General features: G+C 73.1%; 49 protein-coding genes (1 of these 49 running past the window's edge). 21 read left to right on the forward strand and 28 right to left on the reverse strand.

Translation table 11 applies throughout. The features are described from left to right. Positions 1-928, reverse strand: a 928-nt coding sequence (gene sucC, locus RM446_RS11090) for an ADP-forming succinate--CoA ligase subunit beta (RefSeq protein WP_398695003.1), incomplete at its 3' end; no start/stop codon positions are given. 300 nt (positions 929-1228) lie between these two features. On the opposite strand from sucC, the gene RM446_RS11095 reads away from it, so the two are divergent. The 7 genes from RM446_RS11095 to RM446_RS11125 all read left to right on the forward strand — a co-directional run bounded on the left by RM446_RS11095 (position 1229) and on the right by RM446_RS11125 (position 11301). Then, positions 1229-2602 carry an MFS transporter gene (locus RM446_RS11095; protein ID WP_311545147.1) on the forward strand — a complete coding sequence of 458 codons (1374 nt, stop codon included), beginning with the start codon at positions 1229-1231 and terminating at the stop codon, positions 2600-2602. Positions 2603-2676: 74 nt separating this feature from the next. Continuing rightward, positions 2677-4365, forward strand: a complete 1689-nt coding sequence (locus tag RM446_RS11100) for a thiamine pyrophosphate-binding protein (RefSeq protein WP_311545148.1) — start codon at positions 2677-2679, stop codon at positions 4363-4365. Between the two features lie 16 nt (positions 4366-4381). After that, entirely contained in the window at positions 4382-5611 is a 1230-nt protein-coding gene (gene frc / locus RM446_RS11105; RefSeq protein ID WP_311545149.1) for a formyl-CoA transferase, read from the forward strand. 4 nt (positions 5612-5615) lie between these two features. Next, positions 5616-7757, forward strand: coding sequence for an acetate--CoA ligase family protein (locus RM446_RS11110; RefSeq protein WP_311545150.1), 2142 nt, complete (start codon positions 5616-5618; stop codon positions 7755-7757). 220 nt (positions 7758-7977) lie between these two features. After that, complete coding sequence (locus tag RM446_RS11115; protein ID WP_311545151.1) at positions 7978-9603, forward strand: Nramp family divalent metal transporter; 1626 nt, start codon at positions 7978-7980, stop codon at positions 9601-9603. After that, the gene (locus RM446_RS11120; protein ID WP_311545152.1) at positions 9603-10184 is read left to right on the forward strand and encodes a hypothetical protein; all 582 of its coding nucleotides are present in this window, start codon (positions 9603-9605) and stop codon (positions 10182-10184) included. Before RM446_RS11115 ends, RM446_RS11120 begins: the two co-directional genes overlap by 1 nt. A gap of 79 nt (positions 10185-10263) precedes the next feature. After that, positions 10264-11301 (forward strand): TerC family protein, encoded by a 1038-nt coding sequence (locus tag RM446_RS11125; protein WP_311545153.1) that lies wholly within the window; start codon positions 10264-10266, stop codon positions 11299-11301. A gap of 141 nt (positions 11302-11442) precedes the next feature. Here the strand turns inward: RM446_RS11125 and RM446_RS11130 are convergent, their stop codons facing one another. The 3 genes from RM446_RS11130 to RM446_RS11140 form a co-directional block, all read right to left on the reverse strand. Beyond that, on the reverse strand, positions 11443-12402 hold the full coding sequence (locus RM446_RS11130; RefSeq protein WP_311545296.1) for a D-alanine--D-alanine ligase family protein: 960 nt from the start codon (positions 12400-12402) through the stop codon (positions 11443-11445). Positions 12403-12459: 57 nt separating this feature from the next. Beyond that, the gene (locus RM446_RS11135) at positions 12460-13692 is read right to left on the reverse strand and encodes an aminotransferase-like domain-containing protein (RefSeq protein WP_311545297.1); all 1233 of its coding nucleotides are present in this window, start codon (positions 13690-13692) and stop codon (positions 12460-12462) included. Between the two features lie 719 nt (positions 13693-14411). Continuing rightward, positions 14412-15704, reverse strand: coding sequence for a GAF domain-containing protein (locus tag RM446_RS11140; protein ID WP_311545154.1), 1293 nt, complete (start codon positions 15702-15704; stop codon positions 14412-14414). 352 nt (positions 15705-16056) lie between these two features. Between RM446_RS11140 and RM446_RS11145 the strand changes: the two genes are divergently transcribed. Further along, on the forward strand, positions 16057-16512 hold the full coding sequence (locus RM446_RS11145; protein WP_311545155.1) for a hypothetical protein: 456 nt from the start codon (positions 16057-16059) through the stop codon (positions 16510-16512). Positions 16513-16550: 38 nt separating this feature from the next. On the opposite strand, the gene speB is transcribed toward RM446_RS11145, so the two are convergent. The 4 genes from speB to RM446_RS11165 all read right to left on the reverse strand — a co-directional run bounded on the left by speB (position 16551) and on the right by RM446_RS11165 (position 20585). Next, a complete protein-coding gene (gene speB, locus RM446_RS11150) occupies positions 16551-17495 on the reverse strand; it encodes an agmatinase (RefSeq protein ID WP_311545156.1) in 945 nt (314 codons plus the stop codon). A 188-nt stretch (positions 17496-17683) separates the two neighbouring features. Further along, positions 17684-17926: a hypothetical protein gene (locus RM446_RS11155; protein ID WP_311545157.1), complete on the reverse strand. Its 243-nt coding sequence runs from the start codon at positions 17924-17926 to the stop codon at positions 17684-17686. A gap of 71 nt (positions 17927-17997) precedes the next feature. Next, entirely contained in the window at positions 17998-19794 is a 1797-nt protein-coding gene (locus RM446_RS11160; RefSeq protein ID WP_311545158.1) for a thiamine pyrophosphate-requiring protein, read from the reverse strand. Between the two features lie 206 nt (positions 19795-20000). Continuing rightward, entirely contained in the window at positions 20001-20585 is a 585-nt protein-coding gene (locus RM446_RS11165) for a TetR/AcrR family transcriptional regulator (RefSeq protein WP_311545298.1), read from the reverse strand. Between the two features lie 249 nt (positions 20586-20834). Between RM446_RS11165 and RM446_RS11170 the strand changes: the two genes are divergently transcribed. Further along, a complete protein-coding gene (locus RM446_RS11170; RefSeq protein ID WP_311545159.1) occupies positions 20835-21926 on the forward strand; it encodes a zinc-binding dehydrogenase in 1092 nt (363 codons plus the stop codon). A 113-nt stretch (positions 21927-22039) separates the two neighbouring features. Beyond that, positions 22040-23776 carry a class I adenylate-forming enzyme family protein gene (locus RM446_RS11175; RefSeq protein ID WP_398695005.1) on the forward strand — a complete coding sequence of 579 codons (1737 nt, stop codon included), beginning with the start codon at positions 22040-22042 and terminating at the stop codon, positions 23774-23776. An 82-nt stretch (positions 23777-23858) separates the two neighbouring features. On the opposite strand, the gene RM446_RS11180 is transcribed toward RM446_RS11175, so the two are convergent. Further along, positions 23859-24149, reverse strand: a complete 291-nt coding sequence (locus RM446_RS11180) for a hypothetical protein (protein ID WP_311545161.1) — start codon at positions 24147-24149, stop codon at positions 23859-23861. Positions 24150-24166: 17 nt separating this feature from the next. Then, positions 24167-25099 (reverse strand): SPFH domain-containing protein, encoded by a 933-nt coding sequence (locus tag RM446_RS11185; RefSeq protein WP_311545162.1) that lies wholly within the window; start codon positions 25097-25099, stop codon positions 24167-24169. Positions 25100-25206: 107 nt separating this feature from the next. On the opposite strand from RM446_RS11185, the gene RM446_RS11190 reads away from it, so the two are divergent. Together RM446_RS11190 and RM446_RS11195 are read left to right on the forward strand one after the other, a co-directional pair. Next, on the forward strand, positions 25207-25740 hold the full coding sequence (locus tag RM446_RS11190) for a PH domain-containing protein (RefSeq protein WP_311545163.1): 534 nt from the start codon (positions 25207-25209) through the stop codon (positions 25738-25740). Next, positions 25737-27509 (forward strand): PH domain-containing protein, encoded by a 1773-nt coding sequence (locus RM446_RS11195; protein ID WP_311545164.1) that lies wholly within the window; start codon positions 25737-25739, stop codon positions 27507-27509. Before RM446_RS11190 ends, RM446_RS11195 begins: the two co-directional genes overlap by 4 nt. Here RM446_RS11195 and RM446_RS11200 read toward each other — a convergent pair. Continuing rightward, positions 27481-27849, reverse strand: coding sequence for an STAS domain-containing protein (locus RM446_RS11200; protein WP_311545165.1), 369 nt, complete (start codon positions 27847-27849; stop codon positions 27481-27483). The two genes, RM446_RS11195 and RM446_RS11200, sit on opposite strands and share 29 nt — an antisense overlap. A gap of 245 nt (positions 27850-28094) precedes the next feature. Next, on the reverse strand, positions 28095-28871 hold the full coding sequence (locus RM446_RS11205) for an SDR family oxidoreductase (protein ID WP_311545166.1): 777 nt from the start codon (positions 28869-28871) through the stop codon (positions 28095-28097). Positions 28872-28991: 120 nt separating this feature from the next. On the opposite strand from RM446_RS11205, the gene RM446_RS11210 reads away from it, so the two are divergent. The 4 genes from RM446_RS11210 to RM446_RS11225 all read left to right on the forward strand — a co-directional run bounded on the left by RM446_RS11210 (position 28992) and on the right by RM446_RS11225 (position 33801). Beyond that, complete coding sequence (locus RM446_RS11210) at positions 28992-29921, forward strand: sigma-70 family RNA polymerase sigma factor (RefSeq protein ID WP_311545167.1); 930 nt, start codon at positions 28992-28994, stop codon at positions 29919-29921. 217 nt (positions 29922-30138) lie between these two features. Then, positions 30139-31335, forward strand: coding sequence for a Gfo/Idh/MocA family protein (locus RM446_RS11215; protein ID WP_311545168.1), 1197 nt, complete (start codon positions 30139-30141; stop codon positions 31333-31335). 65 nt (positions 31336-31400) lie between these two features. Then, positions 31401-32330, forward strand: coding sequence for a DUF6807 domain-containing protein (locus tag RM446_RS11220; RefSeq protein WP_311545169.1), 930 nt, complete (start codon positions 31401-31403; stop codon positions 32328-32330). A 436-nt stretch (positions 32331-32766) separates the two neighbouring features. After that, positions 32767-33801 (forward strand): LacI family DNA-binding transcriptional regulator, encoded by a 1035-nt coding sequence (locus RM446_RS11225; RefSeq protein WP_311545299.1) that lies wholly within the window; start codon positions 32767-32769, stop codon positions 33799-33801. Between the two features lie 98 nt (positions 33802-33899). Here the strand turns inward: RM446_RS11225 and RM446_RS11230 are convergent, their stop codons facing one another. The 4 genes from RM446_RS11230 to RM446_RS11245 form a co-directional block, all read right to left on the reverse strand. Next, positions 33900-34805, reverse strand: a complete 906-nt coding sequence (locus RM446_RS11230; protein WP_311545170.1) for a sugar phosphate isomerase/epimerase family protein — start codon at positions 34803-34805, stop codon at positions 33900-33902. Then, the gene (locus RM446_RS11235; RefSeq protein ID WP_311545171.1) at positions 34805-35971 is read right to left on the reverse strand and encodes a dihydrodipicolinate synthase family protein; all 1167 of its coding nucleotides are present in this window, start codon (positions 35969-35971) and stop codon (positions 34805-34807) included. The genes RM446_RS11230 and RM446_RS11235 overlap by 1 nt, the downstream gene beginning before the upstream one ends. Next, positions 35968-37125, reverse strand: coding sequence for a Gfo/Idh/MocA family protein (locus RM446_RS11240; RefSeq protein WP_311545172.1), 1158 nt, complete (start codon positions 37123-37125; stop codon positions 35968-35970). Before RM446_RS11240 ends, RM446_RS11235 begins: the two co-directional genes overlap by 4 nt. 244 nt (positions 37126-37369) lie before the next feature. Further along, positions 37370-37885 carry an Rv3235 family protein gene (locus RM446_RS11245; RefSeq protein ID WP_311545173.1) on the reverse strand — a complete coding sequence of 172 codons (516 nt, stop codon included), beginning with the start codon at positions 37883-37885 and terminating at the stop codon, positions 37370-37372. A gap of 332 nt (positions 37886-38217) precedes the next feature. Between RM446_RS11245 and RM446_RS11250 the strand changes: the two genes are divergently transcribed. Together RM446_RS11250 and RM446_RS11255 are read left to right on the forward strand one after the other, a co-directional pair. Further along, positions 38218-39033 carry a glycerophosphodiester phosphodiesterase gene (locus RM446_RS11250; protein WP_311545174.1) on the forward strand — a complete coding sequence of 272 codons (816 nt, stop codon included), beginning with the start codon at positions 38218-38220 and terminating at the stop codon, positions 39031-39033. 34 nt (positions 39034-39067) lie between these two features. After that, on the forward strand, positions 39068-40474 hold the full coding sequence (locus RM446_RS11255; protein ID WP_311545175.1) for an MFS transporter: 1407 nt from the start codon (positions 39068-39070) through the stop codon (positions 40472-40474). A gap of 84 nt (positions 40475-40558) precedes the next feature. Here the strand turns inward: RM446_RS11255 and RM446_RS11260 are convergent, their stop codons facing one another. Beyond that, positions 40559-41995, reverse strand: coding sequence for a S28 family serine protease (locus RM446_RS11260; RefSeq protein ID WP_311545176.1), 1437 nt, complete (start codon positions 41993-41995; stop codon positions 40559-40561). A gap of 320 nt (positions 41996-42315) precedes the next feature. On the opposite strand from RM446_RS11260, the gene RM446_RS11265 reads away from it, so the two are divergent. Then, positions 42316-42720, forward strand: a complete 405-nt coding sequence (locus RM446_RS11265; RefSeq protein ID WP_311545177.1) for a nitroreductase family deazaflavin-dependent oxidoreductase — start codon at positions 42316-42318, stop codon at positions 42718-42720. A gap of 397 nt (positions 42721-43117) precedes the next feature. Further along, positions 43118-43501: an RNA polymerase-binding protein RbpA gene (locus RM446_RS11270; protein WP_311545178.1), complete on the forward strand. Its 384-nt coding sequence runs from the start codon at positions 43118-43120 to the stop codon at positions 43499-43501. Between the two features lie 72 nt (positions 43502-43573). Here the strand turns inward: RM446_RS11270 and RM446_RS11275 are convergent, their stop codons facing one another. The 4 genes from RM446_RS11275 to lnt form a co-directional block, all read right to left on the reverse strand. Further along, complete coding sequence (locus RM446_RS11275; RefSeq protein WP_311545300.1) at positions 43574-44365, reverse strand: HAD-IIA family hydrolase; 792 nt, start codon at positions 44363-44365, stop codon at positions 43574-43576. A 429-nt stretch (positions 44366-44794) separates the two neighbouring features. After that, on the reverse strand, positions 44795-44968 hold the full coding sequence (locus RM446_RS11280; protein ID WP_311545179.1) for a hypothetical protein: 174 nt from the start codon (positions 44966-44968) through the stop codon (positions 44795-44797). Continuing rightward, positions 44965-45459, reverse strand: coding sequence for an FxsA family protein (locus tag RM446_RS11285; RefSeq protein ID WP_311545180.1), 495 nt, complete (start codon positions 45457-45459; stop codon positions 44965-44967). Before RM446_RS11285 ends, RM446_RS11280 begins: the two co-directional genes overlap by 4 nt. 109 nt (positions 45460-45568) lie before the next feature. After that, entirely contained in the window at positions 45569-47188 is a 1620-nt protein-coding gene (gene lnt, locus RM446_RS11290; RefSeq protein WP_398694959.1) for an apolipoprotein N-acyltransferase, read from the reverse strand. 850 nt (positions 47189-48038) lie between these two features. Between lnt and RM446_RS11295 the strand changes: the two genes are divergently transcribed. Next, positions 48039-49253, forward strand: a complete 1215-nt coding sequence (locus RM446_RS11295; protein WP_311545181.1) for an ABC transporter ATP-binding protein — start codon at positions 48039-48041, stop codon at positions 49251-49253. 158 nt (positions 49254-49411) lie between these two features. On the opposite strand, the gene RM446_RS11300 is transcribed toward RM446_RS11295, so the two are convergent. From RM446_RS11300 to RM446_RS11330, 7 genes are all read right to left on the reverse strand, one after another. Beyond that, complete coding sequence (locus RM446_RS11300) at positions 49412-50338, reverse strand: carbohydrate ABC transporter permease (RefSeq protein ID WP_311545182.1); 927 nt, start codon at positions 50336-50338, stop codon at positions 49412-49414. Further along, positions 50335-51684 (reverse strand): ABC transporter permease subunit, encoded by a 1350-nt coding sequence (locus tag RM446_RS11305; protein ID WP_311545183.1) that lies wholly within the window; start codon positions 51682-51684, stop codon positions 50335-50337. Before RM446_RS11305 ends, RM446_RS11300 begins: the two co-directional genes overlap by 4 nt. 81 nt (positions 51685-51765) lie before the next feature. Then, the gene (locus tag RM446_RS11310; RefSeq protein ID WP_311545184.1) at positions 51766-53073 is read right to left on the reverse strand and encodes an ABC transporter substrate-binding protein; all 1308 of its coding nucleotides are present in this window, start codon (positions 53071-53073) and stop codon (positions 51766-51768) included. Continuing rightward, entirely contained in the window at positions 53066-54298 is a 1233-nt protein-coding gene (locus RM446_RS11315; protein ID WP_311545185.1) for an ABC transporter ATP-binding protein, read from the reverse strand. Before RM446_RS11315 ends, RM446_RS11310 begins: the two co-directional genes overlap by 8 nt. Positions 54299-54480: 182 nt before the next feature. After that, positions 54481-55659 (reverse strand): acyl-CoA dehydrogenase family protein, encoded by a 1179-nt coding sequence (locus RM446_RS11320; protein WP_311545186.1) that lies wholly within the window; start codon positions 55657-55659, stop codon positions 54481-54483. A gap of 232 nt (positions 55660-55891) precedes the next feature. Continuing rightward, entirely contained in the window at positions 55892-57022 is a 1131-nt protein-coding gene (locus RM446_RS11325) for a glycosyltransferase family 4 protein (protein WP_311545187.1), read from the reverse strand. Positions 57023-57311: 289 nt separating this feature from the next. Continuing rightward, a protein-coding gene (locus RM446_RS11330) for a DEAD/DEAH box helicase (RefSeq protein WP_311545188.1) crosses the window boundary here: on the reverse strand, positions 57312-57671 show its final stretch. 2493 nt of this gene lie beyond the right edge of the window; 360 of the gene's 2853 nt are visible here — the last part of the coding sequence; its start codon lies beyond the right edge, outside the window — the gene reads right to left on this strand; it ends in the stop codon at positions 57312-57314.

Consider the following 57671-nt stretch of genomic DNA (forward strand, 5'->3'; position numbering starts at 1 on the left):
CGTTGGCCACCGCGTCGCAGGCCGTGATCCCGCCGAAGACGTTCACGAACACGCTCTTGACGCCCGGATCGCCCAGGATGATCTCCAAGCCGTCGGCCATGACCTCGGCCGAGGCTCCGCCGCCGATGTCGAGGAAGTTGGCCGGCTGGACCCCGCCGTGGGCCTCGCCGGCGTAGGAGACCACGTCCAGGGTGGACATGACCAGCCCGGCACCGTTGCCGATGATGCCGACCTGCCCGTCCAGCTTGACGTAGTTCAACCCCTTCTCCTTGGCCCGCGCCTCCAGTGAGTCGGCCGCGCCGCCGTCGTGGAAGGGGAAGCGCTCGGGGTGGCGGTCCAGGGCGTTGTCGTCCAGGGTGACCTTGCCGTCCAGCGCGAGGATGCGGTTGTCGGCGGTGCGCACCAGCGGATTCACCTCGACGAGCGTGGCGTCCTCCTCGCGCGCCACCTCCCACAGCCGCTGGAGCACGACCGCGGTGGGCGGGTGGACCTCCTGGGGAAGGCCGGCCTTCTCGCAGATGGCGAGGGCGGTCTCGCGGTCCAGGCCGGCCAGGGCGTCGACGGGAGTGCGCACGACGGCCTCGGGGCGCTTCTCGGCGACCTCCTCGATCTCGACGCCGCCCTCGGCGGAGCAGATCGACAGGAAGCCGCGGTTGGCCCGGTCCAGCAGGAAGGAGACGTAGTACTCCTCGGCGATGTCGCTGGCCTCCTCGATGAGGACCCGGTGCACCGTGTGCCCCTTGATGTCCATCCCGAGGATCTGCCCGGCCTTGGTCCTGGCGTCCTCGGGGTCGTCGGCGACCTTCACGCCGCCGGCCTTGCCGCGGCCGCCGACCTTGACCTGGGCCTTGACGACGACTCTGCCCCCCAGCCGGGCGGCGCTGAGCTCGGCCTGCTCGGGCGAGGTGGCTAGCTGGCGCTCGGCCAGGGGCACGTCGTGGTCGCCGAACAGCTGTTTGGCTTCGTACTCGTAGAGGTCCACCGAGCCTCCTCGGCATAGCTGTCTTCTGGGGCCCTCCCCATCTGTCTTACGCGAGATCGTATGCAGTATGCAATACCGCCATGAGAGACAGCCCGCTCCGTTTCGCCGATCACCCGGCGGCCGACCCGCATACGAGCCGACCCGGCCGGCCCTGCTGTGAATCCGCGAAAGATCTTCGCGCCCTCTTCTCAGAATCGCATCAGCGACGCATACTGTATACGATCCACCGTCGATGTGAGGTACGCCATGAAACACCCGCCCCCCGCCCCAGCCCCGCCGGGCCATCTGGCGTCGCCCTATGTCCCCGCTCCCCGCGCCGGCGAGATGCACGACTGGAGCGGGCGCCGCTACGTCGTCGGGCAGCCGGCCCGCGAACTGGCCGGCACCGGGCGCGCGGTTCAGGCGGCGCGGGCGGTCGCGGCGGTGGCCGCCATCGGCTCCCTGCAGTTCGGCTACGGCGCCGCCATCCCCCTGCTGGTGGCCGCGCACGGCTGGAGCCCGGCGGCCGCGCTGCTGCCGTTCGCCGTGTGGGCCCTGGTCCAGGGCGGCAGCGCGTGGCCGATCGCACGCCTGCGCGAGCGCGGCCTGCTGCCTCCCGCGCGTGCCATCGTGATCGGAGCGCTGCTGTGCGCCGCCGCGCTGGCGACGCTGGGCTTCGACGGCGGCCCGGCCTGGGCGCTGGCGGGCTACGGGCTGGCCGGCGGCCTCGGCGCCGGGCTCGTCTACCACTCCAGCGTGCACACGGTCGCGGCCTGGTACCCCGAGCGCCCGGCCGCCCCGGCCGCATGGGCAGGCGCCGGCTTCGCCCTGGGGGCCGCCCCGCTGGCCGCGGGCCTGGCCCTGGCCGACCCCGCGCACCTGGCCGCCGCGCCGTGGCTGGGGGCCGCGACGGCCGTCGTCGTGGCCGCCGCGGGCGCCGGCCTGCGCACGCCGCCGCAACACTGGTGGCCGCCCGAGACCGACCCGCGGGACTGGGCGCTGCGCCGCCGCGACGAACCCGTCGCCTGCTACGACCACTCCCCCGCCCAGGCCTGGCGCAGCGGCGCCCTACCCGGCCTGCACGCGGTGGTGGCGCTGGCCGGCGCCGCCGCTCTCCTGGACGTGGCGGTGCTGCCGATGCTGCTGGTCGAGCGCGGGCTGCCGCCGGCCGCCGTCGCCGCGGCGCTGGCGGTGCTGGTGGCCTCCAGCGGACTGGGCCGCGCGGCGGCCGGGCGCTGCGGCGAGCGCCTTGGTCGGCGGCGCGTCCTCGTAGTGGCCCTGGCCGCGGGCGGAGCGGCCCAGTTCGGGCTGGTCGCCGCCGCGCTGGCGGGCTCGCCCGCGGTGCTGGTGCTGATGGCCGTACCCGCGGGCGTCGGCGGGGGCTGCTGCTATCCCCTGACACGCACACTGGCCCGCGACTTCTTCGGCAGCCGCGACAGCGCCGACATCCCCGGGCTCGTCTACAGCGCCAAGGCGCTGGCCGGGCTGCTGGGCGTGGGCGGCGCCGCGTTCCTCGTCGCGCTGGCCCCGAATGCGGGGCCAGCCCTGTGCCTGGCGGCCGCCGGTCTGGCGGGCCTGGGTGCGGCCGCGGTCGCGGCCCGCCTGCGGCGCCCGGTACCCATTCGCACGCTTCCGCTCTAGACACCGAACGGGGGGTCGTGTAGCAATGGAAAACATACGGTATGCAGTATCCAATAAAGGAGATGTGTGCTCAGATGACTGACGACAAGGGTGGGGACACCACGATCTCCGGCGGCCACCTGGTCGCCAAGGCCCTCAAGGCCGAGGGGGTCGATGTGATCTTCACACTCTGCGGCGGCCATATCATCGACATCTACGACGGGTGCGCCGACGAGGGCATCGACGTCATCGATGTCCGCCACGAGCAGGTGGCCGCCCACGCCGCCGACGGCTACGCGCGGGTCACCGGCAAGCCCGGATGCGCAGTGGTCACCGCCGGCCCCGGCACCACCGACGCGGTCACCGGCATCGCCAACGCCTACCGCGCCGAGAGCCCCCTGCTGGTGATCGGCGGCCAGGGCGCCCTCAGCCAGCACAAGATGGGCTCGCTGCAGGACCTTCCGCACGTCGACATGATCGGTCCCATCTCCAAATTCGCCGCGACCGTGCCGCACACCGAGCGTGTCGCAGACCTGGTCTCGATGGCCTTCCGCGAGTCGCTGAACGGCGCGCCCGGCCCGTCCTTCCTGGAGATCCCGCGCGACATCCTGGACGCCTCGGTCCCGGTGGAGTCGGCCCGCGTACCCAAGGCCGGCCACTACCGCGCCTCCACCCGCCAGGGCGGCGACCCCGCCGCGATCGAGCGCCTCGCCGAGCTGCTGGTGCGCTCCGAGCGCCCCAGCATCCTGCTGGGCAACCAGGTGTGGACCACCAGGGCCACCGAGTCGGCCACCGACCTGGTCCGCACGCTCAACGTCCCCGCGTTCATGAACGGCGGCGGCCGCGGCACCCTGCCCCCCGGCGACCCCCACCACTTCCAGCTCTCGCGCCGCCATGCCTTCTCCAACTCCGACCTGATCATCATCGTCGGCACCCCCTTCGACTTCCGCATGGGCTACGGCAAGCGGCTCTCGACCGACGCCACCGTGGTGCAGATCGACCTGTCCTACGCGACGGTCGGCAAGAACCGCGACGTCGACCTGGGCATCGTCGGCGACGCCGACGTCGTCCTCTCCTCGGTGCTGCAGGCGACCTCGGCTTACGGCGACAACGGGGCGCAGGGCCGCAAGACCTGGATGGAGGAACTGCGCCAGGCTGAGAACAAGGCCCTGGAGAAGCGGGCGCCGCTGTTGACCTCCGACGCCTCGCCGATCCACCCCTACCGCCTGGTCAGCGAGATCAACGACTTCCTGACCGAGGACTCCATCTACATCGGCGACGGCGGCGACGTCGTCACCTTCTCCGGCCAGGTCGTCCAGCCCAAGGCGCCGGGGCACTGGCTGGACCCGGGTCCGCTGGGCACCCTGGGCGTCGGCATCCCCTTCGTGATGGCCACCAAGTACGCCCGCCCCGACAAGGAGGTCGTGGCGCTCTTCGGCGACGGCGCCTTCAGCCTCACCGGCTGGGACTTCGAGACGCTCGTGCGCTTCGACATGCCCTTCATCGGGATCATCGGCAACAACTCCTCGATGAACCAGATCCGCTACGGCCAGATCGCCAAGTACGGCGCCGACCGCGGCGAGATCGGCAACACGCTGGGCGATATCCGCTACTCGGAGTTCGCCACGATGCTGGGCGGCTACGGCGAGGAGGTCCGCGAGCCCGGCGAGATCGGGCCGGCGCTGCGCCGGGCCCGCGAGTCCGGGAAGCCCTCGCTCATCAACGTCTGGATCGACCCCGAGGTCTACGCGCCGGGGACCATGAACCAGACCATGTACAAGTAGGCGCTGGAGGATCCACATGAGCAAGGCACTTGACGGGGTCCGCGTCCTGGACATGACCCACGTGCAGTCGGGCCCCTCGGCGACCCAGATCCTCGGCTGGCTGGGCGCCGACGTGGTCAAGCTGGAGGCCCCCGCGGGTGACGTCACCCGCCGCCAGCTGCGCGACCTCCCCGACGTCGACAGCCTCTACTTCACGATGCTCAACGGCAGCAAGCGCAGCATCACGCTCAACACCAAGAGCGACGAGGGCAAGCGCATATTCCTCGACCTGGTCAAGCGCAGCGACGTGCTGGTGGAGAACTTCGCACCGGGAGCGCTGGACCGGATGGGCTTCACCTGGGAGGTGCTGCGCGAAGCCAACCCGGGGCTGATCTACGCCTCCATCAAGGGGTTCGGCCCGGGCGCCTACGCCGACTTCAAGGCCTACGAGGTCATCGCCCAGGCCATGGGCGGGTCGATGAGCACGACGGGCTTCGAGGACGGGCCGCCCACGGCCACGGGCGCGCAGATCGGCGACTCGGGCACCGGAATGCATACAGTCGCCGGTATCCTCGCCGCGCTGTACCAGCGCACGAGCACCGGCGAGGGGCAGCGCGTCGAGGTCGCCATGCAGGACTCGGTGCTCAACCTGTGCCGGGTCAAGCTGCGCGACCAGCAGCGCCTGACCCACGGCCGGCTCACCGAGTACCCCAACTCCGACTTCGGCGACGAGGTCCCGCGCTCGGGCAACGCCTCGGGCGGCGGGCAGCCCGGCTGGGCAGTGCGCACCGCCCCCGGCGGCCCCAACGACTACGTCTACGTGATCATCCAGCCGACCGGCTGGGAGCACATCACCCGCATCATCGGCAGGCCCGAGCTGGCCACCGACCCCGAGTGGGCCACGCCGGAGGCGCGGCTGGACAAGCTCGACAAGTGCTTCGGGCTGATCGAGGAATGGTCCTCCAACCTGCCCAAATGGGACGTGCTCGCGGCGCTCAACGAGCACAACATCCCCTGCGGGCCGATCCTGTCGACCCGGGAGATCATCGACGACCCCACGCTCAACGAGAACGGGATCGTCGCCACGGTCGAGCACCCCAAGCGGGGCACCTACAAAACGGTGGGCCTGCCCATGCGGCTGTCGGCCTCCCCCGCCGACATCGGCCGCTCCCCCCTGCTCGGCGAGCACAACACCCAGGTCTACCAGGACGAGCTGGGACTGACCCCCGAGGACCTCGAAGCCCTCAAATCGAACGGAGTGATCTGAGAAGATGGCAACGGAAACCGGTTACGACCGCGATGCCGTCCGCGCCGTGCTCGACCGGGCCCGCTCCGAGAGCCGCGCCGCGCTGACCGCGCCCGAGGGCAAGGCGCTGGCCGAGGCCTACGGCATCCCCATTCCCGGCGAGGCGCTGGCCACCAGCGCCGACGAAGCCGTGTCGCTGGCGGTGGAGCTCGGCCTGCCCGTGGTCGCCAAGATCGTCTCGCCCGACATCCTGCACAAGACCGACGCCGGCGGCGTCGAGGTCGGGCTCTCCTCGGCCGAGGAGGTCAAGGCCGCCTACCAGCGCATCGTCGACAACGCCCGGGCCTACAACCCGGGCGCCGACATCCAGGGCGTCCAGGTGCAGCAGATGGTGGGCGGGGGCCAAGAGGTCCTCATCGGCGCCACCACCGATCCCACGTTCGGCAAGGTCGTCGTGTTCGGCCTCGGCGGGATCCTGGTGGAGGTGCTCAAGGACGTCGCCTTCCGCCTGGCCCCCGTCTCGGCCGAGGAGGCCCGCGCGCAGATCGGCGACATCAAGGCCGCCGAGGTGCTCAAGGGCGTACGCGGCGGCGAGGCGGTGGACACCGAGCGCCTGGGCGACGTCATCACCCGGCTGTCGGACCTGGTCACCGACTTCCCCGAGATCTCCGAGGCCGACCTGAACCCGGTCTTCGCCTCGGCCTCGGGCAGCGTGGCCGCCGACCTGCGCTTCGTGCTGGACTTCGACCCGCCCGAGCCGCCCGCGCGGTTCACCCGCGAGGAGATCCTCGCCTCGATGAACCGCATCTTCAAGCCGCGGTCCATCGCGATCATCGGCGCGTCCAATGAGCCGGGCAAGATCGGCAACTCGGTCATCCGCAACGTCGTCGACGGGGGCTACGCCGGGCAGGTCTACCCGATCAACCCCAAGGCCGACGAGGTCTACGGGCGGGCGGCCTACCCCACCATGGCCGACGCCCCCGACGGCATCGACGTGGCGGTCTTCGCGATCCCCGCGAAGTTCGTCGCCTCGGCGCTGGAGGAGGCCGGCCGCAAGGGGGTCGCCGGCGCGATCCTCATCCCCTCCGGCTTCGCCGAGACCGGTGAGCAGGAGCTGCAGGACGAGGTGCTCGCGGTCGCCCGCCGGCACGGGGTGCGGCTGCTGGGTCCCAACATCTACGGCTACTACTACACGCCCGAGCACCTCTCGGCGACGTTCTGCACGCCCTACGACGTCGCCGGCGGCACCGCGCTGACCTCCCAGTCCGGCGGCATCGGCATGGCGATCCTGGGCTACAGCCGCAGCACCAGCACCGGCGTCTCGGCGATCGTGGGCGTGGGCAACAAGGCCGACATCGACGAGGACGACCTGCTGACGTTCTTCGGCCAGGACGACAACACCAACGCCATTGCGATGCACCTGGAGGACCTCAAAGACGGCCGCGCGTTCGTGCAGGCCGCCCGCGAGGTGGTGCCCAAGAAGCCGGTGGTCGTGCTCAAGGCGGGCCGGACCTCGGCGGGTGCGCGGGCCGCGGGCTCGCATACCGGGGCGCTCGCGGGCGACGACAAGGTCTACGACGACATCCTGCGCCAGGCCGGCGTCGTGCGCGCCCCCGGGCTCAACGAGCTGCTGGAGTACGGCCGCGCGCTGCCGGTGCTGCCGACGCCCGGCGGCGAGAACGTCGTCATCATCACCGGCGCCGGCGGTTCAGGGGTGCTGCTCTCCGACGCGGTGGTCGACAACGGCCTGTCGCTGATGGAGATCCCGCCCGACCTCGACGAGTCGTTCCGGGCCTTCATCCCGCCGTTCGGCGCGGCGGGCAACCCGGTCGACATCACCGGCGGGGAGCCGCCGTCCACCTATGAGAAGACCATCCGCCTGGGCCTGGAGGACCCGCGGGTGCACGCGCTGATCCTGGGCTACTGGCACACCATCGTCACTCCCCCGATGGTCTTCGCCGAGCTGGTCGCCGACGTGGTGGGCCAGGCCCGCGCCGCGGGGATCGACAAGCCCGTGGTGGCCTCGCTCTCGGGCGACACCGAGGTCGAGGCAGCCAGCGCCCACCTGTTCGCACACGGTGTGGTGGCCTACCCCTACACCACCGAAAAGCCCGTTCAGGTCCTCGGCGCGAAGTATCGCTGGGCACGCGCGGCCGGGCTACTCTGATCACTTGATCTTCGATTTGTAACGCGCATCACACCCGGTGGCCGCTGAGCCGCCACGAGGCGGCCACCGGGTACCCCGCAGCGGCGGCCTCCGCCAGGCCCGCCGCCGCAGGAGCCGCAGATCACCCCGCCAGCCACGACTAGGAGGTTCGGGAGAAGCAGGGGGCTACCGAGGGGGCAGCCAGCCCGCATCAGCGATCCAGCGAGGGAGAGCTCCACGCATGGACTCCTCAGACATCAACTCCGACCGGCCGCTGGGCCGTGATGACCTCACCGGCACCGATACGCCCGATTCACAGGTGCCTGCGCAACGAGGCCCCGCTCCGACCGAGGCAGGCGGCTCCGGCAACGGAGCCGGCGGCTCCGGCGACGCGGCCACCGCCGAGGCCCACGAGCCCCCGCAAGAAGAGCGCTACTGGAAAGCGGGTCGGCTGGAGCCGATGCCGATCCGCACCCTGCCCAAAGCTCCGCCCTCCATCCACCTGCTGGGTCCGACGGTCTTCCTCGTCGCCTTGGGCGTGGGGATGGGCGAGTCCTACATGTGGCCGCGGCTGGTCCTGATCTTCGGACCGGAGATCCGCTGGCTGTTCCTCATCGGCGTCAGCCTGCAGGCCGTGGTCATGCTGGAGATGTCGCGCTATGCGATGGCCACCGGCGAGAGCATCTTCTTCGGTGCCGCGCGGGTGTTCAAACCGCTGATGTGGTTCTTCTTCGTCACCGCGATGCTCGTCTACATATGGCCGGGCCACCTCTCAGCGGGCGCATCGGCCTTCGAACGGGTGAGCGGCATCCCCTGGCAGGCCACGGCGGTCACCGGCATGCTGCTGGTGGGCGTCGTGTTCACCTTGGCCAAGGTGATCTACAACCTCCTGGAGAACGTGCTCTCCATCCTCATCGGCGTACTCGTCGTGGGCACCTCGGTCGTCGCCGCCCTGGTGGGAAACCTGGCCGACCTCTCCAGCACCATCACCGGCATGTTCGCCTTCGGCTACATGCCCGAAGAGGCGATGAGCCCGGCCTGGTTCCCCGTCATCGTCGGCTCGATCGCCTTCGCCGGCCCGTCGGGCATGCAGCAGATGTGGTACACCCTGCACCTGCGCGACAAGGGCGCCGGCATGGGTACCCACATCCCCCGCATCCGCGGCCTGCGCCACGCCGACGAGCAGGAGACCATGCCCACCCGGGGCTTCATGTTCGACACCGACAACTCCGATGAGATGGCCAAGTGGAAGGGCTGGCGCCGCTGGGTGACCTTCGACGCGTTCGTCCTCTTCTGGGGCATCACGATGCTGGTGACGATCTCCTTCACCGTGCTGGCCCAGGCCTCGGCGCGCTTCGACCCCAACGTGGCCGATGTCATCCGCGGCGGTGACCGCGACGCGGCACTCGACGCCATGGCGGCCTCCTTCACCGCTGCCGGAAGCCCGATCTTCGGCACCGTCTTCTTCCTGTTCATCTCTCTGATCGGCCTCAACGCCACGCTCGGCCTGTTCGACTCGTTCTCCCGCGGCCAGGCCGACATGACCTACTATTTCATCCCCGGCGCCAAGCGCTTCAGCATGTCCAAGCTCTACGCCTTCTTCCTGTGGGGCGTCATCGGCTTCGGCATCGCCATCCTGCTGTTCGGGCCCGCCGACGGCCCCGCCGGAATCCTGGACACACTGGCGTTCCTGTCCACCTTCGCCATGGGCGCCTACTGTGTGACGCTGCTGCTGGTCAACAACCTGATGCTGCCCAAACCGGTGCGTCCCGGGATCCTGTCCAACCTGATCATCGCCTTCGCCGCGGTGTTCTACCTCGGCATGCTGTTCTACTCGCTGTTCGCGTACGGGGTGGTGGTGAGCTGATGAGCACCCACGTCACCGCCGCGCGGCACATGCCGGTAGCGCTCCAGTACGCCGAGGTGGCCGTTCCGGGAGCGGGCGTCGGGCTGGTCGCCGGCGTCTTCGCCGCCGGGGTGGCGGCGATGGCCGGCCTTCCCGCCGTGCAGATCGCGACCATCGCCGCGGGGCTGGGAGTCCCGCTGGCCCTGCTGGGGGCGGGGTACTGCGTCCTGCTCGCCCTGGGGAAGTTCGGGGTCGGCGCGCTCGGCCCGGTGGCCTTCTACTGGCTGATCGGCTTTCCCTTGGCGCGGCTGGTCGACCAGTACGCGGTCGCCGCCGTGCTCGGCCACGACCAGGCCCTGCGCGAGCCGCTGCTGTCGTTCCTGGCCTTCCAGGCGATGCTCAGCATGGGCTTCGCCATCGGGTTCCTGTGGCTGCACGAGCGGATCGCCCCGCACCTGCTGGTCCGCATCAAGGACCACAACAGCGTCGCCGCGGGCCTCGTCGAGCGCTACGTCTCGCAGGCGACCGAGCTGGAGGAGCGGCGCGCAACCGCCAAGGAGGAGCGCGCCGCCAAGCGGGCCCGCCGACGCGCCTCCTCCTGAGATGTAGTAGACCGGTCTCGGGCGCCTCCGGCGCCCGGGACCGGCCCGGACGCGCCACCGAATCTTCTGGAGTACTGGCTTGGATATCGCACCTTGGGTTTGGGGAGCGACGATCGCCGTCCTGCTCGGCGTCATCGCGCTCGACTTCCTCATCATCACGCGCAGACCCCACGAACCGTCGATGCGCGAGGCGGCCATCTGGGTCTCCATCTACGTTTCGCTGGCGATCGCCTTCGGCATCGGCCTCTCCTTCTTCACCGAGGGACAGGCCGTGGACTTCTTCACCGGCTGGATCGTCGAGTACTCGATGAGCATGGACAACCTGTTCGTGTTCATCCTCATCCTCGGTTCCTTCGCCGTTCCGCGCGAGCACCGCCAGCGGGTCCTGCTGGTGGGCATCGCCCTCGCACTGCTCTTCCGCGGCCTGTTCATCGCCGCGGGCGCCGCCGCCGTCAACACGTTCGCGGGCGTCTTCTACCTCTTCGGCGCCTTCCTGCTCTACACCGCCTGGAAGCTGGTCTCCGGCGGCGGTGAGGATGACGAGTACGAGGAGAACGCCGCGCTGCGGATGGTGCGGCGGGTGCTGCCCACCTCAGAAACCTACGACGGGCACAAGCTGACCACGCGCGTCGACGGCAAGCGCCTGGTCACCCCCATGCTGATGGTGATGCTCGCCGTCGGCATGACCGACATCCTCTTCGCGCTGGATTCCATCCCCGCCATCTTCGGCATCACCCAGGAGCCCTACCTGGTATTCACCGCGAACGCCTTCGCGCTGATGGGCCTGCGCCAGCTCTACTTCCTCATCGGCGGGCTGCTGGACAAGCTGGTCTACCTCAGCTACGGCCTGTCGGTGATCCTCGGCTTCATCGGAGTCAAGCTGATCCTGCACGCGATCCACGAGACGACCGACCTGCACGTACCCGAGATCCCCACGGTGCTGTCGCTGGTGGTGATCGTGGTGACGCTGGCCCTGACCACGGTGCTCAGCCTGCTGAAGTCGCGCCGCGACGCCCGAGCCGGTGCAGGCCCGGCCGCGAAGACGGGGTCCGAGCGCGGCTCCTCCAGCGGCCCCAGCGACGATGACGACGACCTGGACGAGCGGGTTTCGCTCTGAGGCCTGCGGGGCGTTTCCCCTGCAGCCCGCCATCGCCCACCGTGCGAGAACGGAGAGGGCCCCCGCGGGCGGCGCGAGCCGCTGCGGGGGCCTTGTCCGGGTCCAACCTCCCCGGCGAGTCCGGCCGCTGGATCCCTGCGGCTAGTCGCCCCGGCCGCGATTGAAGGCGTTGAACGCGAGGTCGCGGCAGACCCGGGAGAAGTCCAGATCGGCGGCCTCGACCGCCAGCGGGAAGGTGGAGGTCTCGGTCAGCCCGGGGGCGACGTTGACCTCCAGGAACCGCACGCGCCCCGCGCCGTCGACGATGAGGTCGGTGCGCGAGTAGTCGCGCAGGCCCAGGACGCGGTGGGCGGTCAGCGCGGCCTCGGCCGCCGCGCGGGCGGTCTCCGCGGACAGCCGGGCAGGGCTGAAGAACTCGGTGCGGCCCGGGGTGTAGCGCGCGGCGTAGTCGTAGACCCCGCCGTCGGGCACGATCTCGACCGGCGGCAGGTCGAAGGCGCCCTCGCCCAGGTCGAGAACGCCCACGGCGATCTCGGTGCCCTCGATGCGCTCCTCGATCACCGCGCGGTCGCCGTAGGCGAAGCAGCTGACCATCGCGGCCGACAGCGCCTCGACGGAGTCGACGGGCGTCGCTCCGAAAGCGGAGCCGCCTTGGTCGGGCTTGACGAACAGCGGCAGGCCCAGTCGGGCCACCACACGCTCCAGCAGGGCCGGCGCACCCAGGTCGTGGAAGGCCGACTTGGGCAGACTCACCCCGCGCGGAACCGCAACGCCGTGCTGGGCCACCAGCGCCTTCGCGGTCGGCTTGGCGAAGGCGATCCTGCAGGACGAGGGCGGCGCGCCCACGTAGGGCACCCCACTGAGCTCAAGTACCTCGGCGGTGGCCCCGTCTTCGCCGGAGGCGCCGTGCAGCACCGGGAAGACCGCCTGGGGCGGGTCGGTACGCAGCCGGTCGAGCAGCGCGGCGTCGATGTCGGCGGTCTGCACCTCCACGCCCAGGCGGCGCAGCGACTCTGCGACGCGCCGGCCCGAGCGCACGCTGACCTCGTGCTCGGGAGACATGCCGCCCGCGAGTACGAGCACCCGGTCGAGATCGGCCACGATCCTGCCTTCCTGCTGTGCTGCTGTGGGGGTCACCGGATCCGTCCCGGATCGGCGTCAGGGGAGGTCGGGGAACGGGGAGCCGTCGCCCGCGGCCGCGGGCGGCGACATGCCGCCGAACGTATCACGCAGTTCGGTCTCGCCCTCGATGACGCCGACCAGCCGCCGCACGCCCTCGCGGATCTGGTCGCACGTGGGATAGCAGAAGGACAGCCGCATGCTGCGGCGGCCCTCGTCGGAGGCGTAGAAGCCGGTGCCGGGCACGTAGGCCACGCGCTCGTTGACGGCGCGCGGCATCATCGCCTTGGCGTCCAGCCCTTCGGGCAGGGTCAGCCACACGAAGAACCCGCCGTCGGGGCGGGTCCACTCGGTTCCTGCGGGCATGAGGGCATCCAGCGCACCGAGCATGGCGTCGCGCCGCTGCCGGTACATCTCGTTGAAGTCCTTGATCTGCTCGCGCCAGGCGTGGGTGGTGAGGTAGCGGCGCACCACCATCTGGTTGAACGTGGAGTGGCTGAGCATCGCCGACTCCGCTGCGAGCACGAGCTTGGCGCGCACGGCCGAGGGCGCGAGCGCCCAGCCGATGCGGAAGCCCGGCGAGAGCGTCTTGGAGAACGAGCCGAGGTAGATGACGTTGTCGGGCGCCTTCGACCGCAGCGGCGCCACCGGCTCGCCGTCGTAGCGCAGCAGGCCGTAGGGATTGTCCTCCAGCACCAGCAGGCCGTGGCGCCGGCAGATCTCCAGCACCCGGTCGCGGCGCTCGGCCGAGAGGGTGACGCCGGCGGGGTTGTGGAAGTTGGGGATCGTGTAGAAGAACTTGACCCGCCGGCCCTCGGCTGCCATACGGGTCAGCGCCTCGTCGAGCGCCTCGGGGACGACGCCGTCGCCGTCCATCCCGACGTGGCGCACGTCGGCCTGGAACGCCGCGAAGGTGTTGATGGCGGTGACGTAGGTGGGCGCCTCGCACAGCACCACGTCGCCGGGGTCGACGAAGACGCGCGTGACCAGGTCCAGCGCCTGCTGGGACCCGACGGTGACGATCACGTCGTCGGCCGCGGCGTCGATCTCCTCCTCGGCCATGACCTCGCAGATGTGCTCGCGCAGTACGGGGTCGCCCTGGGCGGAGCCGTACTGCAGCGCGGTGGCGCCCTGCTCGGCGACGACCTCGTGCACGATGCGGCCGATGTCGTCCAGCGGCAGCGCGCTGACGTTGGGCATCCCGCCCGCCAGCGAGACGACCTCGGGGCGCGAGGCCACGGCGAACAGTGCGCGGACCTCCGATGCCACCATGCCCTTGGTCCGAGCCGCGTAGCTGCCGACGTAGGGGTCGATGCGCGAGCCCTGGACCGAGGGCTGCCGGTGGGACTCTCGGGGATCCTGCACGATCCACCTCCGCTGCGGGGACGATGGTGCTGCCTATGGCCTGTAGGACGCCCGGACGGCGCCGCCGGTTCGCCCGAAGCCCGAGCCGGAGGCACAGCCACCCGCCGCGGTGTCCGAGGACGGCCGGTCCCGGCCCAGTCTATGCAGGCCCGCCGCCGCTCCCGCGGACCCCTCCCGAGGCCGCGGGCAGCGGCACGCGCCACTGGAGAGAAGGTTCCCACTGCTGCCGGGCCATCCGACCGCGCTTTGCCGATTCCAGACGGGATCCTTGGCCCGGGCTTCCCCGGCGCTGAGGATCCGGACATGCGGCGGCGGCCCCGACGGGTTCCCCCACCCGTCGCGGGCCGCCGCCTCTGGAAGGTCCGCCCTGCGTGATCGAACCCGGTACCCCCCTCAAGGCACGGGCACGGGCGGACTCGGTCGCCGAATCCTTCGGGGCGCTCGGCCCGTCGGGTATGCGCGAGGTCGCGCGGCCTTCCTTGCCGTCGCACTACGAACTCAACTGCATCACCCTGCTCACGTGCAAAGGTTGCAACAGGTTGCAGTACGACTACTAAGAGTTACATTCGATTGCGGCATGCGTCCACCTGCGGCGAACCCCCGGCAGCGGGGCCGCCGGGACCGGATCAGCCGTGCGCGGCGCGGGCGGCCTCCTGCCGGGCGCGCCGGATGCCCGGCGCTCTGGACGCCGGCAGCAGGTCGGCCGCGTAGCCGGGGGTGCGCACCTCCACCCGCAGGCCCTCGTTGAACCGGTAGGGGCGGCTCTCGACGACTCCGCCCAGGTGGCGGCGCAGACGCGACATCTCGGCCCGCACGGTCACCAGGCGGTCGGGGTCGCCGAACAGGTCGGCGGCCAGCCGAGCCGCACTGCAGCCTTCGCGATGGCGGGAGAGCAGGTACAGCAGCTCGCAGTGGCGCAGGGTCAGCCGGTGCGTCCAGCTGCCGCTGGGTCCGCACACGGTCACCTCCGGCGCCGCGCCGGCGAGGTCGAGCACCACCTCCGTGGGGCTGGGGGCCTCGCCGCCGCCGGGCCGGATCAGCCATCCGCCCGGCAGCGGTTCGACCTGGCACTCCCCCAGGCCCGACAGCCAGGCGCCGCCGTCCTGCAGCCCGCGCGGCAGCAGGACGCGGCGCGGCGGCTCCATGCCCGCCGCGGTCGCCGTCCAGCCGTCGCTGTCGACCACCAGGACGTTCTCCCGCTTGCCCGAGAGCAGAGGCGCGGCGACGGCGCGCAGCCGCTCCAGGTGCGCATGGTGGCGGCCGCGCAGCTGCGACTCGGCGTGCTGGGCGACGGCGCTGACCAGGGCCAGGGTGGCGGGGTGCACGGTGTGCGCGGGCCCGCTCAGGATCACGGCCCCCAGCGCGCGCCCGTTGCGCGGGTCGTGCACCGGTGCGCTGGAGCACGTGACCTGGTGCAGGCCGCGGGTGTAGTGCTCGGCGGAGTAGACCTGCAGCGGCCGGTCGACGGCCAGCGAGGTAGCCAGGGCGTTGGTACCGACCGCGTCCTCGCCCCACTGCGAGCCCTCGACCACGCCCGTGGCGTCGGCGATGCGCCGCATTCGAACCGGGCCGTCGCGCCAGAGCACGCGGCACCTCTCGTCGGCGACCACCATGACGTAGGAGGCCTGCTCGGCGATGCCCAGAAGCGACTGGCGCAGCATGGGCAGCAGCTCGGCCAGCGGCGAGGCGGCGCGGTGGCGCTGCAGCTCGTCGCGGGGAAGCAGCGGGGCGGGCCTGGGCGAGTCGGGGTCGACGCGGCTGCGGCGCACCCGCTCCCAGGAGTCGGCGATCACGGGACGCACCGACGCGGGGGGCCGGGCGCCGGAGAGCACGGCCTGGTGCACCCGGCGCAGCAGCCGGGCGTACTCGCCCGGGTCGACGCCCGCGGGCACCGAGGTGTCCAAGTACGGCTGCGTCATCGCACCCCCCGCTGAGCCGGCTGCTCCACGATGCCCCCATCCTTCTCGGCGCAGGTGAGCGCGGCAACCGGAACGGTGCGAAGCAGCGTCTTCGGGAGGCCGAGCGGCCGCCGCGTCTCCGAATGCGCACTCGACCGCCGCCTGCCGCCCGGCGATTCGTCGGCTCCTCGCGTGCGGCGCCGCCGCTTGCCCGATCTTGGCGACATCTTGGCCCCCGCGCCCCGTGGCGGTTTCCGCCGACCGGGGCGCGGTACGCGAGGGTGGGCGCCAGAGTCGGCAGAGGCCGAGCGGGGCGCGGCGGGTGCCCCGTGGGCGCGCGCTCCGCCGCGAAGGGCGCGTAGGGAGGCACACGATGGGGCGTTGGACCGCCCGAGCCGCGGGAGCGCTGCTGGTGCTCGCGGGCGCGGCCGCGCTGCAGGGCTGCACTCAGCCGGAGTCCGAGGACGCGCAGACGATGCGCACGGCCACCGCCAAGCTGTCCGCGGTGCTGCTGCGCCCCGAGGCCGAGCAGGCCTTCGAGCGGGCGGGCCACCCGGTGCGGGCCGGAATGGAGTGCCGCAGCCGCACGGGCGGCGACGAGCGGTTCACCGTGGTGTGCACCGGGCGCAGCACCGAGGACGGCAAGCTGCGCTTCCGCGGCCGCATCGACCCGGGCGCCCTCGCCTCCCAGCCCGATCTCGCCGAAGGCCTGCCCGGCACCTACACCGGCACCGCCGACGGCGACGAGGTCTTCCGGATGAACTGCTTCAACTGCGAACCCGGCGAGGTGGAGGAGGACTCCTCCCCCGAGGCGGGCGCGGGAAGCTGACCCGCCGACCGCCCGGCCGCGCCGCGTCCGCGGCGGGCTCAAGCGCAGTCGAGCGCGAGCAGGCTGACGAGGTCGAAGGCGGCGTGCGCCGCCGCGGTCGCGGTGATCTGGGCGTGGTCGTAGGCCGGCGCGACCTCCACGACGTCGGCGCCCACCAGGCGGCAACCGGCCAGCCCGCGCAGGATCTCCAGCAGTTCCCTGCTGGTCAGGCCGCCCGCCTCGGGGGTCCCCGTGCCCGGCGCGTGCGCGGGGTCGAGGACGTCGATGTCCACCGAGACGTACAGCGGCCGCGCCCCGACGCGCTCGCGCAGGGCGGCGGCGACATCGTCGACGCCCCGCCGCATGACGTCGGCCGCGGTGACGATGCCGAAGCCGAACCGCCGGTCCTCCTCCAGGTCCGCGCTGCCGTAGAGCGGCCCGCGGATGCCGACGTGGCACAGGGCCGCGGTGTCGAGCAGGCCCTCCTCAGCGGCGCGGCGGAAGGGCGTGCCGTGGGTGTAGGGCTCGCCGAAGTAGGTGTCCCAGGTGTCCAGGTGGGCGTCGAAGTGCAGGAGCGCGATCGGGCCGTGGCGGCGGTGCAGCGCGCGCAGCAGCGGCAGCGCGACGGTGTGGTCGCCGCCCAGGGTGACCAGGCGCGTGCCCTGCTCCAGCAGCGCCGTGGCTCCGGCGTCGACGGTCTCGACCGCCTCCGCGATCGAGTAGGGATTGACCGCGATGTCGCCGCCGTCGGCCACCTGCGCAGCGGCGAAGGGGGCGATCCCCGCGCCGGGGTTGTAGGGGCGCAGCAGCCGGCCGGCCTCTCGCACCGCGGCCGGGCCGAAGCGGGCTCCGGGCCGGTAGGAGACCCCGGTGTCGAAGGGGACGCCGATGACGGCGATGTCGGCGCGGCCGACCTCGTCGAGCCGGGGCAGCCGGGCGAACGTGGCCGGGCCCGCGAAGCGCGGGACGCGGCTGGAGTCCACGGGGCCGATCGGGGTGTTCATGGCGGGAGTGCCCCCTTGTCGCCGGTGTCTTCGGCCGCACCGCGCGGCCGCCCACCAGCATGCCGCAAAGAGCGTCACCGTTGATCTTGTAGCCATCGCAAATGGCAATCGATTTCCATCACGACAGCTACAAGATCACCGGGGGTTCGGCCCCGCGGACGGGTGATCGTCCGGTGCCCGACAGTCTGTCAGGCGCGGGTGGGCCGCTCCGGAGGCTCGTCGCTGTCATCGCTGTCCCGGTCGTAGGAGGCCGGGTCCGAGGGCGAGGGCTCGCTCTCGGCGGCGATCTCCTCGTCGGGCGAAGGGCGGGCGCCCTGATCGGCGCGGCGGTCTGCCAGCGGCCGGTCCTCATCGGCGTTTCCGCCCCCGGCCTCGCCGCGGGCGGCCCCGGCGTCGTCGCCTGCGCCGTCGCGCCGGCCGTGTTCGGACATCGTCGTCCCTCCTGCCTTCGGTCTCCCGGCCTCGGTCGGCCGGGGTGCGGCCACTGCCGCACCCCGGCGGATCAGCGGCGCGGCGAGATGAACTCCTGCAGCTTGGTGCGCAGGCCCTTGGTCATCAGGCCGAACCGGTCGGGATCTCCCGAGGCCAGCGCCTTGGCGGTGTCGGTGAGCTGCTCCATCTCCACGTAGGGCGGGATCGGCGGGATATCGGGGTCGCAGTGCACGTCGAGCACGACCGGGACCTCGGCTGCGAGCGCCCGATCCCAGGCCCCCGCGACGGCGTCGGGCGTGTCGACCGTCTCGCCCTTCAGGCCGATGGACTCGGCGAAGCCTGCGAAGGACACCGAGGGCAGGTCCTGGCTGTAGGGCGTCTTGGGCGAGCCGCCCATCGCTCGCAGCTCCCAGGTGACCTGGTTGAGGTCGTTGTTGTGCAGCACGCAGACGATCAGCCGCGGGTCGTCCCACTCCTGCGCGTAGCGGCGGACGGTGATCAGCTCGGCCATCCCGTTCATCTGCATGGCGCCGTCGCCGACCACGGCGATCGCCGGACGGTCGGGGTGGGCGAACTTCGCGCCGATGGCGTAGGGAACGCCGCAGCCCATGGTGGCCAGCGTCCCCGACAGCGAACCGCGCATGCCCTTCTTGAAGCGCAGGTGGCGCGCGTACCAGTTGGCCGCCGAGCCCGAGTCGGAGGTGACCATGACGTCGTCGGGCAGCCGCGGCGAGAGCTGGTTGAAGATCAGCATCGGGTTCACCGGGTCGGCGGGCACGTGGGCCTGCTGGTCCATCGAGTCCCACCACTCGCGCACGCTCTTCTCGATGCCTTCGCGCCAGCGCTCGGGCGCCTTGTCGCCCTTGCGATTGCGCACCTTGGGCAGCAGCCGGCGGAGGGTCTCGCCGGCGTCGCCGACGAGGTTGACCTCGGTCGGGTAGCGCATCCCGATCATGTGCGGGTCGACGTCGATCTGGACCGCCCGCTTGCCGAACGGCGGGAAGTGCTGGGCGTAGGGCACGTTGGAGCCGACGATGACGAAGGTGTCGCAGTCGCGCAGCATCTCCCAGGTCGGACGCGTGCCCAGGAGGCCGATCGAGCCGGTGACGAAGGGGTGCTCGTCGTCGAGCACGTCCTTGCCCAGAAGCGCCTTGGCCACGCCCCCGCGGGTGGCCTCGGCGAGCTCGACGACCTCGTCGGCCGCGCCGCGCGCGCCCTGGCCGATGAGGATCGCGGTCTTCTCGCCCTTGTTGAGGACGTCGGCCGCCCGCTGCACCTCGTCCTCGGGCGGCACCGACTGCGCCCGGCTCAGCCCGGGCTTGCTGGAGGGCACGTGCTTGAACTCGTGCTGGGGCGGGCTGTACGCGGCCTCCTGCAGGTCGGCCGGGACGATGACCGCGGTGGGGCACCGCTCGGAGAGCGCCGTGCGGATGGCGCGGTCGATCAGGTTGGGGAACTGCTCGGGCACCATCGCGGTCTGCACGTAGGCGCCCGCCACGTCCTTGTAGAGCGTGTGCATGTCCACTTCCTGCTGGATGCTGCCGCCCATGCCCGTGCGGGCGACCTGGCCGACGATCGCGAGCACGGGGACGTGGTCCAGCTTCGCGTCGTAGAGGCCGTTGAGCAGGTGGATGCCGCCCGGACCGCTCGTGGCCGTGCACACGCCGAGGTTGCCGCTGAACTTGGCGTAGCCGACGGCTTCGAAGGCCGACATCTCCTCGTGGCGGCTCTGCACGAAGTGCGGCCCCTCGGCCCGGCCCAGCTCGGAGATGATGCCGTTGATCCCGTCGCCCGGGTACCCGAAGATGTGCTCGACCCCCCAGGCCCGCAAGCGCTGCAGCATGTGGTTGGCAACCGTCTGACTCACGTCGGTCTCCCCTTGGTCGCGGCCCTTCGTGCTTCGCCTATTGCCTCGGGCGCGCCGCTGCCCGCCCGCCCACAGGGCAAACGTGAGCGGGCCGGCGCGCCGGGGCCGAGCGGCCAGCGGAGGGGTGCGTGTTCGCCGAGAGCGAACACCGTCGCCGCGGCGGGCCCGCTCTTGCGCCGCGCGGTCGGTCAGGCGGGAGCTCGCGGTCAGGCGGGCGGGAGGTCGCCGGTGTTGTAGCGCTCCACGCCGACCAGGGCCAAGTCGGTCACCCGGTCGACGAGGCCGTCGGGGCTCTCACCGGGGTGCTCCAGCAGCCAGTCGCTGAGCGAGTCGGCGGCGCCGATGGCGATGCGGGCGAGGATCTCGGCGTCGCGCTCGGAGACGATGCGCTCTCCGCCGGGCATGCGCGTGCCGGCGACCACCATGGCGGTGATCTCCTCGATGACGCGGCTGCGGGCGGCGCGGACCTCGTCGGCGAAGGGCTCGCCCTGGGTGCGGGCGTGCTGGTAGAGCACCGTCCAGCTGTCGCGGTTGTCCGCGACGAAGCGGAAGAAGACCCGCAGCCCCGACCACAGCCCCAGCTCCGGCGGCTCGTCGGGGTGCAGGGCGGCGCGCACGGTCTCGACCACCCGGTCGGCCTCGCGGTGGATGCAGGCCGTGAACAGCCGCTCCTTGGATCCCAGGTAGATGTAGACCATGGGCTTGGAGATTCCCGCCGCACCGGCGATCTCCTCGACACTTGCCGTGTGGTAGCCGACCTGGGAGAAGACCCGCACCGCGGCGTCGATCATCTGCCGCTCGCGCACCTCGCGCGGCAGCCGCTGCTGCTGTTTGCCCGCCACGCCCCGACCCTATCGCCGACACGGCGCCCCGCGCGGCGGACCCGGCGAACGCGGAGGACCGCACTCGCGGGCCGTCGCCCGGCCGTTCCGCGCACGCTGCGCTGACCGGCGGGGCGCCACTCCCTCTGGTAAACCGACCAGTCGGTCTTGTAAAGTCGCCGTACTTGCGAGTAACCGGAATCACACGAGGGGTCGTTCATGAGCACCACCGTCAGCGCCGCCGTCGTCGCGGAGACCGGGGCGCCGCCGCGGATCGAGCGCGTCGCCCTCGACGATCCCGGGCCGGGGCAGGTGCGGGTTCGACTGGCGGCGGCGGGGGTGTGCCACTCCGACCTCTCGCTCGCCGACGGTGTGCTGCCGCAGCGGCTGCCGGCCGTGCTGGGCCACGAGGGCGCCGGCACCGTCGAGGCGGTCGGGCCCGGCGTGCAGGGCGTCGGGCCGGGAACTGCGGTGGTGCTGAACTGGACCCCGCCGTGCCGCGCGTGCTGGTTCTGCGAGAACGGCGAGCCCTATCTGTGCGAGCACGGCCTCGACGCGGCGCAGCGGCCCTACGGCGCCCTCTCCGACGGCACGGCCGTCTACCCCGGCCTGGGCACTGCGGCGTTCGCCGAGGCGACGGTGGTCCCGGCCAACGCCGTGGTGCCCGTGCCGGAGGGGGTCGACGCCGCGACCGCCGCCCTGCTGGGCTGCGCCGTCCTCACCGGCTGGGGCGCCGTCACCAACACCGCCGGCGTGGCCCCCGGCCAGTCGGCGGCGGTCATCGGCCTGGGCGGCGTCGGGCTGGCGGCGCTGCAGGCCGCGGCCCTGGCGGGAGCCGACCCCGTCATCGCCGTGGACGCCTCGCCCGCCAAGCGCGAACTGGCGACGGCGCTGGGCGCCACCCGCTTCCTGCAGGCGGGCGAGGACCTGGCCGGCGAGGTGCGTGCGCTGACCGGCGGGCGGGGAGCCGACCACGCCTTCGAGGTCGTGGGCTCCAGCTCCACGATCCGCGCCGCCTGGGACATCAGCCGCCGGGGCGGATCGGTCACCGTGGTAGGCGCCGGCGCGCTCCAGGACACCGTCGGGTTCAGCGCACTGGAGATCTTCCACCAGGCCCGCACGCTGCGCGGCTGCTTCTACGGCTCCTGCGACCCCGACCGCGACCTGCCCCGCGTGGCCGAACACGTCCGCCGGGGCGGCCTGGACCTGGCGACCATGATCACCGACGAGGTCGGGCTGGACGGACTGCCCGACGCCTTCCAGCGCATGCGCGACGGCAAGGGAGGGCGCACGCTGATCCGCTTCGACTGACCGGCGGCGGCGCGGGTGTTCGCCCGGCCGCACGGCCGCGGACCGCGCCGCCCCTCGGACCCGCCATTGGCCCGGACCGACCGTGGGGAGTGCATGTGAGTGCCCGACAGCAGTTGACCGACCCCGAGATCACCCGTCCGATCCGCTCGCTGGCGGCGGTCACCGCTCGGCTGCTGGTGGGCGGGAGCCCCTTCGAGATGGAGACGGCCGAGATCGGCGGCGTGGCCACGCGGGTGTGGAAGCACGCGCCCGCGCACATGCGCGCCGTCGTCGAGTCGTGCGCGGAGAACGGCGACCGGGCGGCGCTGGTCTACGGTGACGAGCGGTTGAGCCACGCCGACTTCCACCGGCGCACCGCCGGGTTCGCCCGCCGGCTGGTCGCCGACTACGGGGTCGCCGAGGGCGACCGGGTGGCGATCGCCATGCGCAACTACCCCGAATGGGTCGTCGCCTTCTTCGCCGCCACGGCTGTCGGCGCGGTCGCCGTTCCGCTGAACTCCTGGTGGAGCGGCCCGGAACTGGAGTTCGGGCTCGCCGACAGCGGGGCGAAGGTGCTGATCGCCGACCGCGAGCGCATCGAGCGGCTCGGGGAGGGCCTGGGCCGCCTGGAGCTCCCAGTCATCGCGGTGCGCACCGGCGACCTGCCCGAGGGCGCCCGCACCTGGGAGGAGGTGCTGGGCGAACCCGGCGCCGACGCGCGCCTGCCCGACGCCGCCGTGGCACCGGACGACCCGTGCACGCTGTTCTACACCTCGGGAACCACGGGGCGGCCGAAGGCCGCCGTCGCCTCGCACCGCAACCTGGCGACCAACATCGTCTCGGGATCCTATTCCCGGTTCCGCTCGCTGATGCGGCTCGGCCTGGAGATGGAGGAGGTCCAGGCCTACGTGGACGCGCTGGGGCCGTCGGTGGTGCTGTGCGTGCTGCCGCTGTTCCACGCCACCGGCGCGCAGACGGTCATGCTGCCGACCCTGGCCAACGGGGGCACGCTGGTGCTGATGCACAAGTGGGACCCCGAGGAGGCGCTGCGGCTGGTCGAGCGCGAGCGGGTCAGCGCCATCACCGCGGTACCGGCGATGATCTCGCAGATGACGGCCTCGCCGCGGCTGCGCGACTACGACCTGAGCAGCCTGGTGCTTCTGGCCTCCGGCGGCGCGCCCGCCGCGCCCGCGCTCGTCTCGCGCACCCGCAGCAGCATGCACGACATGCTGCTGGGCCAGGGCTACGGGCTCACCGAGTCCTCGGCGACGGCGACGGTCAACGGCGGCAGCGACTACCTGCTCAGGCCCGACAGCGCCGGGGTCCCGGTGGCCACCGTCGACATCAAGGTGGTCGACGCCGCCGACCGGGAGCTGGCCCCGGGCGAGGTCGGCGAGGTGTGGATCCGCGGCCCCGGCGTGGTGCACGGCTACTGGCGGCGGCCCGATGCGACGGAGGCCGCGTTCACCGGCGGCTGGCTGCGCACCGGCGACCTGGGGCGCCTTGACGAGGAGGGCTTCCTCTACGTCGTCGACCGCGCCACCGACATGATCATCCGCGGCGGAGAGAACGTGTACTGCGCCGAGGTCGAGGCCGCCGTCCACGAACACCCGGCCGTGGGCGAGGTGGCCGTGGTCGGCGTGCCCGACGAGGTCTACGGCGAGGAGGTGGGCGCGGTGGTGCGCCTGCTGCCGGGTGCCGGGCTCACCGGGGCGGAGCTGGTGGAGTTCCTCAAGCCGCGCGTGGCGGCCTTCAAGATCCCCTCCCACATCCGGATCTCCGCCGAGGACCTGCCGCGCAACGCGTCGGGCAAGCTGCTGAAGAAGCGTCTGAAGCAGGAGCACGGCTGGACGGCCGCCGAGCAGGGCTGATCGGCCGGGTCCCGGGGCGGACCCCCGGGACCCGGCTGCGGGCGGACCGCGCACGGAGGCCGAGGCGGCGGCGGGTGCGGCCTCAGCCGGACGGAGCGCCGTCCTCATCACCGCCTTCGCGGTCCTCGCCGCCGCCCTCTCCGGCGTCGGGGGCGCCCGCATCGTCCTCCCGAGACTCGGCAGACGTGCGGGGACGGCCGCGGCGCGGGAGGGCGCCGGCGTTGCCGGGCAGCCGGCCCGCGTCGGAGAGGGCGCGGCGCAGCAGAAACTCGATCTGGGCGTTGGTGCTGCGAAGCTCGTCGCCGGCCCAGCGCGCCAACGCGTCGTGCACGGCCGGGTCCAGCCGGAGCAGGATCTTCTTCCGCTCAGCCACGGTCTTCCAGGGGTTCCCTACTGGTAGAGCGTTCCGGTGTTGACCACCGGGCTCGCGGGACGGTCCGAGCACAGCACGACGAGCAGGTTGCTCACCATCGCCGCCTTGCGCTCCTCGTCGAGCTCGACCACGTCCCGGTCGGCCAGACGGGTCAGGGCCGCGTCGACCATACCCACCGCGCCCTCGACGATCTCGCGGCGCGCGGCGACAACGGCGCCCGCCTGCTGGCGCTGCAGCATGGCCTGGGCGATCTCCTGGGCGTAGGCCAGGTGGGTGATGCGCGATTCGACGATGCGCACGCCCGCCGACTGCACACGTTCGGCGATCTCGGCCGACATCCGCTCGGTGACCTCGTCGGCGTTGTCGCGCAGCGACATCATGCCCTCGCCCGGCGCGTCGTAGCGGTAGTTGTTGGCGGTGTGGCGCACGGCGGCCTCGGTCTGGATGGAGACGAACTCGACGAAGTCGTCCACCTCGAAGACGGCCCGGGCGGTGTCCTCGACCTGCCAGACCACCACGGCGGCGATCTCGATGGGGCTGCCCCCGGAGTCGTTGACCTTCAGCACCGAGGTCTCGTGGTTGCGGATCCGCGTCGAGACCGACCTGCGCGTGGTCAGCGGGTTGACCCAGCGCAGGCCGTCGGCGCGCACCGTGCCGACGTAGCGGCCGAGGAACTGCAGCACGCGGGCCCGGTTGGGTGCGACGACCGTCAGGCCGGCGGCCAGCGCCAGCGCCGCCGCCGCGAGCACCGCCCCCGCCAGGACCAGCAGCGGCGAGCCTCCGCCCGCGCCGAGCAGACCGGTTCCGGCCGCGATCAGGGCCGCTCCCGCGAGCAGCATGAGCAGGCACACTCCCGCCGCGGGGAGGCCGGGCAGCTGGGGAGCGGGGCGCTCGCGGTACTTGGGCGCGGGCATCCGGACGCCCGCGGCGGGGGATTCGGACGGCGTCATGGGCGGCGTCCCCTTTCCTTCGTTCAATGATTGCTTCATAGTAGCATTGTGATATCACTTTTTCAGTACGCCGCTTCGCCCGACTTCCTGAAGGAGGGATCCGGGACATGACCGTCACCCGATCCGCACCGCCCGAGACCCGGCTGCGGCCGCCGCGCCACCGCGTGCAGCGCCGCGCCGTCGCCTGGTGGAGCGCCCGCATCCTGCTGGTGGCCGCCCCCCTCGCCGGCGCGCCCGCACTCGCCGCCCTGCTCCTGCCGGCGGTGGCCCCCGTGCCCGCGGCCCTGGTCTCGGCGCTGTGGACCGCGGCGGCGGCGCTGGGCGCAGCCGGCCTGGCCGTCACCGCCGTCGTGCCGCAGTGGCGCTACCGCGTGCACCGGTGGGAGGTCACCGACACCGCCGTCTACACCGCCTCCGGCTGGTTCTGGCAGGAATGGCGGGTGGCGCCGATGTCGCGCGTGCAGACCGTCGACACCAGCCGCGGGCCTCTGCAGCGGCTGTTCAGGCTGGCCGGCGTCACCGTCACCACCGCCTCCGCCGCCGGCCCCATCGCCATCGAGGGCCTGGACGGCGCCCGCGCCGACCGCGTGGCCGCCGAGTTGACCGAGGCCGCCCACAACGCGGAGGGAGACGCGACATGAACTCGACCGGACCCGCGGCCGCCGCCCGAACCGCCGGCGTCATCGGCGACGCCCGGAGCGCCGAGGGCTGGCGGCGGCTGCATCCGCTCACTGTCTGGGCCTGCGTGCTCGTGCTCGGCGCGATCTTCGTCCCCGGCGCGGCGGCCGGGGCGGTGGCCACCGGCCTGGCCGGCGCGCTGTGGCCGTGGGGAGCGCTGATCGCCGCCGGCAGCGCGGCGTCCGTCGCGCTGGTCACCGCGGCCGAATGGCTGCGCTGGCATCGGACGCGCTACCGGGTGACCGGGGAGCGCCTGGAGATCCGCAGCGGGGTGCTGGTCACCGCGCACCGCTCCGTGCCGCGCGACCGCATCCGCAGCGTCGACGTGGCGGTGCCCATCTGGCTGCGGCCGCTGGGGCTGTGCAAGGTCACCGCCGGAACCGGCCAGAGCACGGGCGCCGGCGGCGACGAGATCCGGCTGGAGTACGTCCTGCGCGCCGAGGGCGATCGGCTGCGCGCCGGGCTGCTGCTGCGCGCGGCGGAGGCGGCTCCCGGGCGGCCGCGGGAGGACGGCGGCCTCAGCGGCGCCGGGCACGCCGTCCGCGAGCTGGCGCGCCTGCGACCGGTCTGGTTCGGCTTCGCTCCGCTGTCGGCCGCGACCCCGGCGCTGGGCGCCGCCGCCCTCGGGGCCGTGTTCAACCTGCTGAGCATGTTCGGCCAGCAGCGGGCGAACGGGATCGTGGTCGGCGTCTACGACCAGCTCGCGGCCCGGCCCCCGCTCGTCCTGCCCGCAGTGGCGGCGGTACTGTTCACCGGCGCGCTCGCGGCGACCGCCGTGCAGGTGGACGCGTGGTGGGGCTACCGCCTGGACCGCGAGCCCGACGGCACGCTGCGGTTGCGGCGCGGCCTGGTCACCAACACGTCGCTGTCGCTGGAGGAGCGGCGGCTGCGCGGGGTGGAGCTGCGCGAGGCGCTGCCGCTGCGCTGGTTCGGCGCCGCACGTGTCCGGGCGGTGGCCACGGGCCTGGGCGCGGCCGAGGGCAAGGGCGGCGCGGTGCCGCGCAGCGCGCTCTCGCCGGACATGCCCCGCCGGCGCGCCCTGCGCCTCAGCGCCGAGGTGGTGCGCACCGCAGAGTCGCCGATCGCGGCGCCGCTGCGGGCCCACCCGCGCGCGGCCCTGCGCCGGCGGCTCGTGCGTGCGCTTGCGGGCACAGCGGTCCTCGCCGCAGCCGCGGCGGTGGCGGCCGCGGCGGCGGAACGGGCCGCCGGGGCCATTCCGCTTCTGCCCGCGGGCCCGCTCCCGCTCGCCGACGGCGGAGCGGGGCCGGGCGCCGTGACGGCGGCCGCGGTGGGAGCGCTGGTCGGTGCGCTCGCGGGGGGCCTGCTCCTGGTGCCGTGGGGGGTCTCGGCCTACCGGGGCCTGGGCCACGACCTGACGCGCGGCTTCCTCGTCGTCCGCAAGGGGGCGCTGCTACGCGCGACGGTGGCGCTGCGGCGCGAGGGGATCATCGGCTGGCGCATCGCGCGCACGCCCTTCCAGCGCCGGGCCGGGCTGGCGACGGTCTGGGCCACGACCGCGGCGGGCCGCGGGCGCTATGCCGCGGCCGACGTCAAGCTCGGCGCGGGGCTGCGGCTTGCGGACGAGGCGGTGCCCGGACTGCTGGCCCAGTTCCTGGAGCAGGAGACCCCCGGGCCGGCCGAGCGCGGCGGCGGCAAGCCGCACCCGGCGCGCGGCACCTCCCCGGGCGCCGGCGAGCACGGCCTCAGCGCGGACTCGCCGATCGGACACTGACCGCAGGCTCGGTCGGCGGAACCACCGGGAAGAGGTCCGCCAGGCCGAGCACCTCCAGAGTCCGCAGGACGGCGGCGGAAGGCCCTCCCAGTACCGTCCGCACACCGTCGGCGTCGAGGCGGCGGCGCGCGGCCATCAGCGCGCGCACACCGCTGGCGTCGAAGAACTCGACCTCGGAGAGGTCGGCCGTCACCGTGGCGCAACCGCTCTCGCCCGCCGCGGCGAGCATCCGGTCGCGCATGTCGTCGGCCGTCGCGATGTCGATCTCGCCCTGCACCGCGACGACCACCGTATCTCCGCAGTCGCTTCGCGGGCCGTTCGCTCCGGTCTGTCCGGGCACGCCGTGCCGCCTCTCACTCGCCGATCCGGATCCCTCCCCCCGACGCATGATCGTATCGGGTACAGCGGGTTTCCGGGCGCACCCGCGAACCCCGGGATCGACCGATTCGCGGGAGTTCTGCGAAAACGCCCGCGGTGGCGTCAGGCGTCTGCCGAGGTCGGCGCCCCCGCACGCGAGCGGGCCGGGAGAAGGCGCGCGCACCGGCGTGTCCGGCGGCGGTCCGCGGCGCGGACCGCCGCCGGACGTCAGCGCACGGCTTCGGCCAGGAACTCCTCCCAGCTCCGCCCACCCGTGGTCACCGCGGCGTTTCGGACACCCGCAACCGACAGGTTCTCACCGGCGCGGTAGGCCCGGCCGGCCTTGCCCGGGATGCGGATCCTGACGAGCGGCCGACGGCCCCCGCGGGCGCTCAGGTACCCGCGGATCAATTCGTCCATGGCATAGACCCGGGGGCCGGCCAGGTCGGGCACCCGCCCGGCGGGCTCGCCCTGGGCCAGCTCCACGAGCCGCTCGGCCACCTCACGCGGGTCGACCGGCTGGAACCGCAACCCGCCCGGCGCCGGAACGACCGGCAGCTTGGCCATCGCCCGCACGGCGGACAGGGTCAGGTCGTGGAACTGGGCGGCGCGCAGGATCGTCCAGGGTATCCCGGACTCGGTCACCGCCCGCTCGGCCCCCGCCTGGGACCGGAACCAGGCCAGCGGCACCCGGTCGGCGCCGATCACCGAAATGTGCACCAGGTGCTCCACTCCGGCGCGCGCACCGGCGCTCACCAGGTTGCGGGTCGCCTCCTCGTCGCCCTTGGGTCCGCCGGCCAGGTGCAGGACGGTGCGCACACCGCGCACCGCCTCGTCGACGCCTTCGCCCGTGGCCAGGTCGCCGACGACGTGGTCGACACCGCCCGCGGACGCGCGCGGGGTGCGGCTGAGGACGCGGACGCGGGCGCCGGAGCCCTCCAGCATCGGGACGGCGATGCTGCCGAGGGTGCCGGTTCCGCCGGTGACCAGAATGGGTGCGGTCATGATGCGTTCCTTTCACGCCGGGCCGCCGCTCCGGGAGGCGCCATGGGCGCCTCCCCGTCACACCGGCCGGATTTCGGGGGTCTACTTGAACGACACACCGCATGGAAGGAACGTGACGGCATGGACGAGCAAGCGTGGCTGACGCACCACTTCGAGCAGGACCGCGCCCGGCTGCGCGCAGTCGCCTACCGCATGCTCGGCTCGTACAGCGAGGCCGACGACGCGGTGCAGGAGGCGTGGCTGCGCATCGACCGCTCCGGCGGCGACGGCGTGGAGAACCCCGCGGCATGGCTGACGACGGTGGTGGCCCGGGTGTGCCTGAACATGCTGCGCTCACGCCGGGCGCGGCGGGAGGAGCCGGTTGCGGACTACGGAGAACACGGGGGGCACGCGGAACGCGGGGGGCACGGTGGCCCGGCGCCCGGCGGCGGGGAGGCCCGCGGCGAGGCGGCCGATCCCGAGCAGCAGGCCGTGCTTTCCGACTCGGTGGGCCTGGCGCTGCTGGTGGTACTGGACACCCTCACCCCCGCCGAGCGGATCGCCTTCGTGCTGCACGACATGTTCGCAGTGCCCTTCGACGAGATCGGGCCGATGATCGACCGCTCCCCCGTCGCCGCCCGGCAGCTCGCCAGCCGCGCCCGCCGCCGGGTCAAGGAGGGCGCCCGTCCGCCCGAGACCGACCGGGCGCGCCGGCGCCGGGTGGTGGAGGCGTTCCTGGCCGCCTCCCGCGAGGGCGACTTCGACGCCCTGGTGGCGGTCCTCGACCCCGAGGTGGTGTTCCGCGCCGACGCCGCCACAGTGCCCGGCCGCACGCCCGTCATGCTCCGCGGTGCGCACAACGTCGCCAAGGGCGCCTCCGCCGCGGCGCAGCGGGCGCGCGAGACCGTGCCGGGACTGGTCGACGGCTCGCCCGCCCTGGTGCGGATGCAGCAGGGCCGCGTGTCGCTGGTCCTCACGTTCACCGTGGTCGGCGACCTGATCACCGGGATCGAGGCGGTCGCGGATCCGGAACGCCTGCGCACCCTGGACGTCGCCGTCCTCGACGGCTGAGACGCGCCGACGACGGGCGGGGACCGGCGGCCGCGACGGCGTTGACATGGCGTGGAAGTGCTGCCTACATTGACTCGGCAAGCGCTTTCCATTGCCGGTCGCACGCCCGGCGACGCAGAGGAGGCCGCACCGCGGGCACGCCGCGCACCTCCCCGACTCCGCCCCTCGTCCCCGCCCCGGCCAGGACCGGAACGACGTACGCGCGAAGGCAGGCCCCATGAGTGAAGCCCCCGTTCCGGTCGTACTCGCCGGTGCCCACGGACACGGCCGCTCGCACCTGCGCAATGTCCGGACGCTCGCCGAGGAGGGGCTGGTCAGGCTCGTCGGCGTGTGCGACCGGGTGCCCCTGCCCGCCTCCGAGCTCGCCGACCACCCCGGCGCCGAGCAGAGTGCCGACCTCGGCGGGCTCCTGCGGCGCACCGGTGCCGCCGCCACCATCCTGTGCACGCCGATCCACACCCATCTCCCCCTCGCCCGCGCCGCCCTGGACGCCGGCTCCCATCTGCTGCTGGAGAAGCCGCCCGCCGCGACCGCGGCCGAGTTCCGCGCCCTGCGCGATGCGGTGTCCGCCTCCGGGCTCGCCTGCCAGATCGGGTTCCAGAGCCTGGGCTCGGCGGCGATCGGCGCGGTGCGCTCGCTGGTCGCCGACGGCGCTGTCGGCGAGGTCCGCGGCATCGGGGGCGCGGGCACCTGGGTGCGCACGTCGGAGTACTACGCGCGGGCCGAGTGGGCGGGCCGCCGCAGGATCGGCGGCCTCGACGTCGTGGACGGCGCCCTGACCAATCCGTTCGCCCACGCCGTGGCCACCGCGCTCGCCGTCGCGGGCGCGCAGCGCGAGACCGCCGAGGACATCGAGCTCGAACTGTTCCACGCCCACGAGATCGAGGGCGACGACACCTCCTGCATGCGGCTGCGCACCTCCGCGGGCGTCCCGGTGAGCATCGCGGTCACCCTGTGCGCGGCCACCCACCGCCCGCCCCGCTTGGTCGTCCACGGCGACGCCGGCCGTATCACGCTCTTCTACACCCTCGACCAGGTCCGGCTGGAACGCCCCGGGCGCGAACCGGAGACCAGTGTCCACCCCCGCACCGACCTGCTGCGCAACCTCGTCGCCCACCTGCACGGCGAGGCGCCGCTGCTGGTGCCGCCCGAGGAGACCGCCGGATTCACCGCCGTGCTGGACGCAGTGCGGCGGGCACCCGCTCCGCTGCCGATCCCGCCCGCGCTGCAGCGTGTGACCGCCAGTGACGGCGGCGTCCAGCGCGTGGTGGCGGGTGTCGACGACCTGGTCGCGCTGAGCGCCGAGCGGGTCGCGCTGTTCTCAGAGCTGGCGGCGCCGTGGGCGGCTCCCGGCGCCTCCGGCGCGAGCGCCGCGAGCCGCGCCGGCGCGGCCCCCGACGGCGGAGGCGGCTGACCGGCCGCGCGCCGTAGGACCGCACGGAACCGAGAGCCGACAACCGAGGACGAGGAGGGGCACCGATGGGCGGGGCGGGCGGCGCCGGGCAGGCGCCCGGCGCGGACGGCGGCGACGGAGCGGTACTGCGGTGCCGCGGCGCCGCCGTGGCCGAGTGGAACAGCGGCGCCGGGGTCGAGCCGCACCTGTCGCCCCGGCCCTACCTGCACCCGGTGCGCACGTTCGGGGGCACGGTGGTCACCGAGGTGCGCCCCGAGGACCACCGGCACCACCTGGGCGTCGGCGTGGCGGTTCCCGACATCGACGGCAGCAGCTTCTGGGGCGGCACGACCTTCGTCCGCGACCGCGGGCCGGTCCTGCTGGACAACCACGGCCGCCAGGAGCACCTCGGCTGGGACGCCGCGGAGGAGACCCGGCTGGTGGAGCGGCTGTCGTGGACCGGGCGCGACGGCGTCGAACTGCTCACCGAGGTGCGCGAGACCGCCGCCTGGGAGCTGGACGCATCCACGTGGGCGCTGGACCTGCGCACGCGCCTGCACGCGGGCGAGCGCGACCTGGAGGTCAGCAGCCCGGCAACCAAAGGGCGCCCGGGCGCCGGCTACGGCGGCTACTTCTGGCGTGCGCCCAAGCACGCCGAGCCGCCGCGGGTCCTCGGGCCCGGCGCCGAGGGCGAGGAGGCGCTGCACGGCTCGCGCGCCCCGTGGCTGGCCCTGCTGGGCACCGCCGGCACCGGTGCGCGCTGGAGCCTGGTGTTCGCCGCCGCCGGAGGGTTCGCCGACCCGTGGTTCCTGCGCGCCGCCGAGTACCCCGGCGTCGGCGGCTCGCTGGCCTGGCGGCACCCGCTGCGCATGGCCGCGCGCTCGGCCGTCGAACGCCGCGTGGTCACCCTCGTCACCGACGGCCACCCCGACCCCGCCCGCCTGCCCGGCCTCGTGTCGTCCGCCCGCGCCCGCCTGGGAGCGCCCGAACCGGTGCGGTTCACCTCCGTGGAGTGACCCGGACACACGGCCCCGGCGCCGAACGCGCGGATCGCCGCAAAGGCAGGGCGGTAGCCCCGGGAAATCCCCGGAAAACGGATCCCCGCTCCACGAACGTCCGCCGCGGGCCCGCGCCGCCGGGATCCCGACCGCCCCGACTCGTTTCCCGGTGAGCGCGGCCGCGGGCCGCGGCCGCGCTCACCGCCCGGTGCGCGGCGTTCAGCCCCGACCGGGCGGCAGAGCAACTAGGCTGGCGCCCGCAGCGGACTCGGCGCACCGCGCAGGTGGTGGCCCGGCCTCCGAAGGCTGCTGCGCGCGGCCGCGCGCACGCGCATCGCGGCGGCGTGTCGGGCGCCACCGCTCCGCAACGCGGTTTCGACTGTCGGCGGTGTCCGAAGCCGCCTATGATCGAACCGGGAAAGAGTTTTCCATGAATGGCGCGAAAGGTGAGGCCGTGGGCAACGGATACGTGACATTGGAACAGGTCGCCCGGCACGCCGGCGTTTCCCTGGCCACCGCCTCGCGCGTCCTCAACGGCAGCACGCGCCAGGTGGGACGCGGGCTGCACGAGCGGGTCACCGCCAGCGCCCACGAGCTGGGCTACCTCGCCAACGCGTCGGCGCAGACACTCGCCCGCAACACCAGCTCCCTGGTCGGGCTGATCGTGCACGACATCGCCGACCCCTACTTCTCCAGCATCGCCTCCGGCGTCACCCGCGCCGCCGAGGACGAGGGGCTGGTCGTGGTGCTGGGCACCACCGGCCGCACGCCGCAGCGCGAGCTCGCGCTGCTCGCCATGCTGCGCTCGCACCGCGCCCGCGCGGTGGTCCTCGCCGGCAGCCGGACCGTCGAGGAGGAGACCACGCGGCGGCTGGTCGACGAGATCGCCGCCTTCAACGCCCGCGGCGGGCGGGTCGCGTGCGTCTCCCAGGAGGGTCTGCCCGCCGACACGGTGGTGCCCAGCAACCGCGACGGCGCCGCCGAGCTCGCCCGCCACCTGATCGGGCTGGGCCACCGCCGCTTCGCGCTGCTGGCGGGGCCGACGGACCTGCGCACCGCCCGCGACCGCCTGGACGGGTTCCACGCGGCGCTGTCGGGTGCGGGCATCGAACTGGACCCGCGCAACGTGGTGCACGGCGCGTTCACCCGCGACGGCGGCTACGAGTCCACCCGGCGCCTGCTCGCCGCCGAGACCAACGCGACGTGCCTGTTCGCCGTCAACGACGTCATGGCCACCGGTGCGGTCGCGGCGCTGCGCGACGCCGGCCTGCAGGTGCCGCGCGACCTTTCGGTGGCCGGTTTCGACGACATCCCCACACTGCGCGACCTCACTCCGGGGCTGACGACGGTGCGCCTGCCCCTGGAGTGGATGGGCGAGGAGGCGGCCCGCCTGGCGCTCGACGACACCGAGGACATGGAGCCCCGCACGGTGCGGGTCTCCGGCGAAGTCGTGGTCCGCGCGAGCACGGCGCCCCCGTCGGGAACCTAGGCGCGAACCCCGCCGATCTTGTAGCTATCGTGAGGGGAAATCGTTTTTCATCACGATAGCTACAAGATCGACGGTGCTGCGGCGGGCTCGGGGTCCGCTCAGGCCAGGTAGCGGACGTGCCGCCGGGCCAGGGTGGCCAGCACTGCGTCGGGGTCGGCGGCCCACACGTCGGCGTTGAAGACCTCCACCTCGATGTCGCCGGTGTAGCCCGCGGCGTCCACGGCCCGGTGCAGTGCGGCGATGTCGGCGTGCCCGTCGCCGACCATCCCCCTGCCCAGCAGGGGGTCGGCCGGCAGCGGCAGCACCCAGTCGCATACCTGGAAGCTCGCGATGCGCTCCGCGGCCCTGGCGATGTCCTGGTAGACGCGGGGGTCCCACCACACGTGGTAGGTGTCCACGACGACGCCGACCTGGCCCACGGGAAAGCGTTCGGCGATGTCGAGCGCCTGGCCCAGGGTCGACAGCACCGCCCGGTCGGCGCAGAACATCGGGTGCAGCGCCTCCAGCGCCAGGCAGACTCCGCGCTCGGCCGCGTAGGGCGCGAGCTCGGCGATCGCCTCGGCCATGCGCTCGCGAGCGCCGACGAGGTCGCGGTCGCCCTCGGGCAGCCCGCCGACCACCATCACGAGGCAGGGCGCGCCCAGCTCCGCGGCCTCGTCGATGGCGCGGCGGTTGTCCTCCATCGCCTCAGCGCGGTCGTGGCCGGTGAGGAAGCCGCCGCGGCAGTAGGAGGACACGCGCAGCCCGGCGTGGCGCACGAGCCGGGCCGAGGCGGCGATGCCGGTCTCGGCAGCGGGCTCGCGCCAGAGCCCGATGGCGCCGATACCGGCGCGCAGGCAGCCCTCGACGGCCTCGGGCAGGCTGCACTGGTCGACGGTCCGCTGGTTGAGCGAGAGGCGGGCCAGCCGCGGGTCGCCGGGTTCCGGAGCGGCCCCCGCGGGCGCTCCGGAGGGGACGTCGAACGCGGTCGGCGGCGCCTGGCCGCTGCCTGCTCCGGTCGCCATCACCGCACCCCCGAGATCTCCAGCAGGGACCGCATCCGGGCGACGGCCAGGCCGGGGTCGGTGAGGACCCCCGCGTCGTCGGCCAGGCGCATCGCCTCCGACAGGTGGACCAGGTCGCGGGCGCTGTGCAGGCCGCCGACCATCGTGAAGCCGGGCTGGTGTCCGTTGAGCCAGCTCAGGAACGCGATCCCGGTCTTGTAGTAGAACGTGGGCGCCGCGAAGATGTGGCGGGCCAGCGGGACGGTGGGTTCCAGGGACGCCCGGTAGCCCGCGGTGTCGGCGTCGTCGAGCGCGCGCAACGCTGCCGCCGCGGCAGGCGCGATGGCCGCGAAGATGCCCAGCAGAGCGTGGGAGTGGCCCTCGGCGTCGCCTTCGATCAGCTCGGGGTAGTTGAAGTCGTCGCCGGTGTAGAGGCGCACGCCCGCGGGCAGGAGCCGGCGCAGCCGCACCTCCAGGTCGGGGTCCAGCAGCGACACCTTGATGCCGTCGACGCGGGAGGCGTGGTCGGCGATGATGCCGGCCACCGTGTCGATCGCCTCGGCCGGGGCGCCGTGCCCCCAGTAGCCGGCCAGCGCCGGGTCGAAGGCGGTGCCCAGCCAGTGCAGGATCACGGGTGCGCGCACCTGCTCCAGCAGCCGGCCGTAGACCTTGGCATAGTCGCCGGGACCGCGGGCGCAGGCCGCGAGGTGGCGGCTGGCCATCAGAACGGGGGTGGCCCCGGCGCCCTCGACGGTCTCCAGCTGCTCCGTGTAGGCGGCTTCGACCTCCTCCAGGGTGGTGCCCGCGCCGGCGTCGATGTGGTCGGTGCCGGCGCCGCAGCACAGCAGGGCGCCGCGCCCGGCCGCCTCGGCGGCGCTGCGCCGGATCAGCTCGGCGGTGGCGGGCCAGTCCAGGCCCATGCCGCGCTGCGCGGTGTCCATGGCGTCGGCGACGCCCAAGCCCAGGTCCCACAGCCGGTGCCGGAACGCGAGGGTGGAGTCCCAGTCCAGGCGGGCGGGTGCGCCGAAGGCGTTCCCGGCCACGGGGTCGGCGACGACGTGGGCGGCGGCGTAGGCGGTTCGCGATCCGGGCGGGGCGGCGCCGGCGGGAGCGGGGGCGGCGCCGCGGGGCGTGAAGCCGTGCAGCCGGCCGTCGGCTCCCGGCAGCCGCAGGGGCGGTCCGCTCACGGCAGGTCCACCTCCTCCAACTCGACCCGGTTGCCCGAGGCGGCCGAGCGGAGCCCGGCCTCGGCCAGCTGCAGCCCGCGTGCACCCGAGAGCAGGTCGAAGGGGAAGCGGGTGCCGGCGCACACGTGGGAGATGAACTGCTCCCACTGGGCGCGGAAGCCGTTGTCGAACGCGGCGTTGTCGGGGACGCGCTCCCACTGGTCGCGGTAGCCGCCCTGGTCGACGGGGGCGTCGGGGTCCCAGACGGCGCGGGGCGTGGCGACGCGGTGCTGGATGCGGCAGTCGCGCAACCCTGCGACTGCGCTGCCCTCGGTGCCGTCGACCTGGAACTCCACCAGCTCGTCGCGGTCGACCCGCACGCACCAGGAGGAGTTGATCTGGGCGGTGATGCCGCCCTCCAGCTCGAAGACGGCGTAGGCGGCGTCCTCGGCGGTGGCGGCGTAGGGGCTGCCGTCCTCGGCCCAGCGGCGGGCGATGTGGGTGGCCGTGGTGGCGGTGACCGCGCGGACCGGGGCGAAGAGCTGCTCCAGGATGTAGTGCCAGTGCGGGAACATGTCCAGCACGATCCCGCCGCCGTCCTCGGCACGGTAGTTCCAGCTGGGGCGCTGGGGCTCCTGCCAGCCGCCCTCGAAGACCCAGTAGCCGAACTCGCCGCGGATGGACAGCACCCGGCCGAAGAAGCCGCTGTCGAGCAGCCGGCGCAGCTTGAGCAGGCCCGGCAGGAACAGCTTGTCCTGCACGACGCCGTTGCGCACGCCCGCGTCGCGGGCGAGCTTGGCCAGCTCAAGCGCGGCGCTGAGGGTGGAAGCCGTGGGCTTCTCGGTGTAGATGTGCTTTCCGGCCGAGATCGCCGAGCGCAGCGCCTCCTCGCGCGCGCTGGTGATCTGGGCGTCGAAGTAGACCTCGATCCCGGGGTCGGAGAGCACGGAGTCGAGGTCGGTGCTCCACCGCTCGATGCCGTGCTCCTCGGCGATGCGCCGGAGCTTGTCCGCGGACCTGCCCACGAGGACGGGCTCGGGCACGACCCGCGAGCCGTCGGGCAGCTCGACCCCGCCGGCCTTCCTGATCGCCAGCACCGACCGCGTCAAATGCTGTCGGTACCCCATGCGGCCGGTGACGCCGTTCATGGCGACGGCCAGCACCCGATCTTGCATGCGTCGTCCTATCACTCGATTGAGAAAGCGCTTTCCAACGTACTTTAACCTGCTTTCCTACGCCAGAGCAGCGTTCATACCCTTTCTCGACCGCTCTCCGCCGGGAACGGCACGGGCGCGCCCGGTGATACGCCGCTCCTGCCCCCGACTGCAGGCTCCTGACCTGGTGAAGACTACGGGAAGGCGCTTACCAGCGCCTAGTGCGGGGCGCCCGCGGATCCGCAGGGTCGCGGGCGCCCGCCGCTCAGTGCACCGCGGCCCGGCAGAGGTCGGTCTCGATGTGCGTGCACAGCCAGGCGTGCTGCGCATAGGCCACGCGCAGCGCGAACACGCGGCACCGGTCGCCGCAGTCGACCACCGCACTGATCTCGACGGCGTCGGGCGAGGGCGTGCTCAGCACGGCCTTGCGCACGCGGGGGCTGCGCGCGCAGGCGTAGCCGCCGGCGCGGCGCCGCAGCAGCTCATAGGCCCGCCGCCCGAGCAGCGGCCGCACCTGTCCGACGGGGCGCTCCCCCGCCAGGACCTCGGCCAGAATCTGGGCGAAGCGCGACAGCTGCCGCGGACTGCGGCGGTGCGGATAGGCCACCGCGCCCGGGCGTACCGGGCCGCGGTGGGAGCGCGGCCGCGGGGACGCCGGCGGGCGGGCCGGAACGCCGGTGCGGACGGGCGGGCGGGTGGCGTGGCGGGCCGGGGCGTAGGCGGGCGAGGGGGCCGAGAGGCGGGTCGGGGAGAGGGCGGTGTCGGGCTGCTGACCGGCCAAGGACGAGTCCCTTCCGAGGCGAGTGCTGCCGTCCGCGGGCGGGCCGGCCCGCGGCGCTGGAGCGGACGTCGCCGTCCGCCGCCCCCTCAGAGCACGCCGCCCGGTTCCGATGCCACCTGGAATGCCGGGTTTCTGCAGCAGGCCCCGTTCCGCGCGCCGAGCGGGCTGCGGTGGGGCGGAGACCGCCACGCAGGACGGCGGGGCCGCCGGCGCCCGCGGTCGGCCCCCGCGCTCGGCCCGCCGCATACCGCACGCTGCCGGGCTCCCCCGCCGCCCGCCCGGCCATCCCTCCGGCGTGCCTCCGCGCCCCTGATACGGGCATACTGCTCCATGTGACTCACCGGTACCTCGACGCGCCCGGCCCCATCGCGCTCGCCCACCGCGGCGGCTGGCGGACAGACGGGGCGGGCGCGGTCGACGCCTCCCTGGAGAACACCGCCGTCGCCTTCCAGTACGCCGTCGACCTGGGCTACCGGTATCTGGAGACCGACGTGCACGCCACGGCCGACGGCGTGCCGCTGGCCTTCCACGACCCCACCCTGGACCGCGCGACCGACCGCGCCGGGCGCATCGCCGACCTCGGCTACGCCGAGGTGTCGCGGGCGCGCGTCGCCGGGCGCGAACCCATCCCGCTGCTGGAGGACCTGCTCGGATCCTGGCCGCACGTGCGCCTGAACATCGACGTCAAGGGGGACGGGGCGGTGGAACCCCTGGCGCGGGCGCTGCACCGGACCGGCGCCTGGGACCGGGTGTGCGTGGGCTCCTTCGACCAGCGGCGGCTGGACCGCGCCCGCAGGCGGTTCGAGCGGCCGGTCGCCACCTCGTGCGGCCCCGCGGACGTGGCACGGCTGCGGGCGGCGTCGCTGTCGCCGCTGCTACGGCCGCTCGCTCCAAGCACCCCCGTCTGCGCACAGATACCGCTGAGCCACGGACCCGTCCCGCTGGTCAGCCGCGACGTGCTCGCCACCGCCCACCGGCTCGGCATGCAGGTGCACGTGTGGACGATCAACGACACCGCCCTGATGCGGCGGCTGCTGGACGCCGGTGTCGACGGCATCGTCACCGACAACACCGAGGGCCTGCGGCGCGTGCTGATCGAACGCGGAGCCTGGCACGATTCCCCCGGCGGCCCGGTCGGCGACCGGTAGCCGCCGCACAGCCCCCTGTCGACGAGGACCCTCCATGGCCACCACTCCCCCGGCCCCGCCGCCGTCCGGCACACCCGCGGCCGACCCCGCCGGCCTTCGCCGCGAACGCCGCGCCTGGTACTTCTACGACTGGGCGAACTCGGTCTTCTACACCTCGGTGATCTCGGTCTTCTTCGGCCCCTACCTGACCGCGCTGGCCCAGGAGGGCGCAGGCCCCGGCGGCCGGATCGGCGTCCTGGGCCTGGCGATCGACCCCACGGCGCTCTACCCCTACGCCACGTCGGTGTCGGTGCTGCTGCAACTGGTGGCTCTGCCGGCGGTCGGCGCGGTCGCCGACTACACCGGCCGCAAGCGCGAGCTGATGGGCCTGCTCGCCTACATCGGCGCTTTCGCCACGATGGGGCTGTACTTCGTCGAAGGCTCCGCCTACATGCTGGGCGCCGGACTGTTCGTGCTGGCCAACCTCACCTTCGGCGCCTCGGTCGTGGTCTACAACTCGTTCCTGCCCGACCTGGCCCAGCCCGACGAGCGCGACACCGTCTCCTCGCGCGGCTGGGCGATGGGCTACCTCGGCGGCGCCCTGCTGCTGAGCCTGCACCTGGTGCTCTACCTGTTCCACGGCGGCCTCGGCCTGGATCAGGGCCACGCGGTGCGCATCGCCATGGCCTCGGCGGGCGTGTGGTGGGCGGTGTTCACGATCATCCCGCTGACGCGGCTGCGCAACCGCTACCGCGGCGCCGTGCTGACGGGCACGCGGCCCGCCGAGCCGGGCCGGGCCGGCGGCGGGCGGGCGGTCGCGAGCAGCTTCGGCCAGCTCTGGTATACCGTGCGCAGCCTGCGCGCCTACCCCCGGACGCTGGTGTTCCTGGTGGCCTACATCCTGTTCAACGACGGCATCCAGACCGTGATCGCGTTCTCGGCGACCTTCGCCGACCAGGCCCTGGGCCTGGGCCAGGAGGTGCAGATCGGCGCCATCCTGATGGTGCAGTTCGTCGCCTTCGGCGGCGCGCTGGTGGTGGGCGCGATCGGACGCAGGCTGGGCACCAAGCGCACCATCCTCGGCAGCCTGGTCGTGTGGACGGCGGTGGTGGCCGTGGCACCGCTGCTGAGCGAGGGATCGGCGGTGCAGTTCTTCATTCTGGCCTTCTTCATCGCCATCGTGCTGGGCGGAACCCAGGCGCTCTCGCGGTCGCTGTTCTCGCACCTGATCCCGCGCGGCAAGGAGGCCGAGTACTACGGGCTCTACGAGATCAGCGACAAGGGGTCGGCGTTCCTGGGGTCGCTCGCCCTGGGAGTCGCGCTGGACGCCACGGGAGGCGACTACCGGCTGGCGATCCTGTCGCTTGTGGCGTTCTTCGTCCTCGGTTTCGCGGTACTGGCCTTCCTCGGGGTGTCGCGGGGCATCCGCGAGGCCGGCAACACCGTGCCCGAGCGCATCTGAGGCCCGGCGGCCGCACTCGGGCGGGCGGAGCGGCACCGCCCGCTCGCCCGGTGCGTGCGCGGCCGCGCACGCACCGGGCACGGCTCAGCGGAACCCGCGCTCGATCTTCGCGCGGCGCTCGCCCGCGTCGTCCAGCTCGGGGATCCCCTCGGCCATGGCGGCGGCCTCGTCGCCCACGCCGGCCCACCGCTTCAGCGCCTCGGTGGCCTTCGCCCGGTCCGCGTCGGCCAGCGCGGCGATGTCGGCGCCGTGGTTGGCGCCGGGAGCGACGAAGCGCATCGTGTCGCGCTTGGCGCTGCCGGCGCGGAAGTGCTCGGCGCCCCAGGGGTCGTACTCGCCGTCGACGAAGAGCATCCGCTCGGAGCGGTGGCTCACCCAGTGGTCGACGTCGGGCATGGCCCACCGGTCGAAGCGCGGCACGTCCATCTCGTCGGGCAGGTAGCTGCGCGCCTGGAACAGCCCGGGGTAGCGCAGCAGGCCGTCGAGGTGGCCGGTGGGCACGCTGGGCGTGCCCAGCTGGGTGGCGGCCTGGAAGTAGTAGGGAATGTAGGGCAGTGTGCCCTGGTCGGTGTAGAAGGAGAAACCGGCGACGTCGTCGAGGAAGGCCGCGATCTCCTCGGTGGAGGCGTCGGGCGCGGGGACGTCGGCGCAGGCCTCGGGGTAGGGCTGGTACTGCCAGAACGCCCAGGCGGTGTCCAGCACCAGGATCTCGAAGGCGCGGTCGGCGCTGCCGAGCGTGCGGTCGAAGGTCCAGTCGTTCTTCTGAGCCAGGGCCGTGTAGTGGTCGACGAGCTCGCCGCGCCGTTCCAGGGCCTCATGCTGGAGGCCCTCCAGGTCGTCCTGGCACTGCGGGTCGTCGCCGACGGTGCGGAAGAACTTCCGGTAGGCGTGGTCCTCGCGGTCGACGACGTCGTTGGGCGCGACGTAGGCCACCGTGCCGTCGATGTCGTCGGGGTAGAAGCGGCGGTGGTAGACGGAGGTCATGCCGCCCTTGGAGGCGCCGGTGGAGATCCACTCCTGCCGGTAGATGTCGTTGAGTGCCTCGACCAGGCGGTGGTGGTCGGCGGCGGCCTGGCGGATGTCCAGGTCGTCCCAGTCGGCCGGATCGGGCCGGGACGGCTCGAAGAACCGCTGCTCGGTCGAGATCTGGTTGGCGTCGAGGATGCGCGCGGGTTCGCTGCGGAAGGCGCCGACGCTGACGTTGTAGCCGCTGGTGTGCAGAACGGTCGGCCGGTCGAACCCGCGGTGCAGCAGGGTCAGCCGCTGCTCGAAGGTCCGGCCGTCGGCGTCGCCGTGGTCGGCGGGCTGCTCATAGCCCAGGACGAAGTGGCGGAAGCCCGGCTCCGTCTCGGTCTCCTCGATGATGCGCAGGCCCGGCACGGCTTCCAGCCGGTCGGCGATGTCGGTGGGGGCGGGGTCGGCGCTCGCCGGCGCCGCGGTGAACAGCAGGGCGGTCGCGGTCAGCAGGGCTCCGGCGGCGGCGCGCCAGGAAACCGCCGAATGTGGTGTGCGGGGGGTCACCCGTTCAACCTCCTCGATGGGTCTCCGCCCCGGCGGGGGTGAGCACGGGGCGGGTCGGATGCCGACTGACCGATCATTGGGTGTGCCGCCGACGCAGTCAAGGCGCTACACCGCGTCGATCGGGGCCCGGCGCGCCGGGGTGAGACCGTCGCCGCAGGTGGGTAGGGTGACGGCGCCGTCGAAGACGAGTCCTGCGGAATCGGGATACGGGGAGCGCGGCGGCACCCGGCGCCGCCGCTCGGGGCGGTGGCGCGCGACCGGAGGGGCTCGCGTAGCACACAGCGCCGCCGCCGGGCCGGCGGCGGGCGACGGGAGGCACGTTGCTGTACGGCAAGGAGCACGTCGAGCGCTACCGGGCGACCGGCGGCGAAGAGGGCCACGAGTGGCAGGGCACCACCACGCTCATCCTGACGACGACCGGGCGCACGTCCGGTCTCCAGCGCAGCACGCCGTTGATCTACCGCACCGACGGCGGGGCCTATGCTGTCGTCGCCTCCAACGGCGGCGCGCCCGACCACCCGCAGTGGTATAAGAACCTGGAGGCCTCCCCTGAGGCGGAGGTGCAGGTCAAGGCCGACCGCTTCCGCGCTCGGGCGCGCACCGCCACCCCCGAGGAGAAGGCGCGGCTGTGGCCGCTGATGACGGAGGTGTGGCCGCAGTACGACCAGTACCAGGAGCGCACCGACCGCGACATTCCGGTCGTCCTGCTGGAGCCGGTCGGCTGAGTCCGGCACGCGCCGCCCGCTGGAGCGGGGGTGCGCAGCCTCGGAGCGGCGCCGGTCGGGGCCGTCCGCGCATCTCCTCGGACACGGGGGAATCCGAGGGTAGGGGTGGATTGTTAGCGCTGTGAGTCGGCGGTGCGAGGTTCGGGCCGCCTCAGGGCCCGCCGCGCACGCCGCGGTAAAGATTGTGTCAAGAAGACGCCGACGGACCTGGAGCGCGATCCCGCCGTGTGCGGGACGTTGCGCGGCTGTGTCCTGCGCCTAATACCGTTCGGCGCGGCCCGGTCACCGCCGACCGGCCATTATCGCACGGTTGGATGACCGATGCGCGGGGAATCTTGACACGGACCGACGTGTTAAACCCATGTATACCGCAAGAGCGCCTGGAGGCACGCAACCGATGGCCGAGCGAGCACTTCGCGGCACACGACTCGGGGCGACGAGCTACGAGAACGACCGCAATACCGACCTGGCACCGCGCCAAGAGGTCACCTACGACTGCCCTCGGGGTCATCGCTTCTCCATTACCTTCGCGACCGAGGCCGAGGTCCCCACGAACTGGGAGTGCCGCTACTGCGGCGACACCGCCCTGATGGTCGACGGCCGGGAGCCGCAGGAGAAGAAGGCCAAGCCCGCGCGCACCCACTGGGACATGCTCCTGGAGCGCCGGAGCATGGAGGACCTCGAGGAGGTTCTCAACGAGCGGCTGGAGCTGCTCCGGGCGCGGCGCCGGGAAGAGCAGGAACACATGCGGGCGATGGCCGAGGAGCGGCGCAGCGCCTGAGCACGCGCGAGGGGCGGAGGCGGGAGGGCCGACCGCCCCTTCGCATGCGCGGGCTCACCGCCGCGCGAGCCCTCAGACGTGCTGGGCTTCCTCGGCACCCTGATCGCCGAAGGGGTCGCCAGTGCGGCCCACGAGATCGGCCACCGAGTCCAACACCTTCGTCGGCCGGTAGGGGAACAGCTCGGCCGTCTGGCGGCCGGAGATCCCCGACAGCACCAGCAGCGTCTCCAGACCCGCCTCCAGGCCGGAGCGCACGTCGGTGTCCATGCGGTCGCCGATCATCACGGTGCTCTCGGAGTGCGCACCCAGAGTGCGCAGCGCCGAGCGCATCATCAGCGGGTTGGGCTTGCCCACGTAATAGGGGGCGCGCCCGGTCGCGCGCTCGATGAGCGCGGCCACGGCACCGGTCGCCGGCAGCGAGCCCTCGCGGCTCGGGCCCTTCTCGTCGGGGTTGGTGGCGATGAAGCGCGCGCCGCTCTCGACCAGCCGGATGGCGCGGGTGATCGCCTCGAAGCTGTAGGTGCGGGTCTCGCCCAGCACCACGTAGTCGGGGTCGCGGTCGGTAAGCACGTAGCCGATGCCGTGCAGCGCGGTGGTCAGCCCCGACTCCCCCACCACGTAGGCCGAGCCGCCCGGCCGCTGCTCCTTCAGGAAGCGCGCGGTGGCCAGCGCGGAGGTCCAGATGGACTCCTCGGGGATATCCAGTCCGCTGCGCTTGAGCCGGGCGCGCAGATCGCGCGGCGTGTAGATCGAGTTGTTCGTCAGGACCATGAAGCCGATGCCGCTCTCCCGCAGCTCGGAGACGAACACGTCGGCCCCGGGGACGAGGTGCTCCTCGTGCACCAGCACCCCGTCCATGTCCATGAGGTAGTTCCACGGCTTGTCGTTCACGCCCGCCACACTATCGCCACGCCCGCGCCGGGACCGTACGGCCGGGCGCCCCGGCGCGGAACCGGCCGCCGGGCTCGGACGCCATCCGGCGATCAGGTGGCGGTAGGCCCGTTCCAGATCGGCCTGTTCGCGCTCGTCCTCGCACGCCCGGGAGTCGGCGGCCCACGGGATCGGCCACGGGCCGGGGTGGAGGGGGTCGGGGCACAGCAGTCCGCAGAGCGCCTCGTGCACCGCATCGGGTTCATCGGTGACCACGCCGAACCGGACTCGGGCGGTGATACGCCCGCGCAGATCCCGGCCGGGATCTGCGCGGGCCCACTGCTGCGGCAGTTCGCCGTGGAGGCCCTCGACGGTGAGCGAGGCCTCCGCGCCCCCTCCCGAAGGGCAGGCCGACTCTGCCTCCTATGCGATCGACACCGTCCATCGCCGCGCCGCCGCGCCCTCGGGGCCGGCCGGCAGAGCGCGGGCCCGGTGGACGAAGTCGCGGACTCCTTCGGGGGTGGCGAACACGCCGACCCTCAGCTCGTAGAGCGCCGGCGGCCCTCCCCGTCCCCCGGTGCCGACCGCTGGGATCACTCGTCCTCGACGATCCGGCCCTGGACGATCCGGCCGCCGCCGGGCCCGCGCTCGCCCGGCTGCCCGGGCTGGGGCGGGATGCGGCCGCCCTGGGCGACGAACTCGGCCTCGGCGGCGTCGCGCATGCGCTTGATGCGGCGCTCGGCCCAGCCGGTGAACGCCCACCGCAGCGCCGGCCGGGTGAAGGGCAGCGCCATCACGGCGCCCAGCGCGGCCGTGACGAATCCGGGGGTGAGGAGCAGGATGCCCCCGACCATCAGCATCAGCGTGTCCAGCAGCCCGCCCTCCGGGCGCTTGCCGGTGCGCATCGCCTGGTCGGCCTCGCGGAAGGTCTTGGTCCCGGCGCTGCGCAGCACGAGGACGCCGGCGGCGCTCAGCGCGAACAGCAGCGCGATGGTCCAGGCGACGCCGATCTGCTGGCCGACCAGGATCATCAGCCAGATCTCCAGGAAAGGCAACGCCATCAGCGCGATGACGATCAGCAGCGGCATGGGTACCATCCTCGGCTCGGCAGGGCTCCCTCACCCGTCAACGCCCGGCAGGCCCTCATCGTTCCCGCTGGGGCCCCGGCGACACGCCTGCGGGCCCGGGCGCCAGGCCCTAGCCGGCCGAGGTCCCGCCCGCCGGGTTCCGCTTCGCGCGGCGGGCGGCGACACCGGCGGCGGCCAGGGCGCCCAACGCCAGCGCGCACAGCGCCGCCTCGGGCAGCGCGCCGAGGCGGGTCGCCGGGGTCAGGCCCGACATGGCCTGAAGTTCGGCCACGTGCACCGCGGGCCGCGCCTCGGGCGAGCGGTAGGTCACCTCTCCGCCGGCGGTGACCACGGCGCTGATGCCGCTTGTGGCGGCGACGACGGCGGGGCGCCCGTGCTCGACCGCGCGCAGGCGGGTGATCGCCAGCTGCTGCTCAGACTGGCCGGTGAAATTGTAGTTGGCGTTGTTGGTGGGGACCGCGATGATCTGGCCCCCCTCGGCCACCGATTCGCGCACCGGCCGGTCGAAGGCGACGTCGAAGCAGATCGCGGTCGCCACCGTCGTGCCGCCCAGGGTCAGGGCGCCCGGCTCGGTGCCGGGCACGGCGTCGCTGGTGACGTGGTCCAGGCGGTCGACGTACCGGGTGAAGACGTCGCGGTAGGGGATGTACTCGCCGAAGGGCACCAGGTAGCGCTTGGTGTAATGGTCGACAGGCCCCTTCCGGGGGTCCCAGACCACACTGCGCACCTCGCGCTCGCTGCCGCCGGAGCGGTACCGGGTGATGCCGAACAGCAGCGGCGCGTCGATGTCGCGGGCCGCGTCGCCGATCATCTCGGCGGCGGCCGGGTCGGCGTAGGCGTCTAAGTCGCTGGCGTTCTCGGGCAGCACGACCAGATCGGGCCGGGGCTCCTCGCCGGCCTCCACCCGGTCGGCGAGGCGGTGCACCGCCTCGACGTGGTTGCGGAGCACCTGCGCGCGCTCGCCGAGGACGCTCATCCGCCCGACCCCGGGCACGTTGCCCTGCACCACGGCCACGGTGGCGGTGTGGTCGACGGCGGGGGCGGTGAGCGCGGGCACGGCCGAGCCGGCGGCGGTGAGCGCGAGGGCGCCGGCCGCCAGCCCCGCGGTCGCGGCCAGCGGGGCCCTCGGCCGGCGCGCCAGGCGCAGCACGGCCGCCAGGAGCAGGGCGCCCACGAGCGCCACGGCGAAGGTCGCCAGCGGAGAGGAGCCCAGTGCGGCGTAGCCGGAGAAGGGCGTGTCGGGCTGGGCGAAGGCGAGTTTGCCCCAGGGGAACCCGCCGAGCGGGAACCGGGCCCGCACCGCCTCCTGCAGGACCCACAGGGCCGCGGTCCACACCGGCCATCCGGGCAGCCGGGCGACCCAGGCGAGGCCGACCGCCATCGGCGCGAAGTAGACGGCCTCGGCGGCGGCGATGATCAGCCACACGTCCACACCGAAGACGTCCTGCCAGCGGATCAGCGGAACCATCAGAGCGGCGCCGGCGAGCAGGCCCAGCCACGCTGCGCGGCGGGCGCGGGCGCCCATGACGGCCAGGGTGAGCAGGGCGGCGCCGACCGGACCGAGCCACCACACTTCGTAGGGAGCGAGGGCGAGAAGTTGGCACAGCCCCGCCGCCGCGGCCGCGAGGGCGCGCGGGGCGGGACCGGCCAGCGAGCTTCGAGGGGGCCGAACCGCCGCGGTGGCGGCGTGTGCGTTGTCGCCCGTGTGCTGGGCGTCCTCGGTAACCACGCCTGGCTCGCTTTCACCTGTGAATGGGGGGACGCGGAAAAGGCCCGAAACCACCCTTCGGACCGGATCCGTCTCGTCGGCGGCGAGCGCGGAGACCGTTGTCTACTGGATGTTCGGGCCTTCTCCGGGTCCAACCCCCCGCCCGGTCGCGGAACCCCGGTCCTTATCAGGCCGCCGACCGCACCTGGTGCGTGGTGCGACGTCCGGCAAGACAACGACCGGACCGCTCGACCGGTCCGTCCAGTGCTGGACTGGTCAGTAGATTACCCAGACTCGGAGCCGTGCGCCGCAACGCTTCGCCGACGTGTCGGGGAGAGGTGTCCCGCCCGCTCACGCACGCGGAGGATGCGAAACGACCGGATCCGGGCAACCGCCGCCAGGCTAACGCACCCCGTGGCCGCACGCCAGTCCGCCCGGTCGGGGCAGAGGCCACCGAACCGGCCCCTGATCGGCGCTGTGTACTGGGACGATGCCCGGACCGCCCGATGTGCGGGCACATCCGTCTCCCCCGCACGCCGCGCACGGAGCGCGCGCCGCGGGCACGGGCGCGAGTGCCCGGGCGATGCGTGCACGCGGGCGCCCGCGGACTGGCGGGACCGAAGCCGGCCCGTGCGGGCGGCGACCCCCTTCCCGGACCACTGCCCACCTCCCCCGCCCTTCGCTCGGCACCTCCGCCCACCACGCGCATCTCACATGTTGGACGCAATCGGATCGAAACCGCGCGAACTATCGACAGATCGGCACCACTAGTGTTCGATATTGGCCAACGGATCGATACAGAGTGATCACCACAGTGAGAAGCCTGCTCCCGGAATCCGGAGCGGGCAACGGACACGGGAGCTGTTACCCCATGGCGAAGATCGTCCTGGACGGCGTCGACAAGGTGTACTCCGGCGGAGTCAAGGCCGTCGACAACCTGAACCTGGAAATCAACGACGGCGAGTTCATGGTGCTCGTCGGCCCCTCGGGCTGCGGCAAGTCCACCGGCCTGCGGATGATCGCCGGCCTGGAGGAGATCACCGGCGGCGACCTCTACATCGGCGACGAGGTCGTCAACGACCGCCCGCCCAAGGACCGCGACATCGCGATGGTCTTCCAGAACTACGCGCTCTACCCGCACATGACGGTCGAGCAGAACCTCGCCTTCGGCCTGAAGCTGCGCAAGATCCCCAAGCAGGAGATCCAGAAGCGCGTACAGGACGCCGCCTCCATGCTCGGCCTGGAGTCCTACCTCAAGCGCCGCCCCGCCGCCCTCTCCGGCGGTCAGCGCCAGCGCGTCGCCATGGGCCGCGCCATCGTCCGCGAGCCGCAGGCCTTCCTGATGGACGAGCCGCTGTCCAACCTCGACGCCAAGCTGCGCGTGCAGATGCGCGCCTCGCTGAACCAGCTGCACGAGCGCCTGGGCGTCACCACGGTCTACGTCACCCACGACCAGACCGAGGCCATGACCCTCGGCGACCGCGTCGCGGTGCTGCGCGACGGCCGCCTCCAGCAGGTCGACACACCCAAGAACCTGTTCGACCGCCCGGCCAACCTGTTCGTCGCCGGCTTCATCGGCTCCCCCGCCATGAACTTCGTCAACGCCGAGCTGCAGAAGGACGGATCCGGCGCGCTGCTGAAGTTCGCCGACCAGACCCTCGCGGTGCCCGGCGCCGTCGTCGACGCCCGCCCGGGCCTGCGCGACTACATGGGCAAGCAGATCATCCTGGGCATCCGGCCCTCCGACTACGAGGACGCCGCGATCGCCGGCAACGGCACCAGCGCCACCATGGAGGCCGTCGCCGACGTGACCGAGGAGCTGGGCACCGAGATCAACGTGATCTTCTCGGTCAACGCCCCTCCGGTCCGCCACGAGGAGGCCGCCGCGCTGGCCGCCGACGCCGCCGGCGACGAGGCCGGCGAAGAGGCAGCACTGCCGCTGAGCGGCGACAAGTCGCAGTTCACCGCCCGCGTGAGCCCGCGCAGCTCGGTGCGCCCCGGCGGAACGATCACCCTGGCGGTCGACACCTCCCAGATGCACTACTTCGACAAGGACAGCGGCCTGGCCATCGGCCAGCCCGCCTAGCCGGCCCTTGACGGCGGGCCCCGCTCCCCTCCCGCCGGACGCCGCGCTCGCCAGTCGTGTCCGGCGCGGGCCCGCAGCAGTCGACGGGCCCCGGAACGTGTTCTGTTCCGGGGCCCGTCGGCCTGCGCACCGCCGCGCCGCTCAGGCGGGCGGGCGACTCACTTCACCGCGCCGGCCATCACACCCTGCACGAAGTACCGCTGGAAGGCGAAGAACACCAGCAGCGGCACGACCATCGACAGGAACGCCCCGGCGGAGATCACGTCGATGTTGGCGCCGAACTGGCGCATCTCCGACTGCAGCGCCACCGTCATGGGCTGGCTGGCCTCCGAGGCGAAGACCAGGGCCACCAGCAGGTCGTTCCAGACCCACAGGAACTGGAAGATCCCCAGCGAGGCGATCGCCGGGCCGCCCAGCGGCAGGATCACCCGGCGGAAGATGGTCAGCTCCTTGCCGCCGTCCATGCGCGCCGCCTCCAGCAGGTCCCGCGGGATCGCCGCGAAGAAGTTGCGCAGCAGGAAGATGCCGAACGGCAGCCCGAATCCCACGTGGAACAGCACCACCGCCGGGATCGACCCGTAGAGCGGGGTACCCCCGTAGAGGCTGGAGATGGGCACCAGCGCCACCTGGAGCGGCACCACGAGCAGGCCCACCACGGCCAGGAACAGCCAGTCGCGTCCGGGGAACTCCAGCCATGCGAACGCGTAGGCGGCCAGCGAGGCCACCACCACGATGAGCACGGTCGAGGGCACCGTGATCAGCACCGTGTTGGCGAAGGACGCGACGAAGTCGGGGTTGTCCAGCAGCTCGGCGTAGTTCTGCAAGGTCAGCTGGGAGGGCCGGGTGAGCACCGCCCACCAACCCGAGGCCGCGTTGTCCTGGGGCGAGCGCAGGCTGGAGAACAGCAGCCCCAGGGTCGGTACCAGCCAGAACAGGGCGATGAGGATCAGCATCACCTGCACCGCGCCGGAACCCGTGCGGGCAACCAGCCGCGCGGCCACCGACCGGCGCGGCGCACCCTCGCTCGGATCGGCCGGTGCCGATCCCGCGTCCGGCCCGTTCGGCTCCACCTCTCGTGTGCTCATGAGTCCTCCCGGCGGAACCGTCGGATCTGGAAGACCATCGCGGGCACGACCAGCAGGAGCAGGAAGACCGCCAGCGCGCTGCCCAGCCCCTGGTCGTTGATGCCGAAGGAGACCTGCCACATCTCCAGCGCCAGGACGTTGGCGTCGGCGCGCACCGAGCCCGGTGCGATCACGAACACCAGGTCGAAGATCTTCAGGACATAGATCATCAGGGTCACGAAGACCACCATGAGCACCGGTGAGAGCAGCGGGACCGTCACGCGCCGGAACACCTGCCACTCGGTGGCCCCGTCGACCCGGGCGGCCTCCAGCGCCTCCCGCGGGATGGCCGAGAGCCCGGCGGCGATCAGCACCATGGCGAAGCCCGCCCACACCCACAGGTAGGCGGCGATGATGGAGGGGGTGATGAGGGTGGGCCCCAGCCATGTCAGCCCGTTGTAGGGCTCGGAGAAGTTGGAGGCGGCCAGCCGCAGCGTGTAACCGCCGCCCTCCAGCCCGGTCAGCATGAAGGTGCCGTCCTCCGCGGTGGTGGCGGTCGCGACCGCTTCGCCGTCGCGCACGGCCTCCACACGCAGTGCGGGCAGGCCGGTCTCGGTGGCGTCGATCTCCCCCTCCCGGCCGCCGCCTCCGCGGGTGAAGTCCACCCAGACCGTGCCGGCGACCCCGTCCGGGTCGGCCTGCGGCCGGGCGGCGTGCTCGGTGCCGCTCGCCAGCTCGTCGCTGTTGACGCCCACCAGCGGGATCGTGACCGTGTCTCCGGGGGCGACCGGCTCGGCGAGCCGGTAGCCGCCCTGCGGGGTCTCCTCCAGCGGCACGCCCTCGCGCGGGTTGGCGCCGGGGTAGGCGCCGGTCGGTGCGACGGTGTCCTGGACGGTGGTGATGACCGCGTTGGCCAGGCCCCGGTCGGGGTCCTGCTCGTAGACGAGCCGGAAGATCACGCCGGAGGCGAGGAAGGAGATCGCCATCGGCATGAATACGACGATCTTGAAGGCCGTCGCCCAGCGGATGCGCTCGGTCAGCACCGCGAAGACGAGGCCGGCCACCGTCACCACGGCCGGGGCGACCGCGATCCAGACGACGTTGTTGCGCAGGGCGATGAAAGTGTCGGCGCGGGTGAACATGCGCGCGTAGTTGTCCAGCCCGACGAACTCGGTGCCCGGGGCGTCCCACAGGCTGCGGTAGACCGAGAACAGGATCGGGTAGACGACGTAGATGCCCAGGAACAGCAGCGCGGGCAGCAGGAAGAAGAGGGCCAGCCAGGGCGGCGGGCCGAGGCGGCCCCGCCGGGGGGCGGGGCCGCCGGCGCGCTCCGCAGCGGGGGCGGGGCCGTCGGTGTCGGCGGTCATCGCAGGCGGCCGCCTTTCCCGCCGGGCCGCCGCTCGCGCGGCGGCACCGGCGTACTCGTTGTCGTGGCCGTCGTCATGGGGCTACTCCGCCTTCGAGGCGGCCTGTTCGAGCTTCTCGGCCGCCGCCTCGGGATCGGCGGGGTCGCGCAGGTAGTCCTGCAGGACCGCCCACATCCCCTTGCCCTCGGTGGCGCCGAACTGGCTGGGCACCTGGTCGGAGAGGTCGTAGCGGACGTCGTCGCCGGCCTCCAGGATGGTCTGGGCCAGGGTCTGGGTGAACTCGTCGGGGTAGGCGTCGGCCTCCACCTTGGAGTTGGCCGAGAGGTAGCCGCCCAGACCGGCCCAGGTGGTCTGGGCATCCGGCGAGGCGAGGTAGGCCATCAGCTGCTGGACGCCCTCGGCCTCGCTCATGGCCACGGCGATGTCGCCGCCGACCACGACCGGGGCGTCGTCGCCCACGGCCGGGAAGGGGAACGCCTGCGCGGTCTCGCCGACGGTGGCCCCGGCCTCCTGGGCGCTGGCGGCCACGAAGTCGGCCTCGTAGACCATGGCGGCCTGCTCTTGGCCGTAGACCTGCGACACGCAGGTCGGGAAGTCGGTCTGCACCGCGCCTTCGGTGCCGCCGGCCATCCAGTCCTTCTTCCCCCACACGTCGGCGAGGGTCTCCAGGGTCTGCACGACGCTGTCGTCGGTCCAGGGGATCTCGTGGGCCACCAGCTGGTCGTACTTCTCGGGGCCGGCCTGGGACAGATAGACGTTCTCGAACCAGTCGGTCAGCGTCCAGCCCGAGGCGCCGCACATGGCGAAGGGCGTGATCCCGGCGTCGGAGAGCGTGCCGGCGGTGGTGCCGGTGAGGGCGTCCCAGGTCTCGGGCGGGCTCACGCCCGCCTGGTCGAAGGCGTCGGGCCGGTACCAGATGATCGACTTGTGCGCGGCCTTGAGCAGCACGCCGTAGGCGTCGCCGTCGACCGAGCCCAGGTCGCGCCAGTAGCCGGTGTAGTTGTTCTCCAGCGCCGAGGCCGCGTCACCCGACAGCGGCACGAGGGCGTCCTGGGCGGCGTACTCCCGGACCAGGCCGGGCTGGGGCAGGACGGCCACGTCCGGCGGTTCGTCGGCCTCGATCTTGGGGCCGAGGTAGGCCCCGGTGTCCTCGCCGGTGGACTCGTAGGTGACGGTCGCGCCCGTCTCCTCCTCGAACCCGGCCAGCACCTCGGTGAAGTTCTCCTGCTCCACGCCGGTCCACTTGGCCGCCACCAGCAGCTCCACGCCGGCCAGGTCGCCGGCGCCGCCGGGCTCCGTCGATCCGGGACTGCAGGCGCTCGCTGCGACCAGGGCACCGGCCGCAGTCACCGCGAGCGCGCCGCGCCCCCTCCACATGTACTCACGCATGTGTTCCCTCCTTCGGCTGAGTGGCGGAAGCCGGCTCGCCCCAGATGCCGTCTCCCGTGGCGGGGTCGAAGAAATACAGCCGCCCGGTGTCCACCCGCACCCGCACCGGGTCTCCGGGTGCGGTCTGCGAGCGGGGGCTGAACCGGGCGATGGTGTCGGTGTCCGGAGCGTCCGCGTCGACCTGGTCGGCGCCGGCGTCCCGGGCGAGTTCCTTGGTGTCCTCGGTGACCACCGGCGGCGCCGACAGCCGGAAGTGCACCAGCAGTTCGGCGCCGAGAGCCTCGACGAGATCGGTGGTCGAGGTCAGGACCGCGCCCCCGTCCGCGCCGCCGAGGTCGGCGTCGTCCATGTCCTCGGGTCGGATGCCCACGGCGATCTCGCCGCCCAGGTAGTCGCGCAGGTGAGGGCGCTCGTTTAGCAGCGCCCCGGGCACGGCGAGCCGCTGCCCGCCCAGCTCCAGGCGGGCCCCCGGTCCGTCGGCCTCGATACGGGCCTGGAAGAGGTTCATCGACGGCGACCCGATGAAGCCGGCGACGAACAGGTTGGCCGGGCGGTTGTACAGCTCCTGGGGCGGTGCGACCTGCTGCAGGACGCCCTTTTTCAGAACGGCCACCCGGTCGCCCAGGGTCATCGCCTCGACCTGGTCGTGGGTGACGTAGACCGTGGTCACACCCAGGTCGCGCTGGAGGCGGGAGATCTCGGCGCGCATCTGCACACGCAGCTTGGCGTCGAGGTTGCTCAGCGGCTCGTCCATCAGGAAGGCCTGCGGCTGGCGCACGATCGCCCGGCCCATGGCAACCCGCTGGCGCTGGCCGCCGGAGAGGTTGCGGGGACGGCGGTCGAGGTGCTCGGTCAGGCCGAGCGTCTCGGCGACGGCCTCCACGCGCTGCTTGATCTCGCGCTTGGGGAGCTTGCGCAGCTGCAGCCCGAAGGCGATGTTGTCCCGCACCGAGAGGTGGGGGTAGAGGGCGTAGCTCTGGAAAACCATGGCCACGTCCCGGTCGCGGGCGGGTGTGCGGTTGACGACGCGCTCGCCGATGGTCAGCGTGCCCGAGGTGATCTCCTCCAGGCCGGCGACCATGCGCAGCGCCGTCGTCTTGCCACAGCCCGAGGGCCCCACCAGCACCAGGAACTCGCCCTCTGCGATGTCGAGGTCGAGCCCCGCCACCGCGCTCGTCCCGTCCGGATAGGTCTTGCCGATGCCGGACAGTCGGACCTGCGCCATATTCTCCTCCGTGTACCGCGCCGTTCGGACACGCCGCGGCCGGCAGTTGTCGACCGCGGTGTGAGGCCGGTCTGCGTCATGCGGGTTTTTGACCCGTGCCGCAGCAGCACTGGCAACTCTTGTATCAGGCGATGTCGCGGCTGCCCAGGGGCCAAGATCGCCCTGTTACAAAGCTGTATCCGCTACCGCCGGGGACGTGCCGACGCGTCGGCGGACCGGGCGAGGTCGCGGCCGATCACCATGCGCTGGACCTGGTTCGTGCCCTCAACGATCTGCAGTACCTTGGCTTCGCGCATCAGCCGTTCGGCGGGCACGTCGCGGGTGTAGCCCGAGCCGCCGAGGACCTGGACGGCGTCGGTGGTGACGCGCATCGCGGTGTCGGTGGCGAAGAGCTTTGCCATGGCGGCACGGGTGCCGAAGGGCAGACCCGCGTCGCGGCGCCGCGCGGCGGCGAGGTAGAGCTGCCGCGCCGCCTCGACACCGGTGGCCATGTCGGCGAGCATGAACGACACGCCCTGGAAGTCGCCGATCGGCCGGTCGAACTGGCGGCGGGCGCGGGAGTGGGCCACGGCCAGGTCCAGGGCCGCCTGCGCCACGCCGACGGCGCAGGCGGCGATGCCCAGCCGCCCGGAGTCCAGCGCCGCCAGCGCGATGGCGAACCCCTGGCCCTCGTCGCCGATGCGCTGCTCGGTGCGCGCGCCGTCGAAGCGTACGACCGCGGTGGGCGAGGAGGCCATGCCCATCTTGCGCTCGGGCGGGTCGGCCTGGACGCCCGGCGTGTCGGCGGGCACGTGGAAGCAGCTGATCCCGCGGGCGCCCGAGCCGGGCTCGCCGGTGCGGGCGAAGACGGTGTAGAAGTCGGCGACCCCGCCGTGGGTGATCCAGGCCTTGGCGCCCTCGACGGTGTAGCCCCCGTCCCCGTCCTCGCGGCGGGCGCGGGTGGTCATGGCGGCGGCGTCGGAGCCGGACTGGGTTTCGGACAGGCAGTATGCGCCCAGCCGTCCGCCGCCGATCATCCGGGGCAGCAGCCCGGCGCGCTGCTCCTCGGTTCCGTAGCGGGCCAGCGGAAAGCAGGACAGCGTGTGCACGCTCAGGCCCAGCCCCACGGCCAGCCAGCGGGCGGCCAGTTCCTCGACGACCTGCAGGTACACCTCGTAGGGCTGCTCGCCGCCTCCGTAGGCGGCGGGGTAAGGCAGGCCCAGCAGCCCGGCGTCGCCCAGCAGGTCGAAGGCGTCCCGGGGGAAGGCGCCCCGCTCCTCGTCGCGGGCGGCGCGGGAGGCCAGCTCCTTGTCGGCGATGTCTCGGACCAGGTCCAGCAGGTCTGCGGCCTCGGGTGTGGGCAGGACGGGCTCGTGGGCCATGCCTTCGCTCCCCTGGAGTCGTCGGGCGGGATCGCCGCCGCGAACTAGTCGGACATCCTAATTATTACTAGGATGACCTACTATATAGCGAGCCGCCGACACGGCGCCTGGGGAAGCGGCCGCCACGCCGAGCGGAGTCGGCAATCACCGCCGATCTTGTAGCCATCGCACATGGAAATCGCTTTCCTTCACGACAGCTACAAGATCGGCGGGCCACTCCGGGCCCCGTGGTCTAGTCGGCGATCGTCTCCAGCCGGGCCAGCATCCGCTCCCACGTCCACTCCCGGCATACCCGGTCGCGGCCCCGCTCGCCCATCGCGCGGGCCGTGTCGGGGTCGGCCAGCAGCAGCGACAGCTTCCCGGCGACCGCGCGCGCGTCGGCGCCGTCGACCACGTAGCCGGTCTCGCCGTGGCGCACCCGCTCGCCCGCCGCCGCCCGGCCGACGACCACCGGCCGGCCGCAGGCCGCGGCCTCCAGCAGCCGCGCCCCCGCATCGGCGTTCCGGCGGCCCGAATCGGTCCGACACGGTAGCGCGAAGACGTCCGCTGCGGCATGGAGTGCGGGCAGCTCGGCCCGGGTGAAGGGCCCGGCGAAGACCACCTGCCGCTCGACCCCCGCCCAGGCGGCCAGTTCGCGCAGCCGCCGCAGGTCCGGGCCCTCCCCTGCCACCAGCAGCCGCACTCCGGGAAAGCGCACCCGCAGCCAGGTCATGGCCCTCACCAGGCTGTCGGCTCCGCTGTCGCGCACCAGACGGGCCGCGCACAGGATCACGGGCCCCTCCCCGAGCCCGTGCTCCCTCCGCAGCGGCGCCCCGTCCCCGCCGGGACGGAAGAACCCGGTGTCGACGCCTTCGGCCAGGCGCACCAGCCGCACCCGCGAGTCGGGCGCCAGCACTTTCTCCACCCGTCTGCGGGCGTCCTCGTTCGGGCAGGCGAGCACGTCGGCTCCCGCGGCGATGCGGCGCAGGATCGGCCGCGCGGCCGGGCCCCAGGCACCGGCGCCGCGCGTGGAGGCCACCACCTCCCCGTCGGCGGCCGCGCGAACGGTCGGCGCCATCAGCCCCAGCCCGGCTTCGGCCAGCAGTACCCGGTCGCAGCCGTAGCCGCGCATCAGCGCCGCCACGCGCCGCGCCGTGCGCCGCGTCGGCAGCAGCCGCGGACCGGCGTCGCGCTCGATCGGATAGTCCTGGTGGTCGTCGAACCCGCCGGTGCCCGACGAGACGGTGTGCACGACGACGCCCATGCCGTCGCGCCCGGCCAGGTGCCGGGCCAGCCGGCTCCCGAACGTCTCGAACCCGCCCCCGCGGCCGGGAAAGTCGTTGGTGACCAGCAGCGTGCGCGCCGCCATGGTGGACCCCCGCATAGCTCGTCATGGCAACGGCTCGATGGCCGTCGAGTTCCTCGGCTGCGGCAGCAGCCGCACCGGCCGCGGACGACCGCGGCGCCGCTCGCGCCAGCCGCAGCGCTCGCGTCGAAGGAACCGGCGCCCCCGCGCCGTCCGCCCCCGGACAGCCGACACCGCCATTGTGCCGCTCGCGCACCGGCGCCCGCGAGGGGACGTGCGAACCGTGACGGGGCACACGCCGGCACCTCGCACGCCGACCGCCTTCGCCCGCCCCGGTGCGGCCGGGCGCGCCGAACCGCGGAGGGGGTCAGCCCACCGACGAGAAGGCGACCACGCCGCGGCGGACCAGGTCCACGGCGCGGCGGGCGCTGCGGCGGACGCCGCTGTCCTCGGGGGCGGCTCCGGCGATCTGGCCGAGCATGTCGACCAGCTGCTTGGTCGTGCGCACGAAGTCGCCGGCGGGCATCTCGGCCTCGCCGAGGATGCGGTCGAGCCGGTCGCCCCGCGCCCAGCGGTGGGTGGTCCACACGAACCCGAGATCGGGCCGGCGCAGGAACGCCACGCCGTTGTCGCGCTCGACCTCGTGCAGCTCGCCCCAGAGCCGCTCCATCTCCTCCAGCACCGCCGCGGGCGGGCCGTCGGGCACCCGCGGGAACGGATCGTCGTT

Source organism: Streptomonospora wellingtoniae (assembly GCF_031845375.1).
GTDB lineage: Bacteria > Actinomycetota > Actinomycetes > Streptosporangiales > Streptosporangiaceae > Streptomonospora > Streptomonospora wellingtoniae.

Bases quoted from the DNA above. Each gene is read 5' to 3' on its own strand.
- RM446_RS11300 (WP_311545182.1), bottom strand. From the start codon at position 50,338: ATGAGCACACGAGAGGTGGAGCCGAACGGGCCGGACGCGGGATCGGCA.
- RM446_RS11255 (WP_311545175.1), top strand. From the start codon at position 39,068: ATGGCCACCACTCCCCCGGCCCCGCCGCCGTCCGGCACACCCGCGGCC.
- RM446_RS11165 (WP_311545298.1), bottom strand. From the start codon at position 20,585: ATGATCGACGCCGCGGTGCGGGTCTTCTCCCAGGTCGGCTACCACACG.
- RM446_RS11110 (WP_311545150.1), top strand. From the start codon at position 5,616: ATGGCAACGGAAACCGGTTACGACCGCGATGCCGTCCGCGCCGTGCTC.
- RM446_RS11215 (WP_311545168.1), top strand. From the start codon at position 30,139: ATGAGTGAAGCCCCCGTTCCGGTCGTACTCGCCGGTGCCCACGGACAC.
- RM446_RS11100 (WP_311545148.1), top strand. From the start codon at position 2,677: ATGACTGACGACAAGGGTGGGGACACCACGATCTCCGGCGGCCACCTG.
- RM446_RS11155 (WP_311545157.1), bottom strand. From the start codon at position 17,926: ATGTCCGAACACGGCCGGCGCGACGGCGCAGGCGACGACGCCGGGGCC.
- RM446_RS11185 (WP_311545162.1), bottom strand. From the start codon at position 25,099: ATGACGCCGTCCGAATCCCCCGCCGCGGGCGTCCGGATGCCCGCGCCC.
- RM446_RS11315 (WP_311545185.1), bottom strand. From the start codon at position 54,298: ATGGCGCAGGTCCGACTGTCCGGCATCGGCAAGACCTATCCGGACGGG.
- RM446_RS11135 (WP_311545297.1), bottom strand. From the start codon at position 13,692: ATGGTGGCATCGGAGGTCCGCGCACTGTTCGCCGTGGCCTCGCGCCCC.
- RM446_RS11145 (WP_311545155.1), top strand. From the start codon at position 16,057: ATGGGGCGTTGGACCGCCCGAGCCGCGGGAGCGCTGCTGGTGCTCGCG.
- RM446_RS11320 (WP_311545186.1), bottom strand. From the start codon at position 55,659: ATGGCCCACGAGCCCGTCCTGCCCACACCCGAGGCCGCAGACCTGCTG.
- RM446_RS11170 (WP_311545159.1), top strand. From the start codon at position 20,835: ATGAGCACCACCGTCAGCGCCGCCGTCGTCGCGGAGACCGGGGCGCCG.
- RM446_RS11220 (WP_311545169.1), top strand. From the start codon at position 31,401: ATGGGCGGGGCGGGCGGCGCCGGGCAGGCGCCCGGCGCGGACGGCGGC.
- RM446_RS11140 (WP_311545154.1), bottom strand. From the start codon at position 15,704: ATGACGCAGCCGTACTTGGACACCTCGGTGCCCGCGGGCGTCGACCCG.
- frc (WP_311545149.1), top strand. From the start codon at position 4,382: ATGAGCAAGGCACTTGACGGGGTCCGCGTCCTGGACATGACCCACGTG.
- RM446_RS11295 (WP_311545181.1), top strand. From the start codon at position 48,039: ATGGCGAAGATCGTCCTGGACGGCGTCGACAAGGTGTACTCCGGCGGA.
- RM446_RS11210 (WP_311545167.1), top strand. From the start codon at position 28,992: ATGGACGAGCAAGCGTGGCTGACGCACCACTTCGAGCAGGACCGCGCC.
- RM446_RS11095 (WP_311545147.1), top strand. From the start codon at position 1,229: ATGAAACACCCGCCCCCCGCCCCAGCCCCGCCGGGCCATCTGGCGTCG.
- RM446_RS11270 (WP_311545178.1), top strand. From the start codon at position 43,118: ATGGCCGAGCGAGCACTTCGCGGCACACGACTCGGGGCGACGAGCTAC.
- RM446_RS11305 (WP_311545183.1), bottom strand. From the start codon at position 51,684: ATGACCGCCGACACCGACGGCCCCGCCCCCGCTGCGGAGCGCGCCGGC.
- RM446_RS11195 (WP_311545164.1), top strand. From the start codon at position 25,737: ATGAACTCGACCGGACCCGCGGCCGCCGCCCGAACCGCCGGCGTCATC.
- RM446_RS11325 (WP_311545187.1), bottom strand. From the start codon at position 57,022: ATGCGGGGGTCCACCATGGCGGCGCGCACGCTGCTGGTCACCAACGAC.
- RM446_RS11205 (WP_311545166.1), bottom strand. From the start codon at position 28,871: ATGACCGCACCCATTCTGGTCACCGGCGGAACCGGCACCCTCGGCAGC.
- speB (WP_311545156.1), bottom strand. From the start codon at position 17,495: ATGAACACCCCGATCGGCCCCGTGGACTCCAGCCGCGTCCCGCGCTTC.
- RM446_RS11285 (WP_311545180.1), bottom strand. From the start codon at position 45,459: ATGCCGCTGCTGATCGTCATCGCGCTGATGGCGTTGCCTTTCCTGGAG.
- RM446_RS11190 (WP_311545163.1), top strand. From the start codon at position 25,207: ATGACCGTCACCCGATCCGCACCGCCCGAGACCCGGCTGCGGCCGCCG.
- RM446_RS11120 (WP_311545152.1), top strand. From the start codon at position 9,603: ATGAGCACCCACGTCACCGCCGCGCGGCACATGCCGGTAGCGCTCCAG.
- RM446_RS11275 (WP_311545300.1), bottom strand. From the start codon at position 44,365: ATGGACATGGACGGGGTGCTGGTGCACGAGGAGCACCTCGTCCCCGGG.
- RM446_RS11240 (WP_311545172.1), bottom strand. From the start codon at position 37,125: ATGCAAGATCGGGTGCTGGCCGTCGCCATGAACGGCGTCACCGGCCGC.
- RM446_RS11230 (WP_311545170.1), bottom strand. From the start codon at position 34,805: ATGGCGACCGGAGCAGGCAGCGGCCAGGCGCCGCCGACCGCGTTCGAC.
- RM446_RS11310 (WP_311545184.1), bottom strand. From the start codon at position 53,073: ATGCGTGAGTACATGTGGAGGGGGCGCGGCGCGCTCGCGGTGACTGCG.
- RM446_RS11115 (WP_311545151.1), top strand. From the start codon at position 7,978: ATGGACTCCTCAGACATCAACTCCGACCGGCCGCTGGGCCGTGATGAC.